This window comes from Alteribacillus iranensis (assembly GCF_900113025.1).
Classification (GTDB): domain Bacteria; phylum Bacillota; class Bacilli; order Bacillales; family Marinococcaceae; genus Alteribacillus_A; species Alteribacillus_A iranensis.
This window is the reverse complement of sequence record NZ_FONT01000004.1, coordinates 277,534-335,204: the sequence shown is the minus strand read 5'-3', so window position 1 is coordinate 335,204 and position 57,671 is coordinate 277,534. Positions and strand designations below refer to the sequence as shown.

Here is a 57,671-nt window from a genome sequence, read left to right as displayed (position 1 = left end):
AAAGGGACGTTTTAATAAACCGTTTATGTGAAATATATCACAAGCAGAAGAAAAACTGGGTGAAAACAAGCATCTTTCACATACAATTCATAGATGAAGACACATACTTTTCACAGTTCGTCTCGTAGGAAAGGGAAAGAGGTAAAATAGACAATTCTCGTTTTTATTCTAATATGGTAAGATATAGTGGTGTTCTTATGCACAAAAATACATTTTCATTTTAGTATATATAACATAAGTTTAAAAGAATAGGAGCGTTTATCAGTGAATATCGATATAGACGGAGTCAACGTTCATTATCGCGTCTCCGGAGAAGGGGTGCCTGTAGTGCTTCTTCATGGCTGGGGAGCCAATATTCAAGCATTTGCTCCCGTTCATCAATTTCTGGAGAAGCATTTTAAAGTATGGTCGATTGACTTTCCGGGATTCGGAGAGAGTCAAGAACCTCCCGAGCCTTGGACAGTGGGAGACTACACGAATATGCTTGAGAAATTTTTAACACATTTAAATATTGAAAAACCCATACTGATCGGGCACTCTTTCGGTGGGCGCGTCTCTATTAAGTATGCTTCGAGAAAGCCGGTGAGAAAAGTTATCCTCGTTGATAGTGCCGGGATAAAGCCAAAGCGAAAACCAAAGTATTATGTAAAAGTGTACACGTATAAAACGTTTAAAAAACTACTGAAGCTGCCTGTGATAAGAAATTATGAGCAAGAAATATTAACGAAGGTAAAAGGGAAGCTTGGTTCTGCTGATTATAAAAATGTCTCAGGGGTGATGCAGCAGACCATGGTGAAAGTAGTCAATGAAGATCTCAGACACCATCTGCCTCATATAAAGGCCCCGACGCTTCTCGTTTGGGGAGAAAAAGATGAAGCAACCCCAGTAGAGGATGGTAAGATAATGGAGGAAATGATCCCGGATGCGGGGCTTGTCGTATTGGATAACGCAGGGCATTATTCGTATCTGGACAAACGAAATGAATTTTTAGTCATCATTGATTCTTTCCTTCAAAAAGACAAGGAGGAACAGAAGTCATGATCACCGTATTAATTCTGTTGTACTTGGCAGCTTGGGTATATTACAATAGTAAACTTGTAAAGAAAAGCACTCACATGCTTCAGCTTAACTCGTATCGAAATGAGCGATACTGGCGGTGGGTAAAATCAAATCCATCGAAAGCGTTTCCTAACAGACACTATGTACTGCTCGTTTCACTCCTTCCATTTCTGTTCGGAAGTGAACTATTTGCTCTACTTCTAGGCATTGTACTATTTGGCGCTTTCGGGTATTGGACACCGGAAGAAAAAGAGAAAAAGAAACTTGTGGTTACATCGAGAGTAAAACGACTATTTATTACGACTGGTATTTTATTCGTGCTAACAGCCATTATCGGTCTTTTAGTAGGAACAGGTGAAGAAAGCTCGCTTGCTTGGTTCTTAATTTTAACTATCGGCGCTTCCATCCTCTCATACTTGTTTACGGTGGTTGGCAATGTCATTAACTGGCCGATTGAGAGGCAAATTAACCAATACTACTTCCATGATGCAGAGAAGATTATCAAATCAATGCCGAATCTAGAAGTGATTGGAATAACAGGAAGTTACGGGAAGACAAGTACAAAGCACATTGTTGAAACGGTATTGTCTTCTCAATTTAATGTATTGATGACCCCGGAGAGTTATAATACGAAAATGGGGGTTACGAAAACGATTCGCACCATGTTAAAACCCTATCACGAGATATTTATAGCAGAAATGGGTGCGAAGCAGGAGCATGATATCCAAGAGATATGCGATCTCGTGCATCAAAAATATGGAATACTTACGGCTATCGGCGAGCAGCATTTAGAAACCTTTAAGACCCTCGATAACATTAAAAAAACAAAATTTGAACTGATTGAAACGCTGCCTCATGAAGGAACGGCATTCCTTAATAAGGACGACCAAAATATTATGTCATATGAACAGCGGAACAAATGCCGAGTGATTTATTATGGTATCGAAGCGGCGGATCTGCATTACCGAGCTACTGATATTTCATACTCGTCCAAAGGGTCATCATTTTCGGTGTTAAAATATGACGGGACGTCCGTCGACATACAGACAAAGCTGCTCGGCCGTCATAACATCTATAATATTCTTGCAGCCATCGCAATCGGCTCAGAGAAGGGGATACCGCTTGAGAAAATCGCTCGTGCTATTAAACAGGTGGCTCCCGTAGAGCATAGGCTTGAACTTAGAAAAAAATCAGGGAATATAACAATTATTGATGACAGCTTCAATTCAAATCCCGTTGGATCACGTATGGCAGTTGATGTACTTGGTCAAATGCCGGAGTATAAAGTATTAGTGACGCCCGGTATGATAGAGCTTGGAGAAAAAGAATATGATTTAAATAAAGCTCTAGCAGAACACGCGGCAGACGTATGTGACTTTATTATTCTTGTTGGCAAAAAGCAGACACAGCCACTGCAGGATGGCTTGATAGGAAAAGGTTATCCGGAAAGCCAATATTATGTCGCAAGCGACTTACAGGACGCTATCGCCAAGATGAATGAAGTAGCTCGTCAAAAAACAGTCGTGCTATTAGAAAATGATTTGCCAGATACTTTTAATGAGTGAGGAAATGAGGGGGAAGTCATATGAGAACGAGAGTGGGCGTGTTTTTTGGGGGGATTTCTGTTGAACATGAAGTCTCGGTAATCTCAGCGTTACAGGCGATGAAAGCGATGGATGATCAACAGTATGAACCGATCCCTATTTTTATAAGCAAAGATAGAAGCTGGTACACAGGGGAAGAATTGCTGGATATTGAACAATATAAAGAGCTGGATAAACTACTTGAAAAGGCACAAAAAGTCACTGTCACCCGGGACGATTCCGGGAAAGTGGTACTTCAAAAAGACCCTGTGCCTAAATTTGGCAAAAAGTTCGTCGCTGAAATTGACTTGGCTTTTCCTATCCTGCATGGAACATTTGGTGAAGACGGGGCCATCCAAGGATTTTTTGAATTGCTTGATTTACCGTATGTCGGTTGTGATGTAGCTTCCTCCGCGGCCGGCATGGATAAAGTGATGATGAAACAAATTTTAAGGGATTCCAAATTGCCGGTATTGGATTATGTTTGGTTTTATAGTAATCACTGGGTGGATGACAGTGAAGAAATCATTGATATGACGGAAGAGAAATTCGGTTATCCCGTCATCGTGAAACCGGCAAATTTAGGTTCTAGCGTAGGAATCGGCACAGCCGAAAATCGAGAAGAGCTCGAGGAAGCTGTCGAAGAAGCGATGGGATTTGCCGTGAAAATTGTAATTGAGCCTATGGTAGAAGATATGACAGAGGTCAATTGCTCGGTCGTTGGTGACTTTGAAGAAGTGGAAGCTTCCGTGATCGAAGAAGTTCTAAAAACAGAAGAAATTTTAAGTTACCAGGATAAGTATGGAGGAAGCGGCTCCAAGAGTGATGGGGGTGCAGCGAAAGGCATGGAAAACACAGATCGTGTAATTCCTGCCCCTTTGTCAGACGACCGTACGATAGAGGTTCAGGAGTTGGCAAAAGATACTTTTCAAATTCTTGGGTGCAGCGGGGTTTCTCGCATAGACTTTATTATCGATAAAACAAAAGACAAGGTTTATATTAATGAAATTAATACTATCCCAGGTTCCTTATCTTTTTACTTATGGGATCCAGCGGGAAAAAATTACACGGAACTCACTCACCAATTAATACAACTAGCTTTGAAACGGAAGCGTGACAGGGAAAAAATCACGTTTTCGATCGATTCTAACTTGTTTTCTCTTCAGAGTGCCCAAGGGATGAAAGGAAGCAAAAACGGTTCCAAACAATAAGTATATGAAATAAATAGGGGCTGGCAAAAGGTCATAAAAATGATCCTTTGACAGCCCCTTGTTCGGTTTGTCACTCTATTTCCTACTTTTTCCTTCCAGGTAGCCCCCAGTACTCTTGACCTGGGTAACGGTGTAGCTGGATGGCTCTATCTATCGTTCTTCATGTTACAGGGTTTTCGCCAGTCAGATGGAGGACTCTGTAAAATTTTGTGCTATTCTTTGGAACAAGTCTATGCTTTCAAAGTAGGAGTCTAATTCAATATATTCATCTGGCTGATGGGCCATTTTCATATCTCCAGGACCTAATATGACAATGGGCAGATCCTTTTCCACTTGGACAAACTTAGAAGCGTCCGTGTAGGCAGTTATTCCTTTTATTTCTGTTGGTTTCCCATGTTCGCTTAATGTGTCTTGTAACATTTTTACAAAAGGGTCATCACTTGATGTTTTAAGAGGCGGAAGGTCGTTCAGTAATTTTATCTCTGCTTCTAAGTCAGGATATTTCGTTTTTACAGATAAGAGAAGGCGTTCTAGTCTTTTTATAATATTTTCATGTTTTTGAGAAGGCACCGTCCTAATATCTATGTTCGCGGAGCATCGATCTGGAACGACATTCGTTCCGCTGCCGCCATGGATAACATTAACGCTGCAAGTAGGACTTCCAAGTAGCTCATCTTCTTCATATTCCATTTGAAATTCATTGCTCATTATCCGGCTTATAATTTCATGCATATGAAGAACTGCATTCACTCCAGCCTCTGGCATGGAGCCGTGGGAAGTCTTTCCATAGGTGATAATCTGAGGCCATAACGCACCTTTGTGACAAGTTGTGATGTTATTGTTAGTAGGTTCCGCGATAATCAGCGCGTCCAAATCATCAAGGTACCCCAATTCGGTTAGTTGTTTAGCCCCCACTGCTGCTACTTCTTCTCCTACCGTAGCTAAAAGTGTTATTTGTCCTTTTTTAGGTAGTCCTTGCTCTTTCAAAGATAACATGGCTAATACACATGCAGCCAGCCCGCCTTTCATATCACAGGATCCGCGCCCATAGATACGTCCATTCTCTTCCTCCGCTTCAAATGGTTGATGTTCCCACTTTACATCACCGACAGGCACTGTGTCCATGTGACCTGAGAATCCCAGGTGAGGGCCGCTTTCTTCTCCTTTGAGACGTGCAATGAGGTTCAGCCTGTTTTCTTCATACGTAACAAGTTCTGTTTCAATTCCGTTTTTTTCAAAAAGTGTACGTAGTTTCTCAGCAATAACCTTTTCATTTCCTGGTGGGTTTACCGTATTCATTGTTACTAATTCTTTTAATAAAGACGTTGCAAACTGCTTATCCATTCGATCACCTCTTATTTTAATCACCATGCAGTTAAGAATTAAAAGCGGAACAGACTGATGAAATGATTGCCTCCTTACAAATTTCTTCATTTATCTCTAAAAACCTCTTGCATCAGAATAGTTTTTTATTATATAATGTCTTGTGTCAGCGGATAGATGCTGATTTTAAAGAGCTGTGGCCCGTTGGTCAAGTGGTTAAGACACCGCCCTTTCACGGCGGTAACAGGGGTTCGAATCCCCTACGGGTCACCATTTTTATTTTTAATCGTTAAACCTGTTGACAAAAATTAATAAATTTGGTTTAATATAGTGGTGTCTCAATAAGCGGGAGGGGTAGCGAAGTTGGCCAAACGCGGCAGACTGTAAATCTGCTCCCTCTGGGTTCGGCGGTTCGAATCCGTCCCCCTCCACCATCATTATAATGAAGGTGTAAATGGGGGAAAGCTTCATATAAAGGATTTTAATTTACCATATGAGCCATTAGCTCAGCTGGCAGAGCATCTGACTTTTAATCAGAGGGTCGGAGGTTCGAATCCTCCATGGCTCACCATTTCTTTTAACAGCGAATGTTTTCTTTTTACTCATGCGGGTGTAGTTTAGTGGTAAAACCTCAGCCTTCCAAGCTGATGTCGTGGGTTCGATTCCCATCACCCGCTCCATTTACATAGAAAGGGGCCTTAGCTCAGCTGGGAGAGCGCCTGCCTTGCACGCAGGAGGTCAGCGGTTCGATCCCGCTAGGCTCCACCATACATAATAACGGGAATTAAGGGTTGTTCTTCCAAGTAGAAGGACAACCCTTTTTATGCAGTTAGGAAGGTATAAAATTGAGCGATCGTTGTCTAGCTGCAAGCGCCATCGGCTCGAGGTCGCTTCAACCCGCTCTGCGGCGGTAAAGCCACCTCGGCGGGTCTCCAGCGCTTGTCGCCGATAGGCAAGCGCCTTGCGCTTTTCTATTTGTCTAGCTTCAGCGCCCACTCGCTCGAGGTTGCTTCAGGCAACTGGCAGAAGCCAAAAAGCGGTTGCTGCCAGCGGCCTTCCAGCACTTGTCGCATGAGCGGTTGATCTTCTGCTAAAACGCAAACGTCCTGTGTAAGCCAGGGCGCTTGCGCTTTTCTTTAGGTCTTCCGTTGAGGAGACTTTTCGTTTTTTGTGGTGAGAAATTGGGAAGAGGGAAGGACTCACCGGAGCCTCCAACTTTCAGATTGTCGCATAGTCAGCGTGTGTTTAGGAAGCAGTGACAACAACTCTCTCATATTTGTTTAAAAGGCAGTCTAGTTCTTTGCTTAACTGAATGACTTTTTCAGAGGATAATGGCTCGTTTTGAGCTGTTTTATTTAATATATTTCTTTTCTCCTCAATGGCTTGTAGTAAAGTAATAGGTTCAGGCATGATAATCATCCTTTCTTACAACAGCATGTTCTATAAAATATTACCCATTGTTCGATAATTAAAAACCTTAATTCAATTTAAAAAATAACGCTCTCTTGCTCATTTTTAGAGGAGTGAAGTAAACAAACGTTTGATTAAATGAATGCGTCACCAAGATTAAACCTCAAAGTAGGAAAACGAATCATCTATATCGCGAGGTTACACAAACCGTTGTATGAATAAATGTCACTACGCTAAAAGGACGTTCTCCTCATTCGCCCCGTATAGGAAAAGTTTTTTACAGAAAGAATGTAACAAAGAGCTCTTTACATCGACTAAATCCAAAGGCAGAATGTAAGAAAGTCATTCTTGTTTTTACGGATCTCCTCACGGATGGCAAAGTGATATGTGGTATAATTACCTTTGTAAATGGAGAAGGCTAGGCGTTTGCGCTTTTCTTATTTATAGAGACAATTGGAGGAAGAGCGATGTTTCCCGGAGAGGATTTTCAATTTCTAAATATATTAGGTGCTGTCGTGGACATTGCGCTAGTGGCGTATGTCATTTATAAACTAATAACAGTTATCCGAGGAACCCGAGCCGTTCAGCTTGTGAAAGGTATAACGGTTATATTGATCGTCTGGTTTTTAAGCAGTTTCTTTGGGTTACGGACACTTCAATGGATTATGTCACAAGCTGTTACATATGGACTGTTAGCAATCATCATAATTTTTCAGCCTGAATTAAGACGAGCCCTTGAACAGCTGGGGAGAGGTCGATTTTTTGGCAGATCGTCAACTCCTGAAGAAGAGAACACTATGAAAACGATAGAAGCGATTATGAAATCGATTAAATATATGGCCAAGCGCCGTATCGGTGCACTCATTTCTATCGAAAAAGAGACAGGAATGAATGATTACGTGGAGACAGGTATTCCCATGCATGCTGCGGTGACTTCAGAGTTACTAATTAACACGTTTATCCCAAATACTCCTTTACACGATGGAGCTGTCATTATGAGAGGGAATGAAATCGTGGCTGCTGCCTGTTACCTTCCTTTGTCGGAGAACCCCTTTATTTCGAAAGAATTAGGGACGAGACACCGCGCGGCTTTAGGAATAAGTGAAGTAACAGACAGTATCACCATCATAGTTTCAGAAGAGACTGGCAGCATTTCTGTTACAAAGAATGGAGATCTGCATAGAGATCTTGATGAAGAACGACTACGGGCAATGTTAGAAAGAGAGCTTTTAGAGGAAGTGAAAAGTACCTCCGGCTTATGGCAATGGGGAGGCAGCAAAAATGGATAAACTATTTAATAATCAATGGTTTTTAAGATTCATTTCCTTAGGGATAGCTGTGATGCTCTACGCTATGGTGAACATGAATAATGTCAGCACTCAGCCGGGTGCTTTGCCTGGGACCGACGAAAGTACTTACACCATCAACGATGTAGAGATTCATGCATATTATGATGAAGAAAAATATGAAGTAGTGAATATAGAGTCCAGCGTTGATGTCAAACTGACAGGTCCTCAATCGTCTATTATGTTATTTCAGCTTTCCAGGCCTTCTTATGAAGTGTATGTTGATTTAGAAGGATTAGGAGCAGGAGAGCATAATGTTCAAATACAACATAGAGACTTTCCGGCTGACTTAAAAGTTTCGTTAACACCTCGATTTACTTCTGTTACGATCGAGGAACTGAAGACAGAATCGTATCCGGTGGAAGCGGAATTACAAAATGAAGAGGAAGCTCCTGAAGGATACACATTTGGTGGAGCAAAAATAGAGCCATCGGAAGTAGAAGTGACAGCCGCTCCCTCGATGCACGAGCGAATAGACACGATAAAGGCAATGGTAGATATAGCGGGAGCTGATTCCAGAGTAACAACCCGTTCAGATATAAAAGCGTATGATGCAGATGGAAACGAACTCGACGTTACCATAGAACCAGACATAGTAGACGTAGAGGTACCGGTGACGGAACCTTTTAAACAAGTTTCTGTTAATTTATTAAGAGAGGGTAACTTGCCGGATGGTTTGAGTGTTGAATCACTGAACATGGAGCCGTCAGAGGTAACCATTTTTGGACCACTGGAGGTCATAGAGGGCATCCATACGATTGAAACGACGTTAGATCTCTCAGAAATAGAAGAGAATACGACAATAGAACTCGAGTTGGAAGTGCCTGAAGGAGTACAAAAGGTACAGCCTAATAAGGTTACAGTGGAAGTTGAGGTAGGGGAAGAAAATGACACTGTTCTAAAAGATATCCCGATTCGAATCGTAAATATGCCCGAAGAGTATTCATACAGTATAACAAATCCTGAAGAACAAATAGCAGACGTGGTGGTTTCTGGGTCTAAAGAAGTGATTAACAATGTAACAGCGGAAGACGTATCGTTAATTGCCGACTGGAAGGAGCAAGAGGGCGAGCAAGAAGGGACTTCCCTTGAAAACTCTGCTGTTCTACCTGTTGCACCTTCAGGGCCGCCAAATATTAATGTAAAGACGGAAGTAGAAACAGTAGAAGTGGAATGGTCGGAGGAAGTCGTTTCGGATAACACAGAAGTGGAAGAAGAAACAAGTACCGATGAAATTACGGAAGAAAACACTCAGGAAACACAATAGAAGTATTTAACCGCCTTAAAGGAGAGATGGTGTGTATGGGTAAATATTTTGGAACAGATGGGGTGCGAGGGATAGCAAACACAGAATTAACACCGGAGTTAGCTTTTCGTCTAGGTCGGGCGGGCGGCTATGTGTTAACAAAAGAAGTAGAACATCCAAAAGTATTAATTGGAAGAGATACGCGAATTTCAGGTGAAATGCTTGAAGGAGCACTTGTGGCCGGCTTACTTTCCATAGGGGCTGAAGTAATGCGTATTGGAGTGATATCTACGCCTGGTGTTGCTTACTTGACGAAAGCCGTGAGTGCCCAAGCGGGTGTGATGATTTCTGCTTCCCATAACCCGGTAGAAGATAATGGCATAAAATTTTTTGGTTCTGATGGGTTTAAGTTATCTGAAGAACAAGAACAGGAAATAGAGTCTTTAATCGAAGGAGAAGATACAATGCCTAGACCGATCGGTAAGGAGTTGGGCGTTGTAAATGACTATTTTGAAGGTGGACAGAAATATTTGCAGTTCTTAAAACAGACAGTAAATGAGGATTTTGAAGGTCTTCATATTACTTTAGATTGTGCACACGGGGCGGCTTCTTCTCTGGCACCTCACTTGTTTGCGGACTTAGAAGCAGATATTTCAACGATTGGCAATAACCCTGATGGCATTAACATTAATGATGGGGTAGGTTCTACCCATCCCGAAACATTGGCGTCCTACGTGAAAGAAAATAAAGCAGATGTGGGATTGGCTTTCGATGGGGATGCGGACCGCTTAATCGCAGTGGATGAAAAAGGTCAAATTATTGACGGTGACAAGATTATGTACATTTGCGCGAAGCATCTAAAAGAAGAAGGGTTATTAGCTCACAATACGGTCGTGACTACTGTCATGAGCAACTTAGGTTTATACAAGGCACTGGAGCAAATCGGGATTGATACGAAAAAGACCGCTGTAGGAGACCGGTATGTCATGGAAGAAATGAGAAAAGGCGGCTACAGCCTTGGTGGAGAGCAATCCGGGCATATCATTTTCCTAGACCACGTAAAAACAGGAGACGGTATGTTAACGGCTTTGCAGCTGGTCGATATCATGAAATCCACTGGTAAACCGTTATCAGAACTGGCCGCAGAAATGGAAAAATTTCCTCAAAAACTCGTTAATGTACGAGTCGTGAATAAACACGATATTCACACGAACACTCAGATAGCGGAAGCAATAGAGAGGGTAGAAGAAGAAATGGGCGGCAATGGAAGAATTCTCGTCCGACCTTCCGGAACCGAACCTGTAGTAAGAGTCATGGCAGAAGCAGAAACAGAAGAGCTGTGTGATAAATATGTCCAGCAAATTGCAGCTGTAGTTGAAAAGCATATGGGACAAACGGAGGATCAGTAACTAATCGCGCAGACTGCACATTCATCGCAGTCTGCGCGTATTGTTATAGTAGCAATATCTTACGATTCCTGAATCCCGTGTTTGCCACCATTTGCGGCAGGGAAAGGTCACACAGACACGAATAAAGGGATTGATACGTTTGTTGAGATGTAGTAAGATTATGCCATTCTGAAACAGAGAGGAGGACAGAATGTTAATTTTTAAAAGCGCCTGGACTGCCTAGAGTGAAACGGCAGTTGACGAGGAGGAGGTTTATCGAAGGAGATCGGCGGATGCCTCCCGGTTGCACGTCACAACCGAAAATACAGGCCAAAAGGCAAAGGCGACTTTGCTAACAAAAGTCTGTATCATGACGTCAGGAAAAATTCAGATCGGAAAGAGAGCGGGGTTAAGTATGCCCCGCGGCATGCTGACCCCTGTTCGCAAGGAGGTCATTGTTCAATGTGCGGAATTGTAGGATATATAGGCGACGATCAAGCAAAGGATATTCTCATTCAAGGATTAAAGAAGTTAGAATATAGAGGATATGATTCAGCGGGAATTGCCCTTTTAGAAGAGTCAGGAGTTGACTTTTATAAAGAAAAAGGACGTATCTCTGCTTTGGAGGAAGCGATTGACGATAATGCGGCAGGAAATATAGGAATTGGCCATACGCGTTGGGCGACCCATGGAGTACCAAGTCGGCAAAATGCTCATCCTCATCAGAGCCGAAATAAACGGTTTACGCTCGTGCATAATGGAGTCATTGAGAATTATCGGAAATTAAAAGAAAAGTATCTTTCGGAAGTAGACTTAAACAGTGAAACGGACACCGAAGTCATTGTTCAACTCATTGAACATTTTACGAATCAAGGAAAGACGACGGAGGAATCGTTTCGCCAAACGCTCTCTCTTTTACATGGTTCCTATGCAATTGCCCTCTTAGATAACGAAGACAAAGAGACCATTTACGTAGGCAAAAACAAAAGCCCGTTACTCATTGGAGTAGGGAAAGGGGAGAACGTCGTAGCATCAGATACAATGGCTATGCTGTCGGTGACAAAAGACTTCCTTGAAATTATGGATGAGGAAGTAGTGCTCGTCACAAAAAATAGTGTCCAAATAAAACAATTAGATGGAACGACGGTGGATCGAAATACCTTCACGACAGACATCGACGAAAGTGACACAGAAAAAGGGACATACAACCATTTTATGCTAAAAGAAATAGATGAACAGCCATTCGTTATCCGTAATATTATTCAAAAGTACCAAAATGAAAACGGAGATATAAAATTAGAACCAGAGATACGCTCAGCCATACGAGAAGCAGATCGGTTGTATATTATTGCAGCAGGAACGAGCTACCACGCAGGACTTGTAGCAAAAGAATTAATGGAAAAAGAAGCAAAAATACCAACTGAAGTTCATATCGCTAGTGAATTTCTATATAATGAGCCATTACTGTCAAAGAAACCGCTGTTTATATTTATATCCCAGAGCGGGGAAACAGCCGACTGCCGCGGCGTGCTTGTCAACGTAAAGAAGCACGGCTTTCCATCCCTCACTATTACAAATGTGCCAGGCTCCACGTTATCCCGAGAAGCGGACTTTACTCTTCACACGTATGCCGGCCCAGAAATTGCAGTAGCTTCCACAAAAGCTTACACGGCACAAATGGCCGTTTTGTCTATTCTCGCCATGGACAGCGCACGTGCCAAAGGGATAGACGCTAGGTTCAATGCTATGCAAGAGTTAGGTTTGATCGCAAACGCCATGGAAGCACTATGTGATCAAAAAGATAAAATGGAACAAATCGCTCGTGATTATATGTACGATACACGTAACTGCTTCTTTATCGGCCGTGCTCTTGATTACCATGTCGTCTTGGAAGGGGCGCTTAAATTAAAAGAAATATCTTATATTCAAGCAGAAGGTTTTGCAGGTGGAGAATTAAAGCATGGAACAATTGCTTTAATAGAGGAAGGAACTCCCGTAGTGGCCGTTGTCACACAGCCTCACGTGAACGGGAATATAAGAGGGAACGTACAAGAAGTGATTGCTCGCGGAGCAAATGCTTGTATTATTAGTACGGAGGCAACGGAAGAAAAGGGAGATCATATTGTATTGCCGGAAGTACATGAATGTCTCACACCACTAGTTTCGATTATTCCACTGCAGCTTATCGCTTATTACGCCGCCCTGCATCGTGACTGTGACGTCGATAAGCCACGCAATCTAGCAAAAAGTGTTACAGTAGAATAGATCATTAGCATTTTCTTCATCTCATATTATTTTGTAATTATGGAGTTATCATCTTTAGCTTAATCCTCAAACTATGGAAGCGATTTGAAGCTACTCCAGTTGAAGAAGCAGTATAAACTCTCGGATGTCTCTTGAACAAGTATTCAAATTAAGGGCGCTTATTTTGGAGAAGAATAACAACAAAACAAAGTCATTAGGTGCGCAGTACAAATGTACTGTTCAACAGAAAATGATACTCCAAAACCGGAGCGCTTTTCTGGAGTGACGACAAAAGCCTAATTTCTCAATTTTAATGCTGAGAAATTAGGCTTTTTAATATTGAAATTAACGTTGTAAATTCGCAATTTCCTGACTCCTGATCAGACGATAAAATAAAGAAGTATATATTCAAGGGCATAAGTTACTTTAAAGTTGCATCAGACAAAACAAAAATAAAGAAATTATAAACTTTGCAGTTATTTAGCGAAACTGTGATACATTAATTTGCAGGAGGAATCACTTATGAATGCACAATTACTGCTGGTGGAAGATGATCCTGAAATTGCGCGTGTTATTCGTGATACATTCGTGCATGAAGGCTGTGAGGTGACATGGGCGACGACGGGATTGGAAGGCTGGGGAGATTTTCAAAAGGAGAGGTTTGATCTTGTCCTTGTTGATCTCATGCTGCCTGAAATGGATGGATTTACTCTCTGTAAAAATATTCGCTGGAAAAGCGACATACCCATAATGATTATTAGTGCACGAAAAGAAGATGAAGACAAGGTAGAAGGATTGGGAATTGGTGCCGATGATTATTTGGCAAAACCATTCAGCTTAAAGGAACTAAAAGCACGTGTGGAGTCATTACTCCGTCGCTGGAGGCGTTACCAAGGTGCTCCAGATTTCGAAAAAAAGACGGAATATATGAATGGACTAATCCTTCTCTGGGATCAACAAAAAACTTTGATTTACGGCAATGAAATTGTATTAACAGGAAAGGAATTTGATTTATTGAAAGTAATGGCACAAAATCCCCAGCGCGTCTTTTCAAAAAGTGAGTTATATCAACATGTTTGGCATCAAACCGATTCGGATGGTCTGCACACGGTCACTGTTCATATTAAATCGTTACGGCAAAAACTCGCAGATCCCATGAAGAACCCTCACTTTATTCAAACGATATGGGGAAAAGGCTATCGATTCATTGGAGAACCGTTATGAAATTAAAAACATGGCTGTTGTTATCTTATTTCATCGTTATGACCCTTCCGCTCGCTGTCGCTTACATGCTGTTTGCCTGGATCAGTGCATATAACAACGATCAAAAGGTGGAAGAATACTTTCAAAATTGGACAGAACTGCAAACCATTACAACCGTTTTAGAAGACCCATCCCTTTATCAACCAAACATAGAACGTCCACAAGTTGAGCGTCTTAGTCACCCACAAGTGTCGATTGTTCTTTACAATCGTGATGGCCTTGCTCTATACAATTCCGATCCTGTGAACACCTCTCCTTCATTTGCCCTCGGCGAGGAAGAATTGTATGAAAATTTATATTCCCTTGAACAAGGTTATCGGACCTTTAGTTACAAGCAGCCGGTTTTATCCGGAAACGAAATCATTGGTTTTTTTGAGGTGTAACTTGCTCGTGATGAGTGGACGGCTGGTGTTATAGATCGCAGTTGGTTCATGGCGGGAGTGTTTGTGGTCATATTTTTGCTGATCTATCTAACCGTTGTATTTCTCGTCCATCGAAAACTGAACAGAAGATTAAATCGTTTAATGAAACAAATGACAGCTTTCGCTAATCGGGAAAAAGTCGAGAAAGTACCCAAAGAAAAAGATGAGATCGGGGAATTAACGACACACTTTAATGAGATGCGAAAACAAATAGAAGCGGCAAGGGAGAAAATAGCAAAAGAACAACAAGAAAAAGAATACATGGTTGCAACTATTTCCCATGATCTGAAAACACCGCTCACTTCTATCCGCGCATATACAGAGTCGTTGGTCTCCGAACGAGAATTGTCTGCCCAAGAGCGAAACGAATATCGTAATGTTGTTGTCGATAAAGCAAATTACATGAAACAGATGCTTGATGATTTATTGATGTATACGCTCCTGCAATCACCAACATACGAAATGGAATTTGTCGAAGTGGACGGTAATGAGTTTTTTGATATGCTTGTTTCTGATTACGAACCCCTATGTAGGGAAAAAAACATACACTTACATGTTCACTGTGATGTGACAGGGAATTATCAAGTCAACCCGAAGCAAATGGTACGCGTTGCAGATAATCTGATGAGCAATGCCATTCAGCACACGAAGGAAGGAGCTCATATTTGGATAACGGCCATTTCAGCTGACAGGCCGATCCCGGATAGGATGTTCCCATTTTTATTTCCTCTCGTCAAAGAACAGGTCCGTGAAGACAAGCAGGACAGTGTGTTTCTCGTCGTTCAAAACCAAGGGAAGGGCGTTGATGATGAAAAGCTATCCCAAGTATTTGATCCTCTTTATCAAGTCGACCAAGCAAGAAGTAAAAGGGAAGCACGCGGAACAGGTCTTGGACTAAGTATTACAAAACAGATTATGAATAAACATGGCGGAAATGTCCGGATGCTTTCAAACGAAGGTGTCGGAACATGTGTCATATGTAAATTGCCAAAAATACATAGAGAAGGTGAAGATATTGAAATTAACTAAATTGGCTGGTTTGATCAGCCTCACAGGGGTGATTATAATGGCGGGCTGTTCGTCAGGAGAAAATCAATATTCACCAGCAGAAGTGATTAATAATGCACTAGAAGAGACAACTGAACTGGGAGCATATTATGCTGAAGCTGAAATGATGACTAATGAAAAAGGAAAGGATCCTGAACAAATCCTTATGAAAGAATGGGTAAGTGAGGAAGGAAAAAGGAGAATTGAAACGGAGACTCAAGACGGAAGTGGAAAAAGCATTACAGTGAATGACGGCACCAACCTGATTAGTTACCAGCCAGAAACAAAACAGGCATTTGTAGTTGAGGAAAACCCGGATCTTCTTTCACTTAACCAAGTGTCGCCGAAACAACAGGCCGAGCAATTGCTTGAAATGGTTCAAGACACACATGACATTTCTTTAGGTGGCGAAAAGAAGGTTGCCGGCAGAGAGACCTATCATCTTATTGCAAAACCAAAAGAAGACAATGCTCTAGTTGGTGATCAAGAATTGTGGGTTGATAAGGAAAATTGGATGGTATTAAAAATAAATTCAAGTTCCGGTGATATCAAGACAAAAATGACATACACAAAAGTGGAAGTTGATCCAGAAATTCCAGCCGGAACTTTTACGTTTACCCTTCCAGATGATGCAGAGGTTCAGAATCTGGAGGAGTTGAATCAAACGCAGGAAGTGACGCTTGATGAAGCTTCCGTAAACATTGGAACTCCCTTTTTTTATTTCCCAGAAACAGACGGACTTTCAATCAGTCGAGTGGAGCTCTTAGAAACACAAGGAGAAATGCAAAGGAAAGAAGTAAATGTTGATTACCAAAAGGATGGAATGCCTTATTTTACAATGACCGTGTTTGAATCTCCGGAGGAGACAGGGGAGAACTCGGAAATGCTGACTGGTGAGGAAGCCGTTACGGTTCGCGATCAAGAGGGGACATATATGGAAATGAATGATTTTCGATCATTGGTTTGGCAGGAAAATGGCTTGAGTTATTCGATCATCTTTGTTGATCCAAATATGACAATGGAAGATTTTAAAGAGTTAGCAGATAAGATGGCGCTTGTTGAATAACGGTATCGGAAAGGAAGTTGGTCCGATTGCTCTATCAGCTGTTTTTCAGGGCTAATCCCTGCCGCATTATTTGGAGTAAATCGTTTAATAACGGCCAAAACAAATGGGGAGGAGGCAGCCAATGTAATCATCTTTGCAGGAATTATTTTAAAAGCAGCGACCTTTATCTTAATAGCTGTTGAAACTACATTTTAAACAAAAAGGTGATTTAGTTGTTTCCCAACACTTTGACCATTATATTCGTCGTTCTATTAGCTATTATGATTCACACTATTTCGGTTATTATACCGAAAAAAAACTGCACCAGTCATTGAAATGGTTTTAGTCATCACTGTTTTGGTGTACTTGTTTATCCAATTTTCGTTTGGACAAGCAATGATACTAATGGCTTTTGGTGCCAGCGCGTATTCTGCTTATGGTTTGTTAATAGATAAACGGAAAAAAGAAAAACGCATGGAACTAAAACAACGATTGCAAGAAGTTAAATCGATAGAGATTTATCATGAAAGAAATGTCAAACGTATAGTTGCTGACCTCGTGTTGACATTTCTAGTGTGCCTTGGTGCTGTTTTCTTTTTCTTGTTTGCTCCTGATACCTATGCTGTTTTAAAAATGTTTATAGGTTTTATGCTATTGTCCATGTCAGCGCAAATGGTCGAGCGTATAGGAAACTTTTCTTCCACTCGTTTGTATTGGCTGCCGGATGAGGAGCGTCTTGTTATTTTATCATGGTTTCAGTCAAGGGATTTCCCACTTCAAGATTTGAAAGAAGCTGGGGTGGAGACCTCTCCTGACTTACTGAGACTGCACCCGTTGTTTACTTTTTTATCTTCTAATCAAGACTTTACGGTTTCATTTAAACAAGTACTGAAACTTTCCTTTCCGGAAGAAAACATCTACCTCACACCGTGCCATGCAGAAAAATGGAAAGAAGTTTTTGAATCATTTGCAGAAGATACAAATGAGAAAGAAGAGAAAAATGTACTGCCTCTATGGCATCCGACTATATTGAAGCGTTTGTTTTGGAAAGGGTATTTTGCTATCACGGTGAAAGGCATTTCTGCTTATACGGGATTATTGATCATTTTGATTTGGCTTGATGTACCGGGGTGGTCGATTCTCCTTTTCGTGAGCTTATGGTGGTTGTTGAATGTGTGTGTTTCCGATCGTGTCCTGATCGCTGCAACGGACGCTGTTCCGGTCACGGAAGGAGAAATATACGACCGGGCACAAGTCATTTTCGGGAGAGCGGGTGTTTCTCAAACTAGGTTATTTATTGTTGATTCGCCAGTTCAGAATGGTTTGGCAACCGGCATGAATATCGGCCGTGCCACTGTGATGCTGACGACGGCAACACTACGATTGCCACAGAGGTCTGTTGAGGCCATTTTGGCACACGAAGCGACCCATGTTAAAAAAAGAGATGTCCTAACGAATCAGTTGGCACGAATGACTTTCCTTGGGGTATTCGCCGGGCTGATCTTCCTGTTTTTTGATGAATTACGATGGGCTGCTGAAAATCAGACGGTTGTTCTGTTTCTCATCGTATATGCATTAATAATGATTTTTCCAATCTATCTGTCATTCGTTGGCCAATGGACAGAAGGACGAGCGGATCACTTGGGTGCCACTTATCTTATCGGAGGCAGCAAGCAGATGGCAGAAGGGCTGTCTGATTTAGCTAATGCCCAGGATCGTGATTTGGATAAATCATTTGAATACAAATTATCAGACAAAGGTTCTTCACGAAAATCTTCTTCCAGTGTGGAACGGGATTCATGGTTCTGGCGGTTCATAGAGTTTCAATTCCAAGTCCACCCGCCAATGTATTGGCGCATTCAAAGCCTTTCAAATGACTTGAATTGGCGTGAAGCACGAAAGGACTGGTTGATTGATAGAATAAAAGAATCAATGCCCGATTTCTTGAGGAAAAAGGAAGCTTCCAAGACATAGGAGGAAAAGTATGGATTTTGTATGGTTGGCGGTCGGTATTGCTGCTGCGGGGTACTTTATTGGAGATGGTTTAAAAAATTTCAAAAACCCAAATGCGATAGATTCTATGGAAAATTTGTTCGGAAATGATGAACACGAATTGATTAAAGAAAATGAGGTTCATCATTTTATAGGTGTATCAAAAAAAGATACGAAAACTTTACTTCAAGACTATCCAGACGTTCCACATATTACATTAAATGGCGAAGTTTATTACCCGAAACAGAAACTTCGAGAATGGTTAGTGAAATTAGGAAAATAGATTTTGTATCGAAGTTATATTTACCCTTTGAATTGCGAGTAAGAAGTAAAGGGGAATGATTATGTCTTTTGACTACGATACTTCGATCGAAACAACTGAAAAATGCTAGACTGAGAATTTTGATAAGCGGTGAGAAGTTTGAACCGATGACGAGGAATTCGATTTATTTATAGAGAAGTAATTTAAGGTTATGACATGAGAAGAGGAGGTATGATAGGGTTGAAAGTTATTTGTGAGGAAAACTGCGGGAACGCACCTAAAAAGCAATTATTAAAAGACTTTAACATTGCATTTGCAAAATGTGACGTAGAATCTATTATCGAGCAGGTATCGGATGATATTATTTGGCACATGGTGGAGGATAAGAAAGTTAATGGGAAAGAGGAGTTTGCTAAAGAATTAGAACTCATAGATGATGAACAAGCGACGGAGTTACACATTGAACATATTATCACCATGGGAATACAGCTTCAGCGAATGGCTTGTTGACAACAGGTCGTGAGCAGCGTTTTGCGTTTTGTGATGTATATGTATTTAACGGCTTCGCCAAACATGCAAAAATAAAAGAAATTCACTCGTATGTGGTTAAAATTACTTGATGGGAAATAGGAATTTATTATGAATTCAATTGTTGGTAGCTTAATTATATCTCTTAATGTATCTCATCTTGTTTCATCCTATTAGACATTTTTATCACCTCTTTCAAGGTTATATGCTACCCTCCATACTAACTATTATTCAGGAACAAGGAGAATGAGATTTATTAAGTGTAATCTGCGCAAATGATTAGTGCCTCTGAATGGTACGCCCTTTCCTGATAAGTCTAAAGCAGAAGTAAAGCCGACTGATTTATGTAAAATGATCGGCCGGTTTACTATTTGCGAGTAGAGTTAAATTATTTTACGGCACTCGGTTATTTTTGGAAACAAATAAAAGAATTTGGGAGAAGGCCGCCAGGATAGGCAATTCTAATAGTGGTCCAATGATCAAGGACAAGGCAATCAAGGGTTGGTCTGGAAATGCAGTCATAGCAATGGCTAAAGCAATGGGAGAATTTCTGGCTAACGTAGTTAAGCTAAGGCTCGCTCTGTCTCTGTAAGAAAACTTCATCAGTTGTCCAGCCCATTGGCCAACAAAGAAGTTTATGACAAAGAATAAAAGGATCGGAATAGTGATTCTCCACATGACATCTAAGTTATGAAGCAGTAACTGTCCTTGAGAAGCGAACATAGCAACGATGGCTAGACTTAGAAACATAATGGGCAGAACGCTAAGTCTTGAGATAACATGTTCTCTTACTTCCTGTTTATTTCTTAAAAACCATTTGGTCAGTAATGATAAAAGGAATGGAAGAACTAAAACAATAAGAATACTTTCTAATAGAAATGTAAGTTCGATTGTCCCTGTTGTCCCGCCAAAGATAAGGAGATAGATAGGGAGCAGGACCACTTGTAACAGGAGATTCAATGGTAAAATCGCCGTCGATAAAGCGACGTTTCCTTTCGCTATCCCCGTAAATATTAAGTACCAGTCTGTACAAGGGGTGACCATGAGCATAATAAAACCGATATACAAAGCAGGACTGTCACCTAGTAACATTACAGCTAGAAACCATGCTAAAAAAGGTGTCCAGACAAAATTAATAAGGACCGCAGTATAGGTGAATGTTATATTTTGAAAAGCTTTTTTAATCTCTTCGACAGGGATTTGAATAAAAGTAATATATAACATGGCTACTAATAAGGGTACGATCAAGCTATCAGCATTGGTACGTACCATTTCTATTTGTCCCATACTTATCCCAAGGAGGACAGCAGAGAAAATGATGAAAGTATACCATTTTTCAAGTAAACTCATTCTTACTCACGCCTGTCGTCAATAGTAGTGGTTTGAACTTCGATTTTAGCATAATGAATGTGATGAAGTGACAACGTTACCTCATGATGAAAATATTTACATGTAGCAAGGAAAAAATCTTTTGCGCATATAAGCATATGCTTATATAATGATGTGGGCGACATATACTTGTTTCTATCTTTCATTATACAGATAAAGAGGAACAGAAAAAGTGAGGAGGTGTTATCTTGGAAAAGACGGTTTTACATATTGAACGAGCTGCAAGTGTGCTGAAATTGTTGGGGGATAAAACACGATTAACGATGGCGGGGCTATTGTTTCATCGCGAGTGTTGTGTATGTGAGTTTGTTGAAGTCTTTAACATGAGTCAACCTTCCATCAGTCAGCACCTTCGAAAATTACGTGATGCGGGAGTAGTGAGAGAAAGGCGGAAAGGACAATGGGTTTTTTATTCGCTCAATCAGGAAAGCGAAGCCTATCCTTTGATCGAGACTCTCATAACACATGTTCCCGATCAAAAAGAAAAACTAGACGTCCTAGAGAGAAAACGAATGATTTGCGACTAATGGAGGGTTTGTTCATTGACTTCTATACTACTAGCATCCATCATTTTTATCATTACATTAGTATTTGTGATTTGGCAGCCGAAAGGTTTGGGGATTGGCTGGACCGCTTGCGCCGGTGCTATTTTAGCCTTGATAGTTGGCGTCGTTGACTGGGGAGACGTCGCAACGGTCACAGGTATCGTCTGGAACGCGACGTTGACATTTGTAGCCGTAATTCTCATTTCCTTAATCTTAGATGAAATTGGTTTTTTTGAATGGTCGGCATTACATATGGCTCGTGTAGCTAATGGAAACGGGCTTAAGATGTTTGTATACATCATTTTACTTGGCGCGCTGGTGGCTGCCTTTTTCGCAAATGACGGAGCCGCACTTATTTTGACACCTATTGTCCTCGCTATGGTACGTAACTTACATTTTGAAGAAAAAATGATTTTGCCGTTTATTATGGCTAGCGGTTTTATCGCGGACACGGCATCTTTGCCGCTAATCGTGAGTAACTTAGTAAATATCGTATCGGCGGATTTCTTTGGTATTGGCTTTGCCGAATATGCCTCACGGATGATTGTACCGAACTTCTTTTCGATTGGAGCCAGTATTCTCGTTCTTTACTTGTTTTTCCGGAAAAGCATCCCAGGAAATTATGAGGTTAGTCAATTACGAAAACCGAAGGAAGCTATCAAAGATCACAAAATGTTCCGTTTGTCCTGGATCGTACTTGCGGTTCTCTTAATTGGGTATTTTGGCAGTGAAGCTCTTGGTATTCCAGTATCGATTGTGGCTGGTATTATTGCCATTTTCTTTATAATAATGGCACAGAAAAGTCCAGTTGTTCCGACAAAGCAAGTGATAAAAGGAGCACCTTGGGATATTGTGTTTTTCTCTGTTGGCATGTATGTGGTCGTCTACGGGTTACAAAATGTAGGCCTAACAAATGTATTAGCAGGCGCCATCCAAGCAGCGGTTGATCAGGGCCTGTTTGCTGGAACAGTTGCCATGGGCTTTATTGCAGCTATTCTTTCTTCCATCATGAATAATATGCCGACCGTCATGATCGATGCGCTTGCTATCGCAGAAACAAATGCTTCCGGGGTGATGAAAGAAGCATTAATTTATGCGAATGTGATCGGTTCAGATTTAGGGCCGAAAATAACTCCGATCGGGTCACTAGCTACTCTCTTATGGCTTCACGTCTTGAGAACAAAAGGTGTAAAAATTTCGTGGGGTTATTATTTTAAAGTGGGGATCATCTTAACCATCCCTACCCTCTTCATCACACTAGCCGGATTATATATTTGGCTGCTCATCATTTCTTAATAACACTTTTAGACAAGGAGCGAGGACACGATGTCAAAGCCAGTTATTTATTTTTTATGTACCGGCAACTCTTGTCGAAGCCAAATGGCGGAAGGGTTTGGCCGTAAGTATCTTGGGGATAAGTATGAGGTATATTCAGCAGGTATTGAAGCCCACGGATTGAACCCAAGGGCAGTGAAAGCGATGAAAGAAAAAGACATTGATATTTCAAACCAAGAATCCTCTATGATTGATACCGAGATTTTAAATAAAGCAGAGCACGTGATTACACTGTGCGGGGATGCTAATGACAAGTGCCCGATGACTCCGCCACATGTGAACCGAGATCATTGGGGGTTTGATGACCCGGCAAAAGCAGATGGGACAGAAGAAGAGCAATGGAAAGTGTTTCAACGGGTTCGTGATGAAATCGAAAAGAGGATAAAGACGTTTGCAGAAGAGGGAAAATAACAAAAAGCAAAAAGAAAATATTTTATTCGTTTTTGAAAAGTGTTGGAGAAGCTGGGGCTTTTGCGTATAATGCCTCAAAAGGTGCCGTGAATTTAAAAGCATCCAATTGGCCGTTTAGGACGACCAGAAGAAATTGCTCATGCTATTGTTTTCCTCTGCGAAAATGATTTCACAACAGGGACAACTGTATTAGTTGATGGTGGCTACACCGCACAATAACATCCAAAAAGGGCTGTCAAAAGGTCATGAATGACACTTTGACAGCCCTTCTTAGTTTCTGAGCTAGATGTTGTTTGCGGAGCATGTCACTACCAATTCGCCAATTTTAAACTGGCTAATTTTCTCGAGACGAAAGTGAACCATTCTCGATTTCGTTCAGATAGGGCCTGGTCAATTTGTTTTTGCCATAGGCTCGCTTTCATTTCTATATCAGCGGCGTTCATTAACAACTTTTTTTCGATATACGAATCAATATCGGCAAATGACATATATACATGAGTGATTTCATTGATGTAGGTTAAGATAAACCAGCCTTCTCCGTTCTTATAAAAGCCTTGGTCTGTGATATGCAAGTGATCTCCTTCGTGGAGAGTCAGTTTATTTACTTTTGTATTCTTGAAATATCGTGCCTCGAGAGTCGAAGGATGAACAACTGCAAAATAAGAATGCAACATGATCCCCTCCAGGAGAATTTTCTATTTTACTTCGTAATAACGCCTTGTATCACGTGGCCTAATCCCGTATGAAATAATCCTTCTTCTCTATGTTGTTCTCCGTAAAAGAAGTGAAGAACTTTATAATCTTTCGTCCATGTGAGAATGTCATGCGGGTCGTACAACATATCTTTCATTTTCGGTCCACCGGTTTGGTATTCCAACTGTTTTTCCGAATACACTTCAAACATAATAATCCCACCAGGTTTTACGCTTGATATTACTTTTTCCAAGACAAGTTGTTGATCTTCTTTCATGAAATGACCGAAGACCATAATAGCAGCATCAAACGTCTCCTGTGGAATGGTGTCTGCCACGAGATCTTTTTGAATGGTTTCGATACGAACATTTTCTCGTTCCGCAAGCTGCGTTGTTTTTTGCAAGCCATTAACAGAATAGTCATAAGCAGTAACGTGGTGTCCTTGACTAGCAAGGTACACTGCGTTCCTTCCCTCTCCTTCTGCAAAAGCAGCAACAGTGCTGCTCTCCGTGAGGCGGTGCGCTTGCTCTTGAATAAACAAGTTTGGTGTTACGCCATACACATACTCTTCTCGTCCGAAACGTTCATCCCAGTGCTTGGTCATTTTTAACATCCTTCCAGTATCTTATATAGCATCCCATTTGTTATTCTATTACAATTAAAAAGAGACTAAGTAAAGTGCGGTGAAAACGATGGTTAAAATACTCGTTGTTGAAGATGATACGACATTGTTTGCTGAGATTGAGAGTCGGTTCGCGCAGTGGTCTTACGAGGTATACGGTATTAACGATTTTAACAAAGTTATGGAGGAATTTACAGTATTAAAGCCTGAACTCGTTATCATCGATATTCAGCTGCCAAAATTTGATGGCTTTCATTGGTGCCGGATGATACGTACTCACTCGAATGTACCGATCATATTCTTATCGTCGCGGGATCATCCAACGGATATGGTCATGTCCATGCAGCTGGGAGCAGATGATTACATACAAAAGCCTTTTCATTTTGAGGTCTTAATAGCGAAAGTCCAAGCCGTCTTGCGTCGAGTCTATCATTATAATACGGATCAACCGGTGTTAAAAAAGTGGTGCGGTGCTACCGTAGATATGGAGAAAAATCTTGTTTCAACAGATGAGGGTTCCGTTGAATTGACGAAAAACGAGATTTTTATATTAAAAGTGTTGCTTGATAGAAAAAATAGTATTGTGGGTCGTGAGGAGATCATTCAAAAACTATGGGACGATGAGAAATTTGTTAGTGACAATACATTAACGGTCAATATTAATCGATTGCGTAAAAAACTAAACACCCTCCAATTAGGTGACTTCATTGAGACGAAAGTGGGGCAGGGTTATATCGCGAAAGAAAAGGAAGACTTGTCATGTTAGTGACATATTTAGTGGAGAGGAAAAGTTGGATTATGTTTTTTATGGGGAGTCAGCTGCTGCTTCTATTTGTTGGTTATGTAGATGCGAGTATATCTGTGTCCTCTCTTCTGTATCCTGTTTTTTTACTAAGTCTTCTCTTTGTTGTATTTTTACTCTTACGCTGGCGGGCCGAGACAAGGTTTTATCGAAAGCTAGACCAGGGCGAAGAAAACGTGGATGTGATGGAACTGCCTGAAGGGAGAAGTCCTTTTGAGCTAGTCGTAGAAAAGAGACTTATTCAACAGGGGGATAAACTGCAAGAAATAACGAGCGACAGCAAAACAACTTTGGAGCAGGAGAAAGACGACTTGTTATCATGGATTCATGAAGTGAAAACGCCTATGACAGCAATGCGATTGATGATAGATCGATTGCAAGATAACGAATTAAAAAGTGGACTGTATTATGAATGGCTCCGTATCCATTTGCTTCTAGATCAGCAACTTCATCAAAAAAGAATTCCTCATATGGAAAATGACTTATATATAGAAGAGACTTCTTTAAAATCAATTATATTTAAAGAAATTAAGACCTTACAATCATGGTGTATTCAAAAAGGGATAGGAATAGATGTGGACCTTGACGCCGACTCCGTATTAAGTGACGCCAAGTGGCTGGCTTTTATTATTCGGCAGTTACTGACTAATGCGGTGAAGTATAGTGAGGGATCAAATATTGAAATAACAAGTTATGAAAAAAATAACCAGGTTCATCTGGTGATAAAGGATAAAGGACGCGGTATTGACTCAAAAGACTTGCCACGGATTTTTGACAAAGGATTTACTTCGACATGGAAGCATGAGGATAACACAGCGACGGGGATGGGATTATACTTAGCAAAGAAGTCTGCTCAATCCTTATTAATAAAGATCGAGGTGGTATCGAAACTAGAAGAAGGTACAACATGTACTTTATTGTTCCCTGGTAAAAACGAGATCATAAAATTGAGGAGCGTGTGACAAAAACGTCACATGCTTTTTGTGTTTGTTAGATGAAACGAAGGAATAGAATGAACCTAGCTTTTATAATGAAAACAGAATAATAAAAGAGGAGCGGAAGAAATGAGCGTACTAGAGGCTGCTAAAATTTATAAGAGTTACGGAAATAAACTGAATAAGTATGAAGTGTTAAAAGGGTTAGATATTACAATAGGAGCCGGAGAATTTGTAAGTATTATGGGGCCTTCTGGCTCAGGAAAAACGACGCTCCTAAATGTGCTGTCATCCATTGACCGAGTCAGTCAAGGTTCCGTACACGTGAAAGGGAAAGAAATTACCAGAATGAAGGAGAAGCAATTAGCAGAATTTCGCAAGCATCATGTAGGTTTTATATTTCAGGAATATAATTTACTCGATACATTGACGGTGAAGGAAAATATATTACTCCCCCTGTCTGTTACGAAAATTCCTAAGAACGAAGCCGAATTAACATTTGAAGAGATAGCGAAGGAATTAGGAATTTTTGATGTGAAGGATAAATATCCGAGTGAACTATCGGGAGGTCAGAAACAAAGAACCTCCGCCGCACGTGCTTTTATACATGAGCCTAGTATTATCTTTGCGGATGAGCCGACAGGGGCTCTTGATTCTAAATCTGCTTCTGATTTATTAAGTAACATCGAACGGATGAATAATAAAAAACATACTACGGTAGTCATGGTTACTCATGACCCGACTGCAGCTAGTTTTTCTAGAAGAGTTATCTTTCTACAAGACGGACACATTTATACTCAACTAAATAAGGGGGATGAGACGCGGCATTCATATTTTCAAGCGATTATGAAAACGTTAGGAATACTTGGTGGGGTAACATATGACGATTAATCAATTGATCATGCGAAACTTAAAAAAGAACCTTCAACATTATTACCTCTATGTATTTGCTTTAATTTTTTGCAGCGCTCTATATTTTGCTTTTGTTACTTTGCAATTTGATCCCTCCATGAGTGAGGCGAAAGGATCCATTAAAGGAGAAGCGGCAATTCGAGCTGCATCGGTTGTCCTTCTTGCTATTGTCACTGTATTCCTTCTGTACGCCAATAAGATGTTCATCAAACGACGCAGCAGAGAAATTGGCTTATTCCAGCTTATCGGAATGACCAAGAATAAAATAATTCAAATATTGTTAGTCGAGAACTTAATCATTTATTTCAGTTCTTTACTTGTAGGAATATTTTTTGGGTTTGCTGCTTCGAAATTATTACTCATGATTTTAATGCAAGTAACAGGTGTGGAAGCAGTGACAAGCCTCCAGTTTTCACCACCTGCCTTTTTACAAACTGTCATTGCCTTTACTGCTATTTATTTACTTATACTGTTAGCAAATTATATTTTCATAAAAAAACAAAGTGTCCTCTCTCTATTCCGCATGTTATCCACCTCAGAGGATAGTGGAAAAAATATCTCTTTTATTGAAATGGTTGCCGGTATTCTTGGTATTTTACTTATTGGTGCAGGATATGCTGTGTCATCTCAGCTATTTAATGGGGACTTCACCACCATGGCTGAACTCTTCGTTGCGATGTTATTTATTCTAGTATCAGTTATTGTGGGAACCTATCTTTTTTATAAAGGATCGGTCCATTGGATATTACATGTGTATAGAAAAAGGAAAGACGGCTATTTAACAGTAAACGAAGTGTTGTCCTTATCTTCGTTAATGTTTCGGATGAAATCAAATGCTCTCCTCTTAACGATTATTACTACTATATCGGCATTAGCGATCGGATTATTATCTCTTAGCTATATTACCTACTACTCAGCTGAACAAAGTGCTAAAGATAATGTGCCGCATCACTTTGCGTTAACGAACGTCCAAGATGCGGAACGGTTTGAAGAACGGTTACGAAAAGAAAATATCCCGTATTATAGAGAGGTTATGGAAGTCATTCAATTTGAAGCCGATGTGGAGAGGATACTTGAAGCCGATATGGATGGATTGAATTTCAATCCGAATCTGATGGTTTTGCCAGTGATTAGTGATGCTAATATTTCCACTGTGGATCTGTCACCAGAAGAAACCATTTTTACAGGCTACAACGATATGTTACAAAGGTTTATGACGTTAAGTGAAAAGGGATCGTTAACATGGGAAGGTGCAACAGATAGTATTTCCCAAACGTATCTAGGGTTAGAAGGTGATTATGTCCTCTCCTATTACTTCACAAATGGAGGCTTGCCCACCGCTATCGTTGATAATAAAGTGTTTGAGCGTATGCGGGCAGACATAAATGAAGACATTCAAAAAGTTTCCGGGGTTTATGTAGGTATACAAGTGGGAGAAGAAAATGTTGATCAGGCCAACGCTATGTTTCAAGACATGAATTTTAACAGTAAGACACCTCATCATTCTCAACAAGAAATAAGTGAGAACCAGAAACAAAACATGGGTCTAGCTATGTTTATCGTTGGATTTTTGGGGCTAACCTTTTTAATTACATCTGGATGTGTTCTATACTTTAAACAATTGGACGAAAGTGAAGAGGAGAAGTCCAACTATGTCATCCTGCGAAAACTTGGTTATACGCATGGGGATTTATTAACAGGAGTGAAGTATAAACAACTCTTTAGCTTTGGAATTCCTTTATTTATTGGTTTGCTTCATAGTTACTTTGCCGTTCAATCTGGATGGTTTTTGTTTGGCACAGAGCTCTGGACCCCTATGGTTATCGTAATGATCGTTTATACATTGCTGTACTCTGTGTTTGGAATTCTGTCGCTGAGGCATTATAAAAAAATCATTAAATCAGCTTTATGACTTTATCTAAAGATCAGAAGAAGGAAAGGGAAAAGCACCTTTCCATATGCCGGTCTTTCGGACTTGATGCACGTGAACAAGGCGCTTGCGCTTTTGTGAAGCACCTTGTCGTTTTTTCAAGGAACATGTCCAATATTGGCCTTTGCTATTCGTGAAGGATAAAAAGCTTCATCCCCCTCAAAGGCTATGAGGAGGATGAAGCAATTGTTTTTACATCCTATTTTTGTGGTTTTACTAGATCTAAATCGATGGTATCAGTTAGAGAACTTGTTTTTGATTTTATTTGCTGCTTTTTTCGCTTTATCCTTATAATCATCTTTGTTATTATCCCAGTGGTTCTGGGCATTCTCTCGGTACTTTTCGTTATTCTCATTCCAATATTCTCTTGCGCGGTTACTAAAGTTGTTGCTCATGATGATCACTCCCTCTAAAGAGAATTGGTTCTAATTCTGCCATTCCCGATAGCACGTTTTTTAAACCTGTGGATCATTGGAAAGTACAGATACGGTTTGTAACGTGGAGTCCGAAGGCTTTTGAAAATAAGCTCCCATCCTTTTTAAAGCATCAAGAGTACTGATATGCTCTTCTCTTATTCTTTCTCCTGGAGTAAGAAGGGGAATGCCAGGAGGATAAGGAAGTATGGTTTCTCCACATATCTCACCAGCTGCCGTCCACAAGTCCACTCGTTTATGAGGGGCATGATAAGCATCCAGTAAAGATAATTCAGGCTCATACACATGACCTTCTCGTTCAAATAATGTTAATTGAGTGATAGGTGTACGAGGGGAACCATGTAACGTTTGTATCTTTTTATCTACTTTTTTTACAGCATCTACGACGGATTGGATGTGTTCCAAACTTTCAGAGATAGAAAATAAAAAACAAACATTTTGTGGATCACTAATTTCTGCACTACAGTTTTCTTCATAACATAAGTCAGATAAATCGAAGCCAGTAATAGTCCTATTCTTAGAAGAAAGAATCCACTTTAAGGGGTCACGATAATCCACTCCACGGCTGCCGTTCCATATGGTCAAAGTTTGTAATTCATGATTTAGCTTTTCACGGGCTTGTTCTAGGCGTTTAACAGTGTCACTTAATTGTTTTTGGCCTTGTGTCATATAGTATCTTCTTGCAGTATCTAATGAGGCAAGCAGGGGGAAAGAAGGACTGGTAGAGTGAATCATGCTAAGAATTTGAGCTGTTCTATCAGGGGATATTCGTTTGCCTTGAATATGAAGCATAGAAGCCATTGTCATAGCAGGAAGTGTTTTATGGGTGGATTGCACAACGAGGTCTGCTCCCTGGGATAAGGCAGAGGGAGGAACTTTTTCTGTTAAACCAAAGTGAGCGCCATGTGCCTCATCAACGAGGAGTGGTATATTCATTTGGTGACATAACCTTGCGAGGAAGTCTAGTTTTTGTCCCATTCCATAATAATTGGGATTCGTTACCCAGACGGCTTTTACATCGGGATGTTGTTGTAAAGCTTCTTCCCAAAACCTATTCGCTGGCATTTTAGCTGTATTCGTCTCTGCTTCGATAGAAGGGTTTACATAGACGGGACGTGCGCCAGCCAAAAGCAATCCATGAAATACAGATTTATGCATACTTCGTTGTACGAGTATCTTATCACCTGGGCGGCATGTAGTAAGAGCAGCTGCCATGTTACCAACGGTGCTGCCACCGACTAAAAAATAAGTAGAGTCAGCACCAAACGCATCGGCCGCCATACGCTGCGCTTCTGCAATAAATGTTTGAGGATGGTGTAAATCATCAATTCCTTTCAGGTGAGTAGCATCAATCTTTAGGATATCAGAAAAATGTTCTTTTGCTTGGCCATCAAAAACACGACCATCTTTATGACCGGGCACGTGTAAGGAAATATGGTTTCGTCTCTCGTAGGAACGCAGGCCTTCATATAAGGGAGCGGAATGATGATTAACACGAGAAGAAACATGGTTGTGATGGGGCATAGGAAGGGAACCTCCCATCTTATTTTAAATTAGTGTACAGTGATAGGGGTTCCAGGCTCAATGATTTGAACCCATGTTTTCCCCGGGGTTAACTGTACGGTCTTATTATATTCATCTATGATTAATAACTTTCCATTCTCATTCTTCCAAGCACCTTCTAGTAATGTTCCTTGAGAAAGAATAGTTGCTTTCCCTTCCCCAGAAAGACGTATGTCAATACGATTCGATGTATCTCCTGGTATCGAAGTATGCTCTGCTTCCAGAAAAATGATATTATCTGCATAAATGTAGCGGTTCGTTTCCCTATCTTGTTGGGGAGTTCCTTCTTGGTAGCGAATATATCTTTCTTTCTCCTCATCCCATTTGTATTGAACAGCAGTGAAATCATTATAGGAAAACGAAATATCTTTTGCTTCCATATTCGTAGATGGTTTGTCGGTGCTATATTGCCAATACGGCTGAAATTTCTCTTGCGATCCTAAAGACAAACGTTCTGGGTAAAGATAGGCGTTATGAGGTGCCTGCCGGTTTCTGTCCCGTGAGAAAACGTTATCGTTTGTCATCCCATCAATATGAGAAGTGGCTGTTGTGGCGAGACGTTCATAAGCCTGGGGGCTGCCGCCGTAGTGAATAAAAGAAGTGTGAAGCATGTTTGCCAATGGTAAAAAGTAATGGCGGGCACTTCTTACAGGTCCTACTCGTTCTGGAATGTCATCATGAAAAAATGCAATATAGCGGCTGATATCTCCTTCGGTTTTCATCTCAAACACAAGATCAGCTTGGGATAACCCACTTTGCGGTCTCGCCTGGATAGAATTTTCAATAACAGCGGCAAAGTGAGGATACGACCCTTCTTCAATCTTTAAACCTGTAGATGGCGAAATAAGAGTGTGCTCTGACTTCTTAGGAGCAACCTCCTTTTCTTCATCGTCTTTATGCTCTTGTTCTGACTGCTGTTCTTTTTTAGACAGCTCGTCCTCGAGGGGCTCAGGCTCTGCTTTCACTATGTCGGGTGTGTCTTTTACAGGTGTCGTTTCGTCCAGAGTGCTTGTACGATCTGGAACATCTTCTCCACTAGAGCAAGCCATTAACGTAAATATGAGGGTGAAAAATATAGCGGTTTTTTTCAACATAAAAAATCTCCTTCTCTTACATGGTCAGAAAAGTGTATCCGATACTATAAATATAGCTAACATGATGAGAATTCATGACAAATTTCCAATCCGATGCAATACTATTATTATATGTATGAATAAAAGAAGTACTTGCGAAACACCAGAAACGCAATGGGGGTAGTAGAGAAGCTCTAACGACGATGGAGTATATAGTTAAGTTATGAATTTGTCAAACCTTGTGACGGTTCTTTCGTGAAGACTTATATTGTCGCATGTAGTGAGAGGCACAATTAACTGTGTAATGGAAGGCGAGGAGGAGATAAGGATGACTTGTTTAAAAAACAGCACCCCAAAATCAGACCAGTTTCGAATGCCTGGAGAATTTGAACCTCACAAAGGAACATGGATGCTGTGGCCGGTACGAACCGATACATGGAGGTCAGGGGCGAAGCCAGCGCAACGAGCGTACGCCGACGTGGCAAATGTGATTGCCCAATTTGAACCTGTTACGGTAGGGGTTGGTACAGAACAATTTGAAAATGCTCGTGCTATGCTGGCCGATAACGTCCGCGTGGTGGAGTTATCATCAAATGATGCGTGGATGCGTGATATCGGGCCGACATTTGTAAAAAATGATAAAGGAGAAGTTCGTGGTATCGATTGGAGGTTTAACGCATGGGGGGGTATCGATGAAGGACTCTATTTTCCATGGGATCAAGATCAGCTTGTGAAACAGAAAGTGGTAGAAATAGAGCAGCTGGATCATTATAACGCTAGAGACTTCACGCTTGAAGGCGGGGCGATAACAGTAGACGGAGAAGGGACGCTCATCACCACAGAACAATGTGTCTTAAATCCTAATCGAAATCCGCACCTATCAAAGGAAGAGACAGAAAGAAAGTTAAAAGATTATTTAAATATCGATAAAATTATCTGGTTAAAAGACGGGCTCGTTGGAGATGAGACGGATGGACACGTGGATGAAGTTGTATTTTTTGTCCGCCCTGGAGAAGTAGCCATTGGCTGGACAGACGACCCGGATCATCCACATTACAATGTTTTGCAAAGCGCCTATAAACAGTTGGAGAAGGAAGTAGACGCCAAGGGGAGAAAACTAAAAATCTATAAAGTTCCGATGCCTGCTCAAGTTACTATTAGTAAAGAAGAAAGCCGGGACATAGATTTTGCAGCAGCTGCCTTTAACAGGGAGGCGGATACATCATTTATAGCTACGTATATCAACTGTTATCTTTGCAATGGGGCGGTGGTGCTGCCCTCATTTGATGACCCTAAGGACAAAGAGGCAATGACACTATTTCAGCACATGTATCCTGACCGGAAAATTGTAAGTGTGAAAACACGTGAGATCTCACTCGGTGGCGGCAATATTCATTGCATTACTCAGCAGCAGCCGATGCCATAAAACATTAAGTGGTGATCCCTTCCTCTTTCTGGTATTCCATCTAATCGTCTCCTGTTCTTGTAGTCTTGGGGGGGAGAAACATGTTTAAAATGAAAGTAATACAAGCAAGAATAGCAAGAAACCAAAATATACTCTGGATAGAAATGGCTAGTCCCTCTTGAAGGATGCCTGCCAGTTCGTTAGGAAGCTGGTCCCGTTGTATAGGATCAAGAAGAGTATCGGCGATCCCGAGGCCGAATGAACTTCCCGATGGAGCATGCTCCTCAAGATAGACTAGTAGACGCATGTTTAATAGGGCACCCATGATAGAGACTCCCATCGTATTACCCAGAATACGCATGAACATATTGGACGCAGTAGCAACTCCTCGGACATTCCATGCCACGTTGCTTTGGATAGAGACGATATAGGTAGTTGTAGTAAACCCCATCCCGGCTCCGATGAAAAATGAACCAAAGCCTACCAGTACTGGTCCGTACTCCGGTTGGGAGATCAAAAGAAGGATAGAACCAATGATTAGACATACTCCGCCAATGAGAGCCGTCTTCCTAAATCCAATAGTAAGGAGAATTTTTCCTGCAATGGTTGAACATATTGGCCAGCCAATGGACATAACCGCTAATGTAAATCCACCAACGATAGCGGAGTGTTCCATTGCTCCTTGCACATAGGTAGGGATAAAACTAATGATTCCAATCATAATCATGCCGGTTGTGAGCGATGCAGCATTCGCAATGGATATGATCTGATTTTTCCAGATCCAGAGAGGCATAATGGGCTCTGTTGCCCGGTTTTCTTGAATAAGGAATAAAAGGAATCCACCGAGAAAAAGAGATAAAAAGAGAAGACTTTCCGTGGAGAGCCAGCTCCAGGCGACCCCTCCCTGGATAAAAGCGATCATTAACCCAGTGACAGAGATGAAAAGGAAGGCAGCTCCTAAGTAATCGATGGATCGCTTCTTTGTTTCTATTCGTTCATCTAAAAAGAAAATAATACCAGCTAGTGAGAGAACGCCGAACGGTATATTAATCCAGAAAATCCATTTCCAATGTAAAAACTCGACAAAAAAACCGCCAAGTGTAGGGCCGATGATGGCGGAAATACCCCAAACGCTTGCAAGATATCCTTGGATTTTAGACCGTTCTTCTATCGTATAGATGTCTCCAACAATCGTCATGGCGATCGGTTGAACTGCTCCAGCTCCAATTCCTTGCAAAAAGCGGAACAGGATAAGGAATGGCATAGAATTCGCTATTCCACAAAGAATGGAGGCAATCAAAAAAATGATAACTCCGGTCACGTACACTGGTTTTCTTCCGTATAAGTCAGCTAACTTACCGTAAATCGGAACTGTGATCGCTTGCATTAATAGAAAAATAGAAAAAACCCAACTGTATAATGAAAATCCCCCAAGGTCTGCCACTATATTTGGCATAGCGGTTGCCACGATGGTTGCTTCAATCGCTGCCATAAACATTCCAATAACAATAGAGGTAAGTACAATTGGCCGGTGTGTCGCAGGTTTCCTCCTCATAGCTTGTCCCATACTATCTCCTCTTTTACTATGTTCGTAGATTCTCATCTATTCAGATGAATTTTTTTCATCATGTAATACAAGCATTATCATGATGCCTTGTTTATGTCAATTTTCAAAAAGCTAGAATGTGTGGGATGTGTTAGGATTTTGTTGTATTCCCTCTTAAAAGGGTCTCTTAGGAGTGATAGCCATCCATTTAGTAACATTTCTACCAAGAAGATAAACTTAAAGAGTCTTGCCAGTAACAAGGGGCACTAAACTGGCAAGACTTTTCCTGCATGGTCCTATCACCTCTTAACCTTTCTTTCCGTACGTCCCCTGGTTGCAGCATTGATGGTAGATACCAAACGGGCGAGGATAAATATCTAATCGGGGATCATAGCAAGTAACCAGCTCATCTATCGTCTCTGCTGTCATCTCTTGGCTCCACGGTGGTGTAGTCTCTCCAGGGTTTCTAGTATCTTTAGGCATTCGGATGCCAAATAATCGTCTTGTTTCAGTCTCCACTGTATTTGTTAGTTCAATTCCCAGCCATAAGCTTTCAAGAAGACGTTGGTGAACATTCGCGGAAATTAATTGTGTTGCTTCATCATATTGGTGATTCTGAAGGAGCCGTACATAATTTTCTTCCAATCCTTTTCTTTCCGAGATCAATCTTTGCTCAAAGCACTCGATCGCTCCTGTTACGTAATTTAAAAAGTATTCCGGATGCTCACTAGTGAAATACATAAGGCGTTTAAATTCTCTCACCGCGTATCTTGTTGCTTCTTGAGGGGCATAGTTGGCACTTAAAAAAGCGGAATCCGAATACTTAGTCATATATCGATGTTGCAAAAATTCGGGTGGTACCGCATAGGGATTGGTTGCTATCGGTATCGGTACATAAGGGGTAGTGACTGCACCTGTAACAGCAAGCCACAACGTTTGTAGTTCATTCGGTACGTTAGGACGGATGTGAGCCACTTGACCATAGCCAGCTCGGTCATTAGACCAGCGCGGATCCCGGACAAGAGCAAGCATATCTTCAAGCCCAACTGGAACAAGTGACATTAATTCTGCTTCTCTTTCGGTAGGTATACGCATCGCTGTAAAGTGATCCTCTCTTTTACTCACCCCTTCTCCTGGAAAAGGCTCTCCATACACGTCTTGCAAGTTTAAATAATCAGGATGATCCGTTGCTGGATTCCACCATCCCTGTCTTCTTGCAAACTCAACAATATTATCTGAACCCATATAATTCTCATTGTTTTTAAAATCAACAGGGAAGTTATGAATATAACCAGGGTAAGACACACGAACTTCGTCTGGACCCAAACGTTCTGCTGCCCATAATCCCTGCCCGCCAGCGTATTCAATAACAACCCATCCTTCATCTTTATCAGCAAAAAGGTGAGAATTTCCACCATATGTGGAGTACCCATAGGTGTTAATAAGATCCCCTATGATTTCAACGGCTTCCCGGGCTGTCTTCGCTCGTTCCATGGCGATACGCGCGAGATCACTATAATTTGGTCCTTGTTGCGGCGTCGGAGTCATGTCGACTAACTCTGGACGGGAAGGTGACCAAATATCACGTCCAGCCACACCATGTTCATTTAAGCCCCCATTTGTGAGAGGGGGAGGAAACCCTTCAAATTCAGAATATGTGGAACTGATATACTTGTTCGTATAGGGAGCTTGTGGAATATCGATAAGTCTGCCGGGAATGTTTGCATTTTCCGTAACTCCGACTTTCATTGTGGACCCTGCAGGATGACGCTGCCTCGGGACAATATCGATCCAGTGACTGGAAGGCTCATGACCAAACCCACCTAATAATGTTGAGCCATCTTTTGTTAATTGATGTCCCACATAAAACCCAATACTCATACGAAACACTCCTCCCAAGACTATGTCAGTTCACCCTATGCCCAGAGACATTCTTTTATGTATCTCATAATTCATCGTCTGGGAGGAGACATTTCAGATGAAGGAAGAAAAAAGCCGCACCGTATGAGTGGAGGCGCGGCAGCGACAGTTGTTATGGTTTCAGTACGACTTTAATACAGCCATCTTCATGTTCATCGAAAATATTGTAAGCTTGTTCGGCGTTGTCTAAATCAAATTTATGGGTAATGATGTCCGTTGGGTCAAACTCACCCTTTTGAACCATATGAAAAAGCTCTGGCATGTAATGGATAACAGGAGCTTGTCCTGCTTTTACTGTGACATTTCGACTGAAAATGGAATGCAAAGGATAGGCGGTGGCCGGTGCCCCATATACACCGGTTAATTGGATGGTTCCAAATTTTTTCACAGAATGAGCTGCCATAATAATGGGATCAATAGTTCCGACTTGTCCTGAAAGTGTTTTTATTTTGTCTTTTAAGCCAGTGTCACCATCCATCCCTACACAGTCAATGACGACTTCCGCTCCGCCTTTTGTGATTTCATGTAAATGACCAGACATGTCTTTAAACTCTTTATAGTTAAAGATTTCAACATTGTTAGTACGTTTTGCATGCTCTAAACGGTAAGCTTCATGGTCAACAGCGATCACTCGTTTTGCACCCTTTAACCAGGCAAATTTTTGTGTCATTAAACCGACGGGGCCAGATCCGAGAACAATCACTGTGTCATTTGGTTTCACACCACTATTTTCCACACTCCAGTAAGCAGTAGGAACAACATCCGATAAGAACAAGACGCTTTCATCCTCTAATTCGCTGTCTTCAGGGATAACAAAGGAAGAAAAGTCAGCATACGGTACACGTAAATATTCAGCTTGACCGCCAGGGTAGTTACCAAACATTTCGGAGTAACCAAAATAGGCACCGGCGTCTTTATGAGGATTGGAGTGATCACACTGGCTCTCCATGTGGTTTTTACAAAAGTGACACTCTCCACAGCTAACATTAAAAGGAATGACGACGCGATCGCCTTTTTTCCGGTTTTGTACGCCAGGACCTACTTCCTCTACAATTCCCATTGGCTCGTGACCGATGACATAGTCTTTGCTTAAGGGAATGGAGCTGTGATACAAGTGAAGATCAGAACCACAAATAGCAGTGGAAGTGATACGGACAATCATATCATTTTCATGCTGAATGCGGGGCGCTTCCACGTTTTTTACTTCTACTTTTTCTTTGCCTTGATTGGTTACCGCTCTCATGAGGTTTCCTCCTTTTAATAAGGCATCACCTTCCTATTTCCGTTCCATGGAACAAACGAAACACGTTCTTCTCACCATCCTTGCACTTTTTGGCTGAATTTTTATAATGAATGCATAAATATAAAGAAATGTTCATTTTTATTCTTGCGGTGCTGGTCATCCCGATCTATAATAGAAAAACAGAAAAAAAGAAGGATTCGTTGATAGCGTGTTATATAATAAACGTTGCAACAAGAAAGGGGCTTCCTATGACGACAGGATACCTTGTTTTAGAGACTGGGGAAGTATTTGAAGGAGAGTGGATAGGAGCAGAATATGAGATAGCGGGAGAAGTTGTATTTAACACAGGCATGACAGGCTATCAGGAAATGATGACAGATCCATCCTATGCCGGACAAATTCTTACGTTTTCTTACCCTCTCATCGGGAATTACGGCTTGAATGAAACCGATGATGAAAGCTTTCAAGTTTCTGCTTCTGCAATATTGGCAGGGGAAGTGACGGAAACACCGAACCATTATCAATCCCACTCTACGATGACAGAGAAATTAATGAAAGCCAATATCCCTGGTTTAAAAAATATAGATACACGAGCAGTGGTGGCTGCTGTTAGAAAGCACCAGACCGTACGAGGAAAAATCGTTTTTAATGAACGCAACGTGAAGGACGATGAGGACTGGGGAGTAAAAGAGAATGCAGCATTAGTCGATAGTGTGACTGTCCAGGAAATGATGACATATGGAAGCGGAAATCACCATGTCGTCCTTGTAGATTTTGGCTATAAAAAATCTATCCTAACAGCATTATTAGAGAATGATTGTAAAGTAACAGTAGTGCCATATAACACATCGTATGATACAATACAGGATCTTTATCCGGATGGTGTATTATTCAGTAACGGCCCCGGAGATCCTATGGAAATGAAGCCTTACTTTACAACAATAAAAAAACTAACCCAGTCTTATCCATCTCTCGGAATATGCTTAGGCCACCAGGTTATTGCACTAGCATACGGAGCGAGTACGGAAAAAATGCCATTTGGACATCGGGGAAGCAATCATCCGGTCATCGATACAACGACAGGAAAAGTATGGATTACGTCACAAAATCATGGATATGTTGTAATAGAAAACAGTGTGGATTCGAATGAGTTTGAAGTATTATTTCGTAATGTGAATGATAAAACGGTAGAAGGCATGAGGCATATAAGTCTTCCGTTACAATCTGTTCAATTCCATCCGGAAGCACATCCAGGGCCTAGTGATACAGCTTACGTTTTTGATGATTTTATCAAGCAAGTCAGCTCTGCAAAGGAGAATGAAGTTGTAAAGATATAATACCGATACATTGGTTTGTTGCCAACGCCATGTAGGAGAGAGGGGAGCGGTATGCTGGATCTAAATCCCGAACAATTTATCTTAAAACCATCATTTGCGACGATTAATTGTGAACCAAATTGGCAATGGAAACGTAGAGATAAGCCTATTCCTAACTATGATTTGTTTTATGTTTGGAATGGGGAAGGGAATTTAATATTAAACGACCAAAATTATAATCTGAAAAGGGGAAGTTGCTTTCTGTTTCGTCCAGGAGATTGGACAACTGCTACTCATAATCCTCAAAATCCGCTCATACTAACTTACATCCACTTTGATATAGAGAAAGTGCCCCGGATGATCCCGGGGCCCTATCGCGTTCTACAAGACACTATTACCTTTGAATCTCTTTTAACTCGTTATGTACGTCTCTTTCTAATAAAGACATTTGGTTCTGAAACAGAAGGGAAGCTTATCCTGAAACAGTTAATGATTCAGCTTTTGAGAGAGGAACAACAAGAAGAAGAACACGTCGACCAAACAAAAAACACACTTTTGGCAGCCATTCAAGAAATTGCAAATTATGTCCAACAGCATCCCGGAGAAGACCACTCGGTAGAGAGCTTAGCCGCTCGCGCTAATTTTTCACCCCGTTACTTTTCACGAAAGTTTAAAGAGATTATTGGGCAGACTGTCCGCTCTTATATTGTAGAAGTCCGCATAAAAAGAGCGGAACATCTTCTCCACTATACAGGGATGACGGTGACAGAAGTGGCCCGTGCCCTCGGGTATAGTAATCTTCATTTCTTTAGCCGTCAATTTAAAAATTACACTGGAAAAGCGCCTTCTGAAATTAGGTGATCAGTTAGTCATGGAAGCCTTTTCAAAACCAAAAATGTAAAACGATGCAAGTGTTTTTTTGAGTTTGCAAGAACGCTTTCCTTATAACCGCCTAGCCTCAATGGTCTTGGCGGTTTTTTGTTTGCTTATAGAAAACATAAGTGTAAAAAAGTGCAAACATTATAGCAAATTGTTTAAATATTTTTTTTTTCGCAGGTGCTATTATTTAATTAACATCAAAAACGAAGCAAAGAACAAAGGAGGATAACAATGCCTCACATGAAAAAGCAAGGTTTATATGATCCTCAATGGGAACATGACGCTTGTGGAATTGCAATGCTCGCTCATATAAAAGGGGAGAAATCCCATACGATTGTTCGGCAAGCTCTTACAGCTCTTGAAAGATTAAATCATCGCGGCGGCCGTGATGGTTCCGAGAAATTAGGAGATGGCTCGGGAATACTAACAGGCTTGCCTCATGAACTACTCGTAAGCTTTTGGAAAAATAAGGGGAAGCAACTCCCGTCCCTTGGTTCCTATGGGGTAGGAATGTTCTTTTTACCTCAAAATGAAGAGAAAGAATGGGAATGCATCAAAATCATTGAACAAGTGATTACAGAAGAAAATTTAGGATTATTTGGCTGGAGACTTGTTCCTATAAACGATAAAGAATTGGAAGAAACAGCAAAAAAATCACAACCTGTTGTACGACAGCTATTTGTTACTACTCGAGATGAAAAAAAGGAGAATAATCGATTCGAAAGAGCTCTATATCTCCTGCGCCGTAAAATAGAAAAAAGATTAAAGGAAGCAGATATTGATGGCGAGGAGTGCTATATTGCCAGTTTTTCTTCAAGAACGATTGTATACAAAGGGTTGTTGTTACCAAAACAGTTAAGTAGTTATTACGATGATCTAAACAACGGTGATTACCAGTCAGCGATGGCAATGGTTCATAATCGGTTCAGTACGAATACCTTTCCAAGTTGGAGAAGAGCTCAGCCGAACCGTTTCTTAATGCACAATGGAGAAATCAATACGATTACCGGAAATGTAAATTGGATGCTCGCTCGGGAATCAACTTTTCAATCAAATTTTCTAGAAGACAACGAGGCACTTCATCCAGTTATTGATCTAGAGGGCAGTGACTCTGCTATGTTCGATAATGCGCTAGAATATTTAGTTCAAGCAGGGTGGTCTCTTCCGCACGCTATGATGCTGATGGTGCCCGAGCCTTGGCAGAACAACAAGCTACTCTCAAAGGAGAAAAGAGCGTTTTATGAATACCACAGCAGTCTCATGGAGCCGTGGGATGGACCAGCGGCATTAGGTTTTACAAACGGGAAACAAATGGGGGCATGTCCGGACAGGAATGGATTAAGACCAGCACGTTTTGTCATCACGGAAGATGACTTTATGTACCTGTCATCTGAGGTAGGCGTTGTCGATATCCCGGAAGAAAAAATTATCCAAAAAGGCCGTTTAAAACCAGGAGAAATGTTACTTGTTGACTTCGAGCAAGAGAAGCTCCTTCTAAATGAAGAGCTTAAACAACAATACATTCATCATCAACCTTATAAAGAATGGTTAAAGAAGATAATAACGCCTATCGAAGATATTATCAGTAGAGACACTAAGGATAAAGAGGTAAACCGAAAAGAGCTATTAACAGTACAAAAGGCATTTGGTTATACCTACGAAGAGTGGAACAAATTGATTAAGCCGATGGCACTAGATGGGCAAGATCCAATTGGTTCCATGGGATACGATGCACCACTAGCTGTTTTGTCTGACCAACCTCAGCTGTTGTTTAATTATTTCAAACAGCGATTTGCCCAAGTGACAAATCCGCCAATTGATGCGATACGCGAAGCCTATGTGACTTCCATGGAAGTATTACTTGGACCGGAAGGCAATCTCCTGCGACCAAATACTGAAGATTACAAAAAAATAAGACTTAAGTCTCCTTTGTTAACAAGGGAAGAGATGAAAAAGATAAAAAATTTACAGAGTATGGGGTGGAAGACCTCTAACCTATCTCTCTTGTTTTCGGCTCAGCATCAGCCTGGAGGCATGCAAACAGCTCTCGAAGAAGTATTGGAGAAAGCACAAAAGGCGGTAGAAGAAGGAAGTAACCTTCTTATTTTAAGTGATCGAGGCTTAAATCAAGAAAAGATGGCTATTCCTTCATTATTAGCAGTTTCGGCTGTCCATCATTATCTGATCCGGGCGGGCCTTCGCAGCAGAGTAGGTATTGTATTGGAATCAGGGGAACCGAGAGAAGTTCATCATTACGCAGCGCTACTCGGATATGGGGCCAATGCGATCTACCCCTACCTGATTTATCATTCATTTCATGACCTAGAAGAGAGCCATGAAGAGAAAGATTTAGCAGAGAATTATAGAAAAGCTGTAACAAAAGGTATCTTAAAAATAATGTCAAAAATGGGGATTTCCACTGTACAAAGTTATATTGGAGCACAAATTTTCGAAGCTGTCGGGTTAAGTAATGAGGTGATAGAGAGGTACTTCCCGCGAACGGCCTCTCAAATTGGTGGTCTTCACATCGAAGATATTGCCGAAGAAGTAACAAAACGGCACAACAAAGCTTGGGTAAACTCGGAGTCATTACTAGATGAAGGCTCTGACCTCCAATGGCGACGAAATGGAGAGGTGCATTTGTACCGTCCGGAAACGATCCACTCTCTTCAACAGGCGTGCCGGACTGGAAATTATGAGCTCTATAAAAAGTACAGCAGCATGATCAGTAAGGACACGGAGAATCAGACTACTTTAAGAGGGATGTTTCAAATAAAAAGTGATAAACAAAAAATTCCATTAGAAGAAGTGGAATCGGTAGAATCTATATTTAAACGTTTTAAAACGGGTGCTATGTCTTACGGTTCTATTAGTAAAGAAGCCCATGAAGCTTTAGCAATAGCCATGAATCGTATCGGCGGGAAAAGTAATTCAGGTGAAGGAGGAGAAGATCCTGAACGATTTAAAATTCTTCCTAATGGTGATTCAAAATTAAGTCGAATAAAGCAAGCCGCTTCTGGAAGGTTCGGAGTGACCAGTCACTATCTCGTCAATAGTGATGAGATTCAAATTAAAATGGCGCAAGGGGCAAAACCGGGGGAAGGCGGACAGCTGGCAGGACACAAGGTTTCCCCGTCTGTTGCGAAAACGAGGGGTTCTACTCCTGGAATAGAGCTTATTTCTCCACCGCCGCACCATGATATTTATTCTATCGAAGACTTAGAACAACTCATATATGACTTAAAAAACGCCAACCCGAGTGCAGCTATTAACGTAAAGCTTGTAGCTGGTGCTGGTGTAGGAACGATTGCTGCTGGTGTAGCAAAAGCGAAGGCAGATGTCATTTTAATCAGTGGCTATGATGGAGGAACAGGAGCCGCGTCAAAAACAAGTATTAAACATGCCGGAATGCCTTGGGAATTAGGGCTGGCAGAAGCTCACCAGACATTGATGATGAATGGCTTACGAAATAAAGTGAAACTTGAAACGGATGGGAAATTAATGAATGGGCGTGACGTAGTTATTGCAGCTCTTTTAGGAGCAGAGGAATATGGCTTTTCCACTCTGCCTCTCGTTTCGCTAGGTTGTGTAATGATGAGAGTTTGCCATTTAGATACGTGCCCAGTGGGGATAGCTACTCAAAACCCGGAACTACGAAAAAAAATGATAGGTACAGCAGATCATATCGTCCATTTAATGACATTTATTGCGGAAGAAATTCGTGAATACATGGCGGAATTAGGTGTTAGAAAGCTAGATGAAATCATCGGGCGCACGGACTTGATACAAGTCAAGAACCAGGAAAGCTGGAAACAACAAAAGCTGGATATGACTCCTATGTTGGTACGACATGAAGGAGACAGGACGTCAACGACACCACAAAACCATGAACTTGAGGAGACCCTTGATTTTAAAAAGCTTTTACCGATTAGCAGGGAAGCGTGGGTTAATCAGCGTTCTGTTCAAGCGATACTCCCTATACAAAACACAGACCGTTCTGTAGGGACGATGACAGGTAGTGAGATATCAAAACAATTTGGAGCTAATGGACTTCCGAATGACATGCTTCAGTTCTTCTTCCAAGGTTCAGCGGGACAAAGTTTTGGAGCTTTTATACCGAAAGGACTCACGCTTCAGTTAGAAGGGGAAGCCAATGATTATGTTGGTAAAGGACTGTCTGGAGGAAAAATCGTCGTTCGCCCTCCGCAACATTCAGTCATTCCTGCTTCGGAAAATATCATTGTCGGAAATGCAGCCTTTTATGGGGCTACAAGCGGTAAAGCATTTATTCGCGGAAAAGCTGGTGAGAGGTTTGGGGTACGTAACAGCGGAGCTCATCTTGTTGTGGAAGGAGCGGGTGACCATGGCTGTGAGTACATGACAGGAGGGCGAGCAGTCATTTTAGGAGAAGTAGGAAAAAACTTTGCAGCTGGCATGTCAGGTGGTATTGCTTATATCTATAAACCACTGAACAAATATTTTGAAGAGGAGTGCAATCAAGAACTAGTTATCTTAGAGACGTTGACTGATCAAGATGAACGTGATGCTGTGTACTCACTTATAAAAGAACATTTGCGCTATACAGATAGTCCTTTGGCTCAGCACTTGATAGAGGAATGGCCAAGGAAAGTGGAACAATTTATACGAGTGATTCCTCGAGAATACAAACGGATTCTGGAATCGGAACATCAAGCAAAAGACTTACAACATAGTGGCTGATCAAAAATAGAAGAGAGGTGAAAGGTTTGGGTAAAGCTACAGGTTTTATGGAATATGATCGTCAATCAGCAACGTACCGAGACCCATCAGAACGGTTAAACGACTGGAGAGAAATATCTGTACTCCCTCCCGAAGAAAAGATAACACAACAGGCAGCACGTTGTATGGACTGCGGTGTACCTTTTTGTCAAAACGGCAGTGAACTTGCAGGAATGGCCACCGGCTGCCCCGTTTATAATCTAATTCCTGAATGGAATGAGCTAGTATACCAGGGAAAGTGGAAGGAAGCATATGAGCGTCTAAGCAAAACGAATCCTTTCCCAGAATTTACAGGGAGAGCATGTCCGGCTCCGTGTGAAGGAGGGTGTGTCGCTTCATTATACGAAAGTTCAGTTACGATCAAAAACATTGAATGGGCCATTATTGATAAAGCATTTGAAGAAGGTTGGGTGACTCCGCCAAAACCAAAGAAGAGAACAGGAAAAAAAGCTGCTATTATCGGTTCTGGTCCCGCAGGTCTAGCATGTGCTTCGGAACTAAATAAACAAGGGCATACCGTTACAGTATTCGAACGTTCCGATCGACTCGGCGGTTTGTTAACTTATGGTATTCCGAAAATGAAGATAGAGCAGCATGTGGTTGATCGACGAGTAAATCTTTTAAAGGAGGCCGGAATTCATTTCAAAACAAATGTAGAAGTCGGCAAAGAGTATCCAGTAGAGAAGCTCAAAACAGAGTTTGATGCAGTCATTGTATGTACAGGTGCTACAAAGGCAAGAAATATAGAACTCGATGGGCGGCATTTTAAAGGAATTCATTTTGCAATGGATTACTTGCACTCGAATACAAAGAGCATGCTTGATTCCAACTTCAGGGATGAAAACTATATATCTGCAGAAGGGAAAGACGTGATTGTCATTGGAGGAGGAGACACCGCTACCGACTGTGTATCAACTGCCTTAAGACATCAATGTAAAAGCTTAGTTCAATTCGATATTTACCCGAAACGCCCTGAAGATCGAACGCAAGCAAACCCTTGGCCGCAATTCCCTGTGATACACAAGCTCGATTATGGGCAAGAGGAAGCAAAGTCGAAATTCGGTAGTGACCCACGTTCCTATGCCACTTCTACCATTGAATTTCTGGGGGATGATACCGGATATATTAGCGGGGTAAGGAGTGTTGAGGTAAAGACCATATTTAATGAAAAGGGTGAGAAAAAAAGAGAACCGATCCTTGGTTCTGATAAAGTTTGGCCAGCTCAACTTGTGTTTCTAGCAGTCGGGTTTGAAGGCCCGGAACAACATTTGTTAGAGCAAATGAACATTCGCGTGACAGAGCGGTCAAACGTAGATGTTCAAGAGGGCTCGTACCAAACCAGTCAGGATGGAGTGTTTGCAGCAGGAGATGCCCGTCGTGGTCAAAGCTTAATCGTATGGGCTATCCAAGAGGGGAAAGAAGCTGCAGAAGCCTGTCATGACTACATGATGAACAATTAGCAACTAGGATTACTGGAGGGATACTGATGACAACATTAACAGATTATACACAACAACTTTTTGCCGATCGTATCGGTGGCTCAACGTTTGGTCTCAAAGAGGAGATCTTTAAATTCGAAAAAATAAAAAGAGCAAAAAAAGCAGCGATTCAAGAAAACCCAACTACGGCCTTAATAGACTTAGGAGTTGGTGAGCCGGATGCCATGGCGGATAGGACCGTTGTAAACACATTATCGAAAGAGGCAGCAAAACCAGAAAATCGTTTTTACTCTGATAATGGAATTAGTGCTTTTAATGAAGCAGCATCACGGTATATGGAAGAAGTGTTTCAGGTAAGTGGCTTGGATCCAGAAACAGAAATCAATCACGTGATTGGTTCAAAGTCCGCATTGACTATGCTGCCTGCGGCTTTCATCAATCCAGGAGATATTACACTAATGCCATCTCCTAGTTACCCAGTGTTAGCTACCTACACGAAATATTACGGTGGAAACATCGTACAGATGCCCCTGCTCGAGGAAAATCAATTTCTTCCACAACTTGATCAACTAGATGAAGAAACGTTAAAAAAAGCAAAGCTGCTTTATTTAAACTATCCAAACAACCCTACAGGAGCAGCAGCGACAAAAGAGTTTTTTGAAAAGGTAGTAGCCTTTGCAAAGAAAAATAACTTAATCGTTGTCCATGACGCAGCCTACGCAGCACTTGTGTTTGACAACGAGAAGCCGCTCAGCTTTTTATCAGTCCCTGGTGCAAAAGAAGTGGGGGTAGAGCTTCACTCTTTATCAAAGTCTTTTAATATGACAGGTTGGAGAATTGGATTTATCGCAGGGCATCCAAAACTTGTGAAAGCTTTTGCAACAGTGAAAGATAATAGTGACTCAGGTCAATTCATTGCTATCCAAAAAGCAGCAGCCTACGCGTTAGCACACCCTGAAATTACAGAAGCGACGTCTGAAAAATATTCACGGCGGCACGAATTACTTGTTGACGCTCTGCGCGAATGTGGATTTAAAGCGGAGAAACCAAAAGGATCATTCTTTCTTTACACACAAATACCAAAAGGCGTCGAAGGTGGTCCCACATTTACGAGTGCAGAAGATTTCGGTCAGTATTTAATTCGTGAACATTTAATTTCAAGTGTCCCCTGGGATGATGCAGGTCATTACGTAAGATTTTCCGTTACTTTTCAAGCAGACGGTGAAGAAGAAGAAAGAGAAGTAATGGAAGAAATAAAATCACGTCTGCAAAGGGCCGATTTTATATTTTAAGGAGGAAGAGATGACATGTTATTTACCAAAATGCATGGTTTGGGAAACAATTATATTATTTTTAACCTTTTGGAGAATTCACTGGAGGAGCAAAACCTCCAACCCCTTGCCAAGGTTGTGTCAGATGTCAATTTTGGAATAGGTTCGGATGGCATGATTCTTATCTGCTCTTCAGAAATAGCGGATTTTCGAATGAGAATTTTTAACGCAGATGGGTCAGAAGGAAAGAATTGCGGCAACGGTCTGCGATGTGTAGCGAAATATTTATACGACCACATGTTTGCGGAAACTGAATCCTTTTCCATTGAGACACTCGGCGGTGTAGTGAAAGTATCCATTCGCTCAGATCGAAAAAATGTAGCACACTCCGTAACAGTGGATATGGGAGAACCAAAATTAATCAAAGGAATGATCCCGATGAAGGGGGAGCCATTTTCAACCACTATTAATGAAACCTTTTCAATTAGCGGGAAGGAATACCAGATGACATGTGTGTCGATGGGTAACCCTCATGCTATCATTTTCGTGGACGACGTGGACGATGTGCCTCTAGAAAAAATAGGACCAATCATTGAGCGCTCGGAGCTGTTTCCAGAGCGAGTAAACGTAGGAGTGGTTCACATTAAAAACAATGAAGAACTCCACTATCGTGTATGGGAAAGAGGCTCTGGAATAACAATGGCTTGTGGAACAGGAGCATGCGCGGCAGTTGTTGCGGCTGCGTTAAATAAAAAATTGAAGAAGCACCAACCCGTGAGAGTTCATCTTCCAGGAGGGGATTTAGAAATCCGTTGGGATGAAAATAATCATATATGGAAAACAGGTGCAGCCGAGTACATTTGCCATGGTGAGATACAAATAAATGATTCTTTATCAAGATCAATAGTGTGAAAGACTTAAAATAGTGAGTAATTAACATCAGGACATCTGATGACCCGATGATATATGAAATATAGAAATCACAAAGCTTAATTATAAAAATAGGGGGAAATAAAATGAGAAAATCCTACACCAAGGAAGATATTTTGAATATTGCGAAAGATGAAAATGTCCGTTTTATCCGATTGCAGTTCACAGACTTATTTGGAATTATTAAAAATGTTGAAATACCGGTAAATCAGTTAAAGAAGGCACTTGATAATCAAATGATGTTTGATGGCTCTTCTATCGAAGGTTTTGTACGCATAGAAGAATCAGATATGTATTTATATCCCGACCTCGATACTTGGCTCATATTTCCTTGGAATGCAAATGGAAGCAAAATCGCCCGTTTAATTTGTGATGTCTACGCGCCAGATGGTAACCCATTCCCGGGAGACCCTCGGGGAGTATTGAAAAAAGTATTGAAAGAAGCGAACGAATTAGGTTTCACCGCTATGAACGTAGGGCCGGAGCCCGAGTTCTTCTTATTTAAAACAGATGAAAATGGCCACCCTACGATGGAATTGAATGATAGCGGCGGTTATTTTGACCTCGCACCAACAGATCTTGGGGAGAATTGTAGACGTGATATCGTTCTTACATTAGAGGAAATGGGGTTTGAAATTGAAGCCTCCCACCATGAAGTGGCCCCCGGACAACATGAGATTGACTTCAAGTATTCTGACGCTATCGATGCCGCAGACCAGATCCAAACATTTAAACTCGTAGTTAAAAATATTGCGAGAGAGCATGGGCTTCATGCCACCTTTATGCCGAAGCCGCTCTACGGGGTGAACGGCTCTGGCATGCATTGTCACCAGTCTCTCTTCCGTGGGAAAGAAAATGCGTTTTATGATGAAAGTGATGAGTTAGGGTTAAGTGAAACAGCAAAGCAATATTTAGCAGGAATTTTAAAGCATGCTTATAGTTTTGCTGCATTCACAAATCCAACAGTCAACTCTTACAAGCGACTAGTACCAGGTTTTGAAGCGCCAAGTTATATTGCCTGGTCCGCAAAAAATCGCAGTCCACTCGTCCGTATTCCAGCAAGTCGAGGGCTGAGTACACGTATAGAATTGAGAAATCCAGATCCTTCCGCTAACCCATATCTTGCTTTGGCAGCTATGCTTGCTGCCGGACTAGATGGAATTAAAAATGAGCTAACGTTAAGTGAGCCCGTCAATCAAAACATTTATGAAATGGAAGAAGAAGAAAAAGAGCGTATTGGGATAGTAAGTCTTCCAGAAAATTTGAAAGAAGCTGTTGAAGCATTTGCAAGTGATGAAGTACTCACAAACGTTCTAGGGAAACACATTAGTGACCATTTCATAGAGGCAAAGCAAATAGAATGGGATCAATTTAGAACCCAAGTTCACCCTTGGGAAAGGGAACAATATATCACTCTGTATTAAGGGAGGGGGCTGTATGAAAAAAATAGAAGTGATTGCTCGTCCGGAGAAATTCCAGGAGCTAAGAGATCATTTATATGGTATCGGTATAGGGGGACTTACTGTAACAGAAGCGGCCGGTACCGGAAGACAAAAAGGAAAGCAAGGGTTGTTCCGCGGAACAACCTTTGAAATCGAAGTCCTTCCGAAGCTAAAGATTGAACTGGTAGTAGAAGATCAGCAAGTAGATGAAGTCGTTTCTTTAATAATGGAGACTTGCGATACCGGCACAATTGGGGATGGCAAGATATTTATCATACCAGTCGAAGAATCCATCCGGATTCGAACGGGAGAGAAAGGCAAAGAAGCGATCTTATAAATATAGAGGAGTGGGGATACTATATGCTTATGAAAAGTACTATCGCATTCTTGCTGATATTCTTATTTGTTACACCAGCCCAAGCAGCTGTTCCGACAGTTGAGTCACTAGAATCATCTATTAATCTTGTGTGGGTTATGTTTGCGGCGTTTCTGGTATTTTTCATGCACACAGGTTTTACGCTTGTAGAAAGTGGTTTTACGAGAGCAAAAAATGCTCTGAACATCATTATGAAAAACTTTTTGACGATCAGTGTCGCTGCTATATTATTCTTTATGATCGGGTTTGGCTTTATGTTTGGCGAGACAGTTGGAGGCTTTGTAGGAGGAAATGCATTCTTTCTTGAGGGAAGAGGAGATATTGACTTTTTTGTTTTTCAAGCTATGTTTGCCGCTACTTGTGCTACGATCATATCCGGTGCTGTAGCGGAGAGAATGAGACTTAGCAGCTATATCATAATAACAATAGCTATAACAGCGTTTATTTATCCAGTGGTAGGACATTGGATATGGGCAGATGGCTGGCTTGCTATGATAGGTTTTTCTGATTTTGCTGGATCTACTGTCGTTCATTTAACAGGAGCCAGTGCAGCCCTTGCTGTTGTGTTGCTGCTTGGACCTCGTATTGGTAAATATTCGGGCAAGAAAGTGAATGCGATCCCCGGACATAATATCCCGCTCGGGGCGTTAGGTGTATTTATTCTTTGGTTAGGTTGGTTCGGATTTAATGGGGGCAGTACGTTAGCTGCGGATCCTGAACTTGTTCCTAGTGTTATCTCAACTACGTTACTATCAACAGCTGCAGCTTTTATTGCAGCCGCATTATATACGAAAATCCGGTTTGGAAAAATGGATCCTTCTTTATCATTAAATGGGGTTCTTGGCGGGCTGGTCGGAATTACAGCAGGTGCGGCAGAAATATCACTCGGTGGTTCTATTATTGTAGGATTAGTATCTGGAATTATTCTCGTCGAAGACGTACGTTTCTTAGAGACAAAGGTGAGAGTGGATGATCCTGTGGGTGCTATTACAGTACACGGATTATGTGGGGTTTGGGGAACCTTGGCAGTAGGTTTGTTCTCTACTACAAATGGGGCATTCTACGGTTGGGGATTCTCTCAATTAGGTATACAAGCTGTCGGTGTGTTTGCAGTTATTATTTGGACTGTTACTGTAACTGGTATATTTACAGCGGTTATGAGCTGGTTTGCCCCTATTCGTGTGTCACGTGAAGAAGAAAGAACCGGACTCGATTTTGCAGAACATGGTTCGAATGCATATGAGTGGAGTGAAAGTCTCTATGGAGGACAAGACTCAGATCATTACGAAGAAAAAGGAAATGGTCTAGGCCTGGCAGATAGGTTGAACAGTTTCGAGAAAGGTAACGGTTTAAAAAAAGAACCTGCTTCTTATACAAAAACCTAACGACAATGTTACAAATAGGTTTCAAAGATTAATAAGAGGGTTAAATTTTTACAGACAGTTGTCCTTTTCTTCTTTCTCCTAGTTAGATCTAGGCACTGAAGGAACGGGATTTCTGTCTTTTTTGCTTTGTACAAAAGGAAGAATTAACTAGTAACATGTAATATTTGCTAGTAAGGATGTAATAGAATGGGAATTCCTCTGATATAGTCTTGTAATATACCTATGGTAAAGTAGCCCTGTGATAGAAAATAAAGGAGTTGATCTTTTTGAAGAAGTTTTTCACTGCGGCTGCGACTGCCGTTATTCTATTTGTAGGTACATCTATTGGTAGCGCTGCAGCTTCAGATACATATACAGTAAAAAATGGAGATACGTTATACCAAATTGCTGCGAATCATAACCTTACTGTCGGTGAGTTAAAAAACGTAAATAGCTTATCTTCTAACCTTATATATCCAAACCAGACCTTGAAAGTTTCGACTAGCGAATCAGCCTCCTCTGATAAGAAAGCGGAACAAGATGTGAAGAGCAGTACAAGTTCCTATAAAGTAAAGAGTGGAGATACGTTATATCGAATCGCTGTGAACCATGGAATTTCTGTGGGACAGTTGAAAAGCTGGAATAACCTTTCTTCAAATACGATTTATCCTGGTCAAAGTCTTAAAGTAACTGGAAAAGGTAGTACTTCAGCAACTTCTGCATCTCAAAGCTCTTCCAAATCGGCTACTCAAAAAGCAGCACGTGAAATGACGGTAACGTCTACGGCTTATACAGCAAACTGCAGTGGCTGCTCTGGGATTACAGCTACAGGAATTAACTTAAAGGCTAACCCAAATCAAAAAGTAATTGCAGTTGATCCTAACGTAATCCCACTTGGAACAAAAGTACACGTTGAGGGATACGGCACAGCTATAGCTGGGGATACTGGCGGCGCTATTCGTGGTAACAAAATTGATGTTTTCTTCCCGAGCAGAAGTGACGCTCTAAACTGGGGAAATAGACAAGTGAAGATCAAGATTCTTAATTAAAAAAATAGCGTAAGCCTGTAACATGAAGCCATGGAACCATCCAGTGTGATGGGACCATGGCTTTTCATGTTGATTTTCAGATATGCGCTTGCGCTCTTCTAGCATACAGTTACTGTTGATGAGATCGAATGAGTTTCTCTCGATTAGGAGCTCCAGGAGGCTGTTCCAGCCAATTATTTTTTATCATAATGTCTGCTCCGCTTTTTGCCAGTTTTGCTGTCTCTAACGAAAGACGTTCATAATTTAAAGACACATCACTTCGCTGGCTAGCTGCTGCAGCTGTCGCGTAATTACCGATCCCTGCAGCTGTTAAAAGACTCATTTGAAACATCATTAATTTGTCTGAAAAGGTACGTGTGGTAGATTGGCTTATACTCACATCAGGTGAACGAGGCGTTTGTATTTCATCTTCCAATAAAGTGTCTACAAATATTTTTATATGCTTTTGTGAAATATTTTTGGCTCTTATCATGAATTCTTGAACTTCCTTATTGGAAGAAGTTTGTGCAAAGCTGACAGTAATTTTCTCACCAATAGCGTTTGTCAATACATTCATATATAAATGAGCAATTTCGATAGCATTTATTGGTCGTTTTTCACTAAAAGGGTTTATTCCACTCATATATTTCTTACTATTTACATAATCCGTTTCTTTTGGAACATCGATATAAGGATGTCTTGGATTCAGTCCTTTCCGTTCAGCGATATCCACAACTATGTTATACAAGTGTGTTGTTTCCTCTAACCCCTTCGTAAAAAATTCTCTAATATCCTTCCTCATACTCATTGCTACAAATCCGCCATATGTTAATAACCCAACTTTAGACAAGTGACCTACATAAATAAGGCAGAACATATCGGAGTATAGCCAAGGTGCTTCCATGTTAACGTCTTGATCATCAAAACCATTCGGGATTGCAAATTGTTCACGCTGAAATAGATCTGTCAGCTGTTGTTTATGGTTGGAAGACATGTCGAAGGCAAATTGTATCACAGGCTTAATTTCAGGGTCTTGAATATATTGCAACATAAATTTCAAAAAGCAAACTGACGCCGAATCATTCATGTATAAGTTCCACAAGCATGCTATTTCGGCTGAAGTCAATGGAATGTTTTTTTCGCTCATTACAAACCTCCGCTATTCGTCAAAGTTGTGTGAATTAATCATATTGTGCCGCAATAAGGGGAAAATATGAGGAGAACACGGAGTGGGTCAAAGCATTCTCTGCATGTATATCTCGTTAGTTAGTTTCAAATCCTAAAAGAGCAGATGAGAAAGGAGGACAGATATGAAACATTTGGTCGCGTTAGCAATAAAGACAATGCTCGTTTTTTTAGTGCTTAGTATTGTGCTCTCTTTGTTTAATGACTATGCCTTATGGAATACGCTTGGGTTGAGTCTCATTATAGTCGTTGCTGCGTATATCATTGGTGATATTTTTATTTTGCGAGCGACGAACAATCTAATCTCTACGCTTGCTGATATCGGACTTTGCACGTTAGTTATTTGGCTGATTGGCCCGCTTATATTAAATGAACCAGTATCTTTCGGCTTAGCACTCTTAACATCTATTATTGTAGGAGCAGGAGAGTGGGTGTTCCATAAATACGTGGCGAGAGCAGTCTTCCCTAATAACGAAAGAGCTTACTCTTAAGTTTATTTACGCGCTACAAAAGCGATAAACACCAAGATATCAAGAATAGGCATGTTTCCTCTCACAAAAGAGCTTGGACACGCGCATTTGTCCAGGCTCCCATGCTGATTCGAAAGGTGATTTCTCCTCAAAAAGGGAGGTAGAACATAATGAAAAGAGCGGTCTGGGAAAGAAAATTTCTTAAGAGAGTATGGCTAATCAATATCATAGTGGCAGTCTTTGTTTTTGCAAGAAGTCCCCATAAAAAGGATTTATTGTTTGTGTATTTGTTTAATGCGGTGACCAATATAATTATTGATAATATACTTGTTACTCAAAAAATATTAGAATATCCGACCCGTTTATTTCCAAAAACCTTCCGTACTAATATCGTGTTTGATTTAGTGACCTATCCAACCATTACTATGTTATATAACCATGTGACTCACAAAGATAAAATCTTTGTATCTTCATTAAAATTGTTGTTGTTTATAGTCCCCATTCTTCCAGTGGAGGCATGGGCTGTTACGAAAACGCAATTAATAAAATGGGGAAAAGGATGGGGATTGTTTGAATCGTTTCTTACACTTTTCATAAAATCACTATCCTTACGTGTTCTCGTCCACTTTTTTAAAAAGCGAACGGCTACGGAAAGGTAAAATATCGAACGGAAACGAAAGAAGGGAAATAACATGCACATCCTTCTCGCATTATGTTTAGCGTTGTTTAATATAAAAAGACAAAACTGGCGCTATGTATCCCGCTACTCCCGAAGCATATGGCTGGTAATTCTTTTCAACTTACTTTATTACTTTCTTTGCAAGAATTACTTGCTTTGGGACTTTACATCTAAAAAGTTAGGAACGAAGACAGTCCGATTTCTACACATATTTATTATTAATCCCCTTTGTATTTTGCTGTTTCTTTCACATTATCCTTCGAGCTGGGGCAGGCAAGTGTTATATAACATAAAGTGGATTATCTTTTCTTTGCTAGTAGAATGGGTTGGGAAAAGATATTTTAAAATGATTTATTTTACACATGGTTGGAATTTGAAATGGTCAGCTCTCGTCTATGCTAAAATGTATACCTTCAGCTTATTAGTATTAAAAAAACCATTTCTCACTTACTCTCTTTCTGGGGCTTCCGCCATTTTTTACTTACTTCTGTTTCGTGTACCCATGAACTGGGATATAGAAGGATTTTTAAGAAGAAAAGGGTCATAGAGCCTTGTTAAATATAACGAAAAAACACGATCTGAAAGGTCTTGAGGTCTTGAATAGAGGTTCGTCTCATACCTTTCCCATTTAAATGAACGTATTTTTGTGAAAAAACTTCTAAGAGAGGAAGTTGATCATTCGTTATACTGGGGGTAATATATGATTATATTCTTTCTCGTCGTAACGAATGGAGGCTGTTGAGATGAACCACGTATATAAGGATGATGGGTTCGCTTTACATACGGATCTATACCAAATTAATATGATCCAGACCTATTGGGAGGATGGAATACATAATAAAAGAGCAGTATTTGAACTTTATTTTCGAAAGTTACCTTTTGGAAATGGGTTTGCTATTTTCGCAGGTCTCGAAAAAGCAGTGAAACATCTGAAAGAGCTGAAATTTACCGAGAGTGATATCGAATATCTCCGTAAGGAACTCGGGTACAAGGAAGAGTTTTTAGCTTATTTAAAGGAATTACAATTTACTGGGACGCTTCGGTCGATGCGGGAAGGTGAATTAGTTTTTGGCAATGAACCATTAATGCGAATAGAAGCACCTCTGGCTGAACTCCAGCTTGTTGAAACAGCCCTGCTAAATATCGTTAATTTTCAAACCTTGATTGCCACAAAAGCTGCTCGGTTAAAGCAAGTGGTCGGTGATGACACCGCATTTGATTTTGGCAGTCGTCGTGCGCAGGAAATGGATGCCGCCATTTGGGGAGCACGCTCTGCATTTATTGGTGGATTTGAAGGTACTTCGAATGTGAGAGCAGGGAAAATGTTTGGCATTCCGGTATCAGGAACCCATGCCCATGCAATGGTTCAAGTGTATCGAGATGAGTATAAGGCGTTTCATAAATATGCCGAAAGCCATAAAGATTGTGTGTTTCTAGTGGATACGTATGACACATTGCGTTCTGGCGTACCCACCGCAATCAAAGTAGCCAAAGAGCTGGGGGACACCATCAATTTTAAAGCGATTCGGCTCGATAGCGGGGATTTAGCTTATTTATCAAAAAAAGCCAGAAAGATGCTGGATGACGCTGGCTTCACGGATACAAAAATTATCGCATCCAATGATTTAGATGAAGAAACCATCATCAATTTAAAGTCCCAGAATGCAGCTATTGATATTTGGGGAGTCGGGACAAAGTTAATCACTGCGTTTGACCAGCCAGCTTTAGGGGCAGTTTATAAAATTGTCTCTATTGAAGAGGAAAACGGAGAAATGGCGGATACAATAAAAATTAGCGGGAATCCAGAGAAAGTAACAACGCCAGGCCTCAAAAATGTGTATCGAATTATCAACAACAAGACAGGAAAATCAGAAGGAGATTACATTACTCTTGATTATGAGCAGCCTCAAAAAGAAAAGAGCCTAAAAATGTTCCACCCCGTTCATACGTTCATTAAAAAGTACGTTACAGATTTTACAGCGGTGGATCTTCACCATGATATATTAAAAGATGGAGAGCAAGTGTACAATTTACCACCTCTCGAAGAAATTCAATCTTACGCTTCCGGGAATTTAAGCCTCTTGTGGGATGAATATAAACGCACATTAAACCCTGAAGAGTATCCTGTAGACTTGAGTCAGGCATGTTGGGATAATAAAATGGATTTTATACAAGAAGTAAAGGATAAGATTAAAAGTGAAAAGTAATCGTACAACCGCTGGGTGTAATCAAACGTTTGTTTAAAAATGGTGATTGATTCAAACAGAAAAACGCCATAGAATAAGGATAGATATAATATAGTTTTCTTGCCTTTTCAGCAAGAGATGAATGTTTTAAAGGGGTGGGACAGGTGAATCCTATTTCTGGAAAAAAAACGCCGATCCTCGTAAAGAAAGAATTTGAAGAG

Annotated in this window: 48 protein-coding genes, 5 tRNA genes and 1 pseudogene (1 of these 54 running past the window's edge); 42 read left to right on the top strand and 12 right to left on the bottom strand. The window is 40.9% G+C overall.

The annotated features are described in order from the left end of the window. The first annotated feature begins 264 nt into the window (after positions 1–264). Genes BM095_RS11370 through BM095_RS11360 form a run of 3 tightly spaced genes read left to right on the top strand, consistent with a single transcriptional unit; the run spans position 265 to position 3,853 of the window. On the top strand, positions 265–1,041 hold the full coding sequence (locus BM095_RS11370; protein ID WP_091661751.1) for an alpha/beta fold hydrolase: 777 nt from the start codon (positions 265–267) through the stop codon (positions 1,039–1,041). Then, a complete protein-coding gene (locus BM095_RS11365; RefSeq protein ID WP_091661749.1) occupies positions 1,038–2,624 on the top strand; it encodes a Mur ligase family protein in 1,587 nt (528 codons plus the stop codon). Before BM095_RS11370 ends, BM095_RS11365 begins: the two co-directional genes overlap by 4 nt. A gap of 20 nt (positions 2,625–2,644) precedes the next feature. Beyond that, on the top strand, positions 2,645–3,853 hold the full coding sequence (locus BM095_RS11360; protein ID WP_091661746.1) for a D-alanine--D-alanine ligase family protein: 1,209 nt from the start codon (positions 2,645–2,647) through the stop codon (positions 3,851–3,853). Positions 3,854–4,036: 183 nt separating this feature from the next. Here BM095_RS11360 and BM095_RS11355 read toward each other — a convergent pair whose 3' ends face one another. Beyond that, positions 4,037–5,197 (bottom strand): M20 family metallopeptidase, encoded by a 1,161-nt coding sequence (locus BM095_RS11355; RefSeq protein ID WP_091661742.1) that lies wholly within the window; start codon positions 5,195–5,197, stop codon positions 4,037–4,039. Positions 5,198–5,374: 177 nt separating this feature from the next. Between BM095_RS11355 and BM095_RS11350 the strand changes: the two genes are divergently transcribed. The 5 genes from BM095_RS11350 (at position 5,375) to BM095_RS11330 (ending at position 5,944) form a co-directional block, all read left to right on the top strand. Then, positions 5,375–5,449 (top strand) — tRNA-Glu (locus tag BM095_RS11350). 75 nt (positions 5,450–5,524) lie between these two features. After that, positions 5,525–5,610: transfer RNA gene (locus tag BM095_RS11345), tRNA-Tyr, on the top strand. A gap of 61 nt (positions 5,611–5,671) precedes the next feature. After that, positions 5,672–5,747: transfer RNA gene (locus tag BM095_RS11340), tRNA-Lys, on the top strand. Between the two features lie 35 nt (positions 5,748–5,782). Further along, positions 5,783–5,856: transfer RNA gene (locus BM095_RS11335), tRNA-Gly, on the top strand. Positions 5,857–5,868: 12 nt separating this feature from the next. Then, positions 5,869–5,944: transfer RNA gene (locus BM095_RS11330), tRNA-Ala, on the top strand. A gap of 477 nt (positions 5,945–6,421) precedes the next feature. Here BM095_RS11330 and BM095_RS11325 read toward each other — a convergent pair. Continuing rightward, on the bottom strand, positions 6,422–6,586 hold the full coding sequence (locus BM095_RS11325) for an aspartyl-phosphate phosphatase Spo0E family protein (protein WP_143083220.1): 165 nt from the start codon (positions 6,584–6,586) through the stop codon (positions 6,422–6,424). 467 nt (positions 6,587–7,053) lie between these two features. Between BM095_RS11325 and cdaA the strand changes: the two genes are divergently transcribed. The 11 genes from cdaA to BM095_RS11275 all read left to right on the top strand — a co-directional run bounded on the left by cdaA (position 7,054) and on the right by BM095_RS11275 (position 19,351). Further along, positions 7,054–7,875 (top strand): diadenylate cyclase CdaA, encoded by an 822-nt coding sequence (gene cdaA / locus BM095_RS11320; protein WP_091661737.1) that lies wholly within the window; start codon positions 7,054–7,056, stop codon positions 7,873–7,875. After that, positions 7,868–9,199, top strand: a complete 1,332-nt coding sequence (locus BM095_RS11315; RefSeq protein ID WP_091661734.1) for a CdaR family protein — start codon at positions 7,868–7,870, stop codon at positions 9,197–9,199. Before cdaA ends, BM095_RS11315 begins: the two co-directional genes overlap by 8 nt. A gap of 35 nt (positions 9,200–9,234) precedes the next feature. Continuing rightward, on the top strand, positions 9,235–10,587 hold the full coding sequence (gene glmM, locus BM095_RS11310; protein WP_091661731.1) for a phosphoglucosamine mutase: 1,353 nt from the start codon (positions 9,235–9,237) through the stop codon (positions 10,585–10,587). 441 nt (positions 10,588–11,028) lie between these two features. Beyond that, positions 11,029–12,831 carry a glutamine--fructose-6-phosphate transaminase (isomerizing) gene (gene glmS, locus BM095_RS11305; RefSeq protein ID WP_091661729.1) on the top strand — a complete coding sequence of 601 codons (1,803 nt, stop codon included), beginning with the start codon at positions 11,029–11,031 and terminating at the stop codon, positions 12,829–12,831. Between the two features lie 501 nt (positions 12,832–13,332). Beyond that, positions 13,333–14,034: a response regulator transcription factor gene (locus BM095_RS11300; protein WP_091661726.1), complete on the top strand. Its 702-nt coding sequence runs from the start codon at positions 13,333–13,335 to the stop codon at positions 14,032–14,034. Further along, positions 14,031–14,456 (top strand): hypothetical protein, encoded by a 426-nt coding sequence (locus BM095_RS16765; protein ID WP_245757884.1) that lies wholly within the window; start codon positions 14,031–14,033, stop codon positions 14,454–14,456. The genes BM095_RS11300 and BM095_RS16765 overlap by 4 nt, the downstream gene beginning before the upstream one ends. A 63-nt stretch (positions 14,457–14,519) precedes the next feature. Continuing rightward, positions 14,520–15,524: a sensor histidine kinase gene (locus tag BM095_RS11295; RefSeq protein WP_245757883.1), complete on the top strand. Its 1,005-nt coding sequence runs from the start codon at positions 14,520–14,522 to the stop codon at positions 15,522–15,524. Further along, positions 15,502–16,608 (top strand): LolA family protein, encoded by a 1,107-nt coding sequence (locus tag BM095_RS11290; protein WP_407639162.1) that lies wholly within the window; start codon positions 15,502–15,504, stop codon positions 16,606–16,608. The genes BM095_RS11295 and BM095_RS11290 overlap by 23 nt, the downstream gene beginning before the upstream one ends. A gap of 315 nt (positions 16,609–16,923) precedes the next feature. Beyond that, on the top strand, positions 16,924–18,561 hold the full coding sequence (locus BM095_RS11285; protein WP_218151628.1) for a M56 family metallopeptidase: 1,638 nt from the start codon (positions 16,924–16,926) through the stop codon (positions 18,559–18,561). A 10-nt stretch (positions 18,562–18,571) separates the two neighbouring features. Further along, on the top strand, positions 18,572–18,862 hold the full coding sequence (locus BM095_RS11280) for a DNA-binding protein (RefSeq protein WP_091661721.1): 291 nt from the start codon (positions 18,572–18,574) through the stop codon (positions 18,860–18,862). A 219-nt stretch (positions 18,863–19,081) separates the two neighbouring features. Next, the gene (locus BM095_RS11275; RefSeq protein ID WP_091661718.1) at positions 19,082–19,351 is read left to right on the top strand and encodes a nuclear transport factor 2-like protein; all 270 of its coding nucleotides are present in this window, start codon (positions 19,082–19,084) and stop codon (positions 19,349–19,351) included. Between the two features lie 411 nt (positions 19,352–19,762). Here BM095_RS11275 and BM095_RS11270 read toward each other — a convergent pair whose 3' ends face one another. Beyond that, positions 19,763–20,719, bottom strand: coding sequence for an arsenic resistance protein (locus tag BM095_RS11270; protein ID WP_091661716.1), 957 nt, complete (start codon positions 20,717–20,719; stop codon positions 19,763–19,765). Between the two features lie 227 nt (positions 20,720–20,946). Between BM095_RS11270 and BM095_RS11265 the strand changes: the two genes are divergently transcribed. The 4 genes and pseudogenes from BM095_RS11265 to BM095_RS11250 all read left to right on the top strand — a co-directional run. Next, positions 20,947–21,285 (top strand): ArsR/SmtB family transcription factor, encoded by a 339-nt coding sequence (locus BM095_RS11265; RefSeq protein ID WP_091661713.1) that lies wholly within the window; start codon positions 20,947–20,949, stop codon positions 21,283–21,285. A 15-nt stretch (positions 21,286–21,300) separates the two neighbouring features. Continuing rightward, complete coding sequence (locus BM095_RS11260) at positions 21,301–22,599, top strand: arsenic transporter (RefSeq protein WP_091661710.1); 1,299 nt, start codon at positions 21,301–21,303, stop codon at positions 22,597–22,599. A gap of 30 nt (positions 22,600–22,629) precedes the next feature. Further along, positions 22,630–23,049, top strand: coding sequence for an arsenate reductase (thioredoxin) (gene arsC / locus BM095_RS11255; RefSeq protein ID WP_091661707.1), 420 nt, complete (start codon positions 22,630–22,632; stop codon positions 23,047–23,049). 26 nt (positions 23,050–23,075) lie between these two features. After that, positions 23,076–23,268: pseudogene (locus BM095_RS11250) on the top strand (SDR family oxidoreductase); the annotation flags it as partial. Positions 23,269–23,357: 89 nt separating this feature from the next. On the opposite strand, the gene BM095_RS11245 reads toward BM095_RS11250, so the two are convergent. Next, positions 23,358–23,723 carry a hypothetical protein gene (locus BM095_RS11245; RefSeq protein WP_091661704.1) on the bottom strand — a complete coding sequence of 122 codons (366 nt, stop codon included), beginning with the start codon at positions 23,721–23,723 and terminating at the stop codon, positions 23,358–23,360. A 26-nt stretch (positions 23,724–23,749) separates the two neighbouring features. Then, positions 23,750–24,346, bottom strand: a complete 597-nt coding sequence (locus BM095_RS11240) for a class I SAM-dependent methyltransferase (protein ID WP_091661702.1) — start codon at positions 24,344–24,346, stop codon at positions 23,750–23,752. 88 nt (positions 24,347–24,434) lie between these two features. Here BM095_RS11240 and BM095_RS11235 point away from each other — a divergent pair, with 88 nt between their 5' ends. The 4 genes from BM095_RS11235 to BM095_RS11220 all read left to right on the top strand — a co-directional run bounded on the left by BM095_RS11235 (position 24,435) and on the right by BM095_RS11220 (position 28,925). Beyond that, complete coding sequence (locus BM095_RS11235; protein WP_091661813.1) at positions 24,435–25,130, top strand: response regulator transcription factor; 696 nt, start codon at positions 24,435–24,437, stop codon at positions 25,128–25,130. Continuing rightward, entirely contained in the window at positions 25,124–26,128 is a 1,005-nt protein-coding gene (locus tag BM095_RS11230) for a sensor histidine kinase (RefSeq protein WP_091661699.1), read from the top strand. Before BM095_RS11235 ends, BM095_RS11230 begins: the two co-directional genes overlap by 7 nt. Before the next feature lie 102 nt (positions 26,129–26,230). After that, a complete protein-coding gene (locus BM095_RS11225) occupies positions 26,231–26,992 on the top strand; it encodes an ABC transporter ATP-binding protein (protein WP_091661697.1) in 762 nt (253 codons plus the stop codon). After that, positions 26,982–28,925 (top strand): ABC transporter permease, encoded by a 1,944-nt coding sequence (locus BM095_RS11220; protein ID WP_091661694.1) that lies wholly within the window; start codon positions 26,982–26,984, stop codon positions 28,923–28,925. Before BM095_RS11225 ends, BM095_RS11220 begins: the two co-directional genes overlap by 11 nt. A 254-nt stretch (positions 28,926–29,179) precedes the next feature. On the opposite strand, the gene BM095_RS16595 is transcribed toward BM095_RS11220, so the two are convergent. From BM095_RS16595 to BM095_RS11210, 3 genes are read right to left on the bottom strand one after another with little or no spacing between them, the layout of a single operon-like run. Next, on the bottom strand, positions 29,180–29,338 hold the full coding sequence (locus BM095_RS16595; RefSeq protein WP_177194790.1) for a hypothetical protein: 159 nt from the start codon (positions 29,336–29,338) through the stop codon (positions 29,180–29,182). Positions 29,339–29,398: 60 nt separating this feature from the next. Beyond that, positions 29,399–30,901 (bottom strand): aminotransferase class I/II-fold pyridoxal phosphate-dependent enzyme, encoded by a 1,503-nt coding sequence (locus BM095_RS11215; protein ID WP_091661691.1) that lies wholly within the window; start codon positions 30,899–30,901, stop codon positions 29,399–29,401. A gap of 29 nt (positions 30,902–30,930) precedes the next feature. After that, positions 30,931–32,034: a DUF3048 domain-containing protein gene (locus BM095_RS11210; protein ID WP_091661689.1), complete on the bottom strand. Its 1,104-nt coding sequence runs from the start codon at positions 32,032–32,034 to the stop codon at positions 30,931–30,933. A gap of 307 nt (positions 32,035–32,341) precedes the next feature. On the opposite strand from BM095_RS11210, the gene aguA reads away from it, so the two are divergent. After that, positions 32,342–33,439, top strand: coding sequence for an agmatine deiminase (aguA, locus tag BM095_RS11205; RefSeq protein WP_091661686.1), 1,098 nt, complete (start codon positions 32,342–32,344; stop codon positions 33,437–33,439). Between the two features lie 40 nt (positions 33,440–33,479). Here aguA and BM095_RS11200 read toward each other — a convergent pair whose 3' ends face one another. The 3 genes from BM095_RS11200 to BM095_RS11190 form a co-directional block, all read right to left on the bottom strand. Then, the gene (locus BM095_RS11200) at positions 33,480–34,985 is read right to left on the bottom strand and encodes an MDR family MFS transporter (RefSeq protein ID WP_091661683.1); all 1,506 of its coding nucleotides are present in this window, start codon (positions 34,983–34,985) and stop codon (positions 33,480–33,482) included. Between the two features lie 285 nt (positions 34,986–35,270). Then, the gene (locus BM095_RS11195) at positions 35,271–36,845 is read right to left on the bottom strand and encodes a C69 family dipeptidase (protein ID WP_091661681.1); all 1,575 of its coding nucleotides are present in this window, start codon (positions 36,843–36,845) and stop codon (positions 35,271–35,273) included. Positions 36,846–36,996: 151 nt separating this feature from the next. Further along, positions 36,997–38,127 (bottom strand): zinc-dependent alcohol dehydrogenase, encoded by a 1,131-nt coding sequence (locus BM095_RS11190; RefSeq protein ID WP_091661678.1) that lies wholly within the window; start codon positions 38,125–38,127, stop codon positions 36,997–36,999. Positions 38,128–38,375: 248 nt separating this feature from the next. Between BM095_RS11190 and BM095_RS11185 the strand changes: the two genes are divergently transcribed. From BM095_RS11185 to BM095_RS11140, 10 genes are all read left to right on the top strand, one after another. Beyond that, entirely contained in the window at positions 38,376–39,464 is a 1,089-nt protein-coding gene (locus BM095_RS11185) for a carbamoyl phosphate synthase small subunit (protein WP_091661677.1), read from the top strand. A gap of 51 nt (positions 39,465–39,515) precedes the next feature. After that, positions 39,516–40,304 carry an AraC family transcriptional regulator gene (locus BM095_RS11180; protein ID WP_091661674.1) on the top strand — a complete coding sequence of 263 codons (789 nt, stop codon included), beginning with the start codon at positions 39,516–39,518 and terminating at the stop codon, positions 40,302–40,304. Positions 40,305–40,553: 249 nt separating this feature from the next. Further along, positions 40,554–45,041 (top strand): glutamate synthase large subunit, encoded by a 4,488-nt coding sequence (gene gltB, locus BM095_RS11175; protein WP_091661671.1) that lies wholly within the window; start codon positions 40,554–40,556, stop codon positions 45,039–45,041. Positions 45,042–45,067: 26 nt separating this feature from the next. Further along, complete coding sequence (locus BM095_RS11170; protein WP_091661668.1) at positions 45,068–46,540, top strand: glutamate synthase subunit beta; 1,473 nt, start codon at positions 45,068–45,070, stop codon at positions 46,538–46,540. Between the two features lie 26 nt (positions 46,541–46,566). Continuing rightward, positions 46,567–47,811 (top strand): LL-diaminopimelate aminotransferase, encoded by a 1,245-nt coding sequence (locus BM095_RS11165; RefSeq protein WP_091661665.1) that lies wholly within the window; start codon positions 46,567–46,569, stop codon positions 47,809–47,811. A 15-nt stretch (positions 47,812–47,826) separates the two neighbouring features. Beyond that, positions 47,827–48,702, top strand: a complete 876-nt coding sequence (gene dapF / locus BM095_RS11160) for a diaminopimelate epimerase (RefSeq protein ID WP_091661663.1) — start codon at positions 47,827–47,829, stop codon at positions 48,700–48,702. A gap of 104 nt (positions 48,703–48,806) precedes the next feature. Next, positions 48,807–50,144: a type I glutamate--ammonia ligase gene (gene glnA, locus BM095_RS11155; RefSeq protein WP_091661660.1), complete on the top strand. Its 1,338-nt coding sequence runs from the start codon at positions 48,807–48,809 to the stop codon at positions 50,142–50,144. Positions 50,145–50,157: 13 nt separating this feature from the next. Beyond that, positions 50,158–50,499 (top strand): P-II family nitrogen regulator, encoded by a 342-nt coding sequence (locus tag BM095_RS11150; protein WP_091661657.1) that lies wholly within the window; start codon positions 50,158–50,160, stop codon positions 50,497–50,499. Positions 50,500–50,522: 23 nt separating this feature from the next. Continuing rightward, positions 50,523–51,923: an ammonium transporter gene (locus BM095_RS11145; RefSeq protein ID WP_091661654.1), complete on the top strand. Its 1,401-nt coding sequence runs from the start codon at positions 50,523–50,525 to the stop codon at positions 51,921–51,923. A gap of 266 nt (positions 51,924–52,189) precedes the next feature. After that, positions 52,190–52,951 carry a 3D domain-containing protein gene (locus tag BM095_RS11140; RefSeq protein WP_091661652.1) on the top strand — a complete coding sequence of 254 codons (762 nt, stop codon included), beginning with the start codon at positions 52,190–52,192 and terminating at the stop codon, positions 52,949–52,951. A gap of 109 nt (positions 52,952–53,060) precedes the next feature. On the opposite strand, the gene BM095_RS11135 is transcribed toward BM095_RS11140, so the two are convergent. Beyond that, entirely contained in the window at positions 53,061–54,077 is a 1,017-nt protein-coding gene (locus BM095_RS11135; RefSeq protein ID WP_091661649.1) for a DUF3231 family protein, read from the bottom strand. A 163-nt stretch (positions 54,078–54,240) separates the two neighbouring features. Between BM095_RS11135 and BM095_RS11130 the strand changes: the two genes are divergently transcribed. From BM095_RS11130 to BM095_RS11110, 4 genes are all read left to right on the top strand, one after another. Further along, positions 54,241–54,606 carry a DUF2512 family protein gene (locus BM095_RS11130; protein ID WP_091661646.1) on the top strand — a complete coding sequence of 122 codons (366 nt, stop codon included), beginning with the start codon at positions 54,241–54,243 and terminating at the stop codon, positions 54,604–54,606. Between the two features lie 149 nt (positions 54,607–54,755). Beyond that, entirely contained in the window at positions 54,756–55,244 is a 489-nt protein-coding gene (locus BM095_RS11125) for a CBO0543 family protein (RefSeq protein WP_091661643.1), read from the top strand. Between the two features lie 763 nt (positions 55,245–56,007). Then, complete coding sequence (locus tag BM095_RS11115; protein ID WP_091661637.1) at positions 56,008–57,471, top strand: nicotinate phosphoribosyltransferase; 1,464 nt, start codon at positions 56,008–56,010, stop codon at positions 57,469–57,471. Between the two features lie 143 nt (positions 57,472–57,614). Beyond that, on the top strand, positions 57,615–57,671 hold the 5' end (the start) of the coding sequence (locus tag BM095_RS11110; protein WP_091661635.1) for a DUF5392 family protein. Its footprint extends 387 nt past the window's final position; only the first 57 of its 444 coding nucleotides appear in the window; its start codon is at positions 57,615–57,617; the stop codon falls past the right edge of the window.

Excerpts from the sequence above, each read along its gene's own strand:
- BM095_RS11280 (WP_091661721.1), top strand. The coding sequence starts at position 18,572 with ATGGATTTTGTATGGTTGGCGGTCGGTATTGCTGCTGCGGGGTACTTT.
- BM095_RS11210 (WP_091661689.1), bottom strand. The coding sequence starts at position 32,034 with ATGTTGAAAAAAACCGCTATATTTTTCACCCTCATATTTACGTTAATG.
- BM095_RS11365 (WP_091661749.1), top strand. The coding sequence starts at position 1,038 with ATGATCACCGTATTAATTCTGTTGTACTTGGCAGCTTGGGTATATTAC.
- BM095_RS11195 (WP_091661681.1), bottom strand. The coding sequence starts at position 36,845 with ATGAGTATTGGGTTTTATGTGGGACATCAATTAACAAAAGATGGCTCA.
- BM095_RS11245 (WP_091661704.1), bottom strand. The coding sequence starts at position 23,723 with ATGTTGCATTCTTATTTTGCAGTTGTTCATCCTTCGACTCTCGAGGCA.
- cdaA (WP_091661737.1), top strand. The coding sequence starts at position 7,054 with ATGTTTCCCGGAGAGGATTTTCAATTTCTAAATATATTAGGTGCTGTC.
- BM095_RS11135 (WP_091661649.1), bottom strand. The coding sequence starts at position 54,077 with ATGAGCGAAAAAAACATTCCATTGACTTCAGCCGAAATAGCATGCTTG.
- BM095_RS11180 (WP_091661674.1), top strand. The coding sequence starts at position 39,516 with ATGCTGGATCTAAATCCCGAACAATTTATCTTAAAACCATCATTTGCG.
- BM095_RS11190 (WP_091661678.1), bottom strand. The coding sequence starts at position 38,127 with ATGAGAGCGGTAACCAATCAAGGCAAAGAAAAAGTAGAAGTAAAAAAC.
- BM095_RS11115 (WP_091661637.1), top strand. The coding sequence starts at position 56,008 with ATGAACCACGTATATAAGGATGATGGGTTCGCTTTACATACGGATCTA.
- BM095_RS11270 (WP_091661716.1), bottom strand. The coding sequence starts at position 20,719 with ATGAGTTTACTTGAAAAATGGTATACTTTCATCATTTTCTCTGCTGTC.
- BM095_RS11145 (WP_091661654.1), top strand. The coding sequence starts at position 50,523 with ATGCTTATGAAAAGTACTATCGCATTCTTGCTGATATTCTTATTTGTT.
- BM095_RS11130 (WP_091661646.1), top strand. The coding sequence starts at position 54,241 with ATGAAACATTTGGTCGCGTTAGCAATAAAGACAATGCTCGTTTTTTTA.
- arsC (WP_091661707.1), top strand. The coding sequence starts at position 22,630 with ATGTCAAAGCCAGTTATTTATTTTTTATGTACCGGCAACTCTTGTCGA.
- BM095_RS11165 (WP_091661665.1), top strand. The coding sequence starts at position 46,567 with ATGACAACATTAACAGATTATACACAACAACTTTTTGCCGATCGTATC.
- BM095_RS11235 (WP_091661813.1), top strand. The coding sequence starts at position 24,435 with ATGGTTAAAATACTCGTTGTTGAAGATGATACGACATTGTTTGCTGAG.
- BM095_RS11220 (WP_091661694.1), top strand. The coding sequence starts at position 26,982 with ATGACGATTAATCAATTGATCATGCGAAACTTAAAAAAGAACCTTCAA.
- BM095_RS11225 (WP_091661697.1), top strand. The coding sequence starts at position 26,231 with ATGAGCGTACTAGAGGCTGCTAAAATTTATAAGAGTTACGGAAATAAA.
- glnA (WP_091661660.1), top strand. The coding sequence starts at position 48,807 with ATGAGAAAATCCTACACCAAGGAAGATATTTTGAATATTGCGAAAGAT.
- BM095_RS11150 (WP_091661657.1), top strand. The coding sequence starts at position 50,158 with ATGAAAAAAATAGAAGTGATTGCTCGTCCGGAGAAATTCCAGGAGCTA.
- BM095_RS11200 (WP_091661683.1), bottom strand. The coding sequence starts at position 34,985 with ATGGGACAAGCTATGAGGAGGAAACCTGCGACACACCGGCCAATTGTA.
- BM095_RS11185 (WP_091661677.1), top strand. The coding sequence starts at position 38,376 with ATGACGACAGGATACCTTGTTTTAGAGACTGGGGAAGTATTTGAAGGA.
- BM095_RS11325 (WP_143083220.1), bottom strand. The coding sequence starts at position 6,586 with ATGCCTGAACCTATTACTTTACTACAAGCCATTGAGGAGAAAAGAAAT.
- BM095_RS11355 (WP_091661742.1), bottom strand. The coding sequence starts at position 5,197 with ATGGATAAGCAGTTTGCAACGTCTTTATTAAAAGAATTAGTAACAATG.
- dapF (WP_091661663.1), top strand. The coding sequence starts at position 47,827 with ATGTTATTTACCAAAATGCATGGTTTGGGAAACAATTATATTATTTTT.
- BM095_RS11285 (WP_218151628.1), top strand. The coding sequence starts at position 16,924 with ATGGTTTTAGTCATCACTGTTTTGGTGTACTTGTTTATCCAATTTTCG.
- aguA (WP_091661686.1), top strand. The coding sequence starts at position 32,342 with ATGACTTGTTTAAAAAACAGCACCCCAAAATCAGACCAGTTTCGAATG.
- glmS (WP_091661729.1), top strand. The coding sequence starts at position 11,029 with ATGTGCGGAATTGTAGGATATATAGGCGACGATCAAGCAAAGGATATT.
- BM095_RS11215 (WP_091661691.1), bottom strand. The coding sequence starts at position 30,901 with ATGCCCCATCACAACCATGTTTCTTCTCGTGTTAATCATCATTCCGCT.
- glmM (WP_091661731.1), top strand. The coding sequence starts at position 9,235 with ATGGGTAAATATTTTGGAACAGATGGGGTGCGAGGGATAGCAAACACA.
- BM095_RS11125 (WP_091661643.1), top strand. The coding sequence starts at position 54,756 with ATGAAAAGAGCGGTCTGGGAAAGAAAATTTCTTAAGAGAGTATGGCTA.
- BM095_RS11240 (WP_091661702.1), bottom strand. The coding sequence starts at position 24,346 with ATGACCAAGCACTGGGATGAACGTTTCGGACGAGAAGAGTATGTGTAT.
- BM095_RS11360 (WP_091661746.1), top strand. The coding sequence starts at position 2,645 with ATGAGAACGAGAGTGGGCGTGTTTTTTGGGGGGATTTCTGTTGAACAT.
- BM095_RS16595 (WP_177194790.1), bottom strand. The coding sequence starts at position 29,338 with ATGAGCAACAACTTTAGTAACCGCGCAAGAGAATATTGGAATGAGAAT.
- BM095_RS11315 (WP_091661734.1), top strand. The coding sequence starts at position 7,868 with ATGGATAAACTATTTAATAATCAATGGTTTTTAAGATTCATTTCCTTA.
- BM095_RS11230 (WP_091661699.1), top strand. The coding sequence starts at position 25,124 with ATGTTAGTGACATATTTAGTGGAGAGGAAAAGTTGGATTATGTTTTTT.
- gltB (WP_091661671.1), top strand. The coding sequence starts at position 40,554 with ATGCCTCACATGAAAAAGCAAGGTTTATATGATCCTCAATGGGAACAT.
- BM095_RS16765 (WP_245757884.1), top strand. The coding sequence starts at position 14,031 with ATGAAATTAAAAACATGGCTGTTGTTATCTTATTTCATCGTTATGACC.
- BM095_RS11300 (WP_091661726.1), top strand. The coding sequence starts at position 13,333 with ATGAATGCACAATTACTGCTGGTGGAAGATGATCCTGAAATTGCGCGT.